The sequence below is a fragment of the Candidatus Hydrogenedentota bacterium genome, assembly GCA_012730045.1.
Lineage (GTDB): Bacteria > Hydrogenedentota > Hydrogenedentia > Hydrogenedentales > CAITNO01 > JAAYBR01.
The window spans coordinates 1-41,442 of the sequence record JAAYBR010000127.1; the positions used below are offsets into that span (position 1 = coordinate 1).

Genomic DNA, 41,442 nt, shown 5'->3' on the forward strand with positions numbered 1-41,442 from the left:
GCCGGCACACGCCGTTCTTCACGGGGTACCGCCCGCAGTTCTACTTCCGGACGACGGACGTGACGGGGGCGATGGACCTTCCCGAGGGCGTGGAGATGGTGATGCCGGGGGACAACATCCGGATCACGGCGGAGCTGATCACGCCGATCGCCATGGTGGAGGAGCTTCGCTTCGCCATCCGCGAGGGCGGCCGCACCGTCGGCGCCGGCGTCGTCACCAAGATTTTCGAATAACACAGTACAATCCGGGCCGCGCCCCCGCCCAACAGGGGGCGCGGTTTCCGACCCCCGCAGGGGTGTAGCACAATGGCTAGTGCAGCGGCCTCCAAAGCCGAAGGTTGGGGGTTCGAGTCCCTCCACCCCTGCCAGTTTTTCAGCGCGCCCGGCGCGTAAATGGAAGCAGGAAATATGGCCAAGCAGCTGGCGATGAACGACGAGAAGCCCGGCCTGTTCACCAGGGTCCGGTCCTTCTACGAGGATGTCATGTCCGAACTCCGGAAGGTCACCTGGCCCTCGCGGGACGACCTGAAGGCCTCGACCAAGGTGACCCTCTTTTTGATCGTGGTCATGGCCGTGATTGTGTTTGTCTACGACACCGTGCTCGGCGGTTTCATTATGGGCCTGCTCAGGCTGGCCGGCTAAGGGGTTCCGCAAGTGACGGAAAAGCGCCATCAAGAAGTCGCCGGCATGGAGGCGACGCCCGACCTTCCGGACGGGCTGAACCTGTTCCCTGTCCCGGACGACAACATCCCGCGCCGCTGGTACGCCCTGCACACCCATTCCGGCCAGGAGGGCACGGTCCGCAACATGCTGCTGAGCAAGCGGATCAACCTTGAGAACAAGGACCTCGTCTCGAACGTCTTTGTGCCCATCGAGATCGTCAAGGAGACCCGCGGCGGCGAGAAGAAAGTCTCCCGCCACAAGTTTTTCCCGGGCTACGTCCTGGTGCAGCTTCCCGAGCACCCGGAAAAGAACCCGGAACTCTGGATGCTCATCAAGGAGACGCCCGGCGTCACCGGGTTCATCGGATCGCGCACCGTCCCCGTGCCCCTTGAGGACGCGGAGGTGGAGGCCATCATCGAGATGGTCCGCGGCGAGCGCGAGCGGCCCAAGCCGAAGGTGGACTTCGAGGTCGGCTCCCGCGTGCGCATCACCGAGGGCCCCTTCGCCAATTTCCTCGGGAAAGTGGACGAGATCAACGTGGACCGCGGCACCCTCAAGGTGCTGGTGGAAATATTCGAACGCCTGACCAGCGTGGAAGTTGAAATCTGGCAGGTCGAGCAGATCTGAAAAACGGAGTGTCGTTCCCATGCCGCCCAAAAAGAAACAGATAAAGGCCTATGTGAAGCTCCAGTGCCCCGCCGGCGCCGCGAACCCCGCGCCCCCCGTGGGCCCCGCGCTGGGACAGCACGGCGTCAACATCATGGAGTTCTGCAAGCAGTTTAACGAGCGCACCAAGGAGCAGTCGGGCCTCGTGATCCCGGTCGTCATCACCGTCTTCGACGACCGCAGCTTCACCTTCATCACGAAGACCCCGCCCGCCCCCGTCCTCCTCAAGCGCGCCGCCAAGCTCGCCAAGGCCTCCGGCAAGCCCAACAAGGAGAAGGTGGGCACGGTGACGGACGCGCAGGTAGAGGAGATCGCCAGGCTGAAGATGCCCGACCTCAACGCGGCCACCCTGGACGCGGCCAAGAGCATGGTCCGCGGCACCGCCCGCAGCATGGGCATCCTGGTCGAGGGCTGAGCCCCGCGCACACGGTTTGTCGCGCCGCGCCTTGGGGCGCAGCGCTCCAGTGAAGGGCGTCCCCGGACGCCGAAAAGTGGGAGGGCCCGAAACGGCCCGCATGCACCACGGGAGAACATGAGATGGCAAAGGCAAGCAAGCGCTGCACCGCCAACAGCAAGAAAGTTGAGTTTGGGAGGTACTACGCCCTTGGCGAGGCGGTGGCCCTCGTGAAGGAGTGCGCCAACGCGAAGTTCGACGAGACCGTCGAGCTCGGATTCCTCCTGGGGGTGGACCCCCGCCACGCCGACCAGATGGTCCGCGGCTCCGTCGCCCTGCCCCACGGCACCGGCAAGACCGTCCGCGTCGTCGTGTTCTGCGAGCAGGAGGAGCAGGTGAAGGCGGCCCAGGAGGCCGGCGCCGACTTCGTCGGCTCCGAAGACCTCGCCAGCAAGATTCTCGGCGGATGGACGGACTTTGACGCCGCCGTCGCCGCCCCCGACATGATGCGCCACGTCGGCAAGCTCGGCAAAATCCTCGGCCCCCGCGGCCTCATGCCCAGCCCCAAGGCGGGCACTGTCACCCCCAACGTGGGGCAGGCCGTCCGCGAAATCAAGGCGGGTAAAATCGAGTACCGCGTGGACAAGAACGCGAACATCCACGTGCCCGTCGGCAAGGCCAGTTTCTCCCCCGAGCAGCTGGAGCAGAACGCCGCGTCCGTGATCGAGGCCATTGTGAAGGCGAAGCCCGCGGCCTGCAAGGGCACCTACCTCAAGGTCGTCTGCATGAGCAGCACCATGGGCCCGGGGTTCAAGATGGACCCCGTCGCCGCCGTCGCCACCAAGACCCGCTGATCCCGTTTTTTTCGCGCCAGCCCCGGACCCTCACGGTCGGGGCTGGCGCGTTTCCTTTTCTGCGGACGGACCCCCGCCGTCCGTCACTTCTCCCCGAGGTACGCCCCATACGCCGGGGCGATGTCCGCCTCCTCCGCGCCCCCCGCGTGCACGAGCACGCGGTAGCGAAGGCGCACCGGCTTTCCCTTCGGGAGGTCCGTGTATTCGCCGTTTTCCGGCCAGAACATGGGGGTGGGGGAGAAGAACCCGTAGTCCCGGGTGAACCACGGCGCCGGATGCCACGGGTTTTCCGGGTGCTGGAGGATGGCCAGCCCCTCCGTTTTCCCATCGCGGGTGCCGCTGTAGTCGGCCCAGGACGCGGCCTTCCCGAAGGTGCCCTTCTCGTTTTGGTCCCCCGCCGCGTTGACCAGGGCACCTCCCTGCTTCACGCTCAGTTCCGGCACCATGCGCGCCGAGAACAGCGAATGGTTGGTTTGCCCGATCCGGACATCCTCCTGCGGGGTCATCACGATGTCGAAGTCAATCTGGCGGACCGTGTCCGACGGGGCCGACACGGTGATTGTCCGCTCGTCCCGGATCACCGGGTCCTTTCCCGGCCGCACCCACCGGCACCGGTCGAGGAAAACCACCTTTTCGCCCCGTTTCTGGAGGATTTCCACCCCCTCGCTCACAATCTGCCCCCGATCCAGCCCCTCCTGCCAGTAGTTCCCCCCGTTCACCTGGTCACACCCGAAAAACAGGGAATGGTGGTGTGGATACGGCTCGGAGGTCTCCGTGGTCACCGTCTTCCCGCTGAGTGGACCGTTCACAGGGAAAAAATAGGGGTACTTCTGGGAAACGGCGGTCTTGTAGATGGTGAACAGGTTTCCCGCCACCGATACCCGCACCCCGCCGTCTGCGGCCTCCGCCGTGACCCCGGCGGCGGACGCGCTGTCCGCCGCCCATCCCCCCGCCATTGCCGCCAGCCCCATGAAGGCCGCGCAAACGGCCCCCAGGATGCGTTTCGGGTGCGTCGTGTGCTGCGATGCGCGCATGTTCATCGTCATGGTCCCTTTCCGTTCCGCGCGGCACCCCGGCCGCGTCCGGTCGCCCAACAGTCTACCTCCCCGGAGGGGCGGGAAGCCATTGAACGGAAGAAGGGCGGGCAGAGAGGGATGCCTGCCTCATTCGCTGTGAGGCGGACATTCCTGTCTGCCCGGCAGCCTTGGACCGGTTTGGGGTCCGCTGGCGTGCGGAATGGGAAACAAATTGCGCCGGAATGGAGTCCAACGAGCATGCAGACGGGGTTGTCCCCAAAAAGAGGTCCCTTTTTGCTGTTTTGGGAACGTTTTTTGGAAGAAACGGATACATGACTGAAAGAATCCGCGCAAAGGACGTAATCCGGCAAACCCCGTTCCTTGGCGGCGGAAAGGCTGGGATTTATTCGTATTCGCACTTGTTGTATTTTCGACGTAACCTATTGACATTGAACGGACTATCGTGTACACTATGCCCCGATGCGGCTTCGTTCGTCAAGCCGTGCAGTGCGGGAAGTGTGACCCCGGTCCCCAGAGAACCCTCTTTTGAACGGGGTGGCGTGCGTTAAAGTGGGGAATCAGTGCGCGGCGGCGTTGTGCCGGGGGTTGGATTAGAAAGGAGCAAACGGTTATGACACTTAGACTTGCAACGGGATTGTGGGTTTTTTCCACCGCCTCCGACCGTTATTGCGCGGACGGCTACCGGGACCTGCCCCGCACCGTGGACGTGCTGGCGACCATCGCCAAGCTCAAGGGCGTGAAAGGGGTGGAAGTCCGCCAGACGGACATCACGCCTGAACTGCCGGCCAAGGAAATGCGCCGCCTGCTCAAAGAGCATGGGCTGGTGTGCTCCTGCGTGGCCATGAACCTGTGCCATTCCCGGCGCTTCGCCCTGTCCGGATTCGGCCACCAGCACCAGAAGACCCGCAACGCGGCCATTGACGAGGGCCGCAAGGCGGTGGACCTGGCGCGGGCGCTGGGCACCACGGAAGTCACGCTCCGGCTGAACACCGACGGCTTCGACTACCCGTTCCACATTGACTATACCACCCACTGGAACACGGTGATCTCGTCCATCAAGACGATCGCCAAGTACGCCGCGCCGGACGTGAACGTGGCCGTCGCCTACAAGCCGCGCGAGCCGCGCCGCCACCTCACCGTCTCCTCGGTGGGCAAGGCGCTGTCCATGTGCCAGGAAATCGCCATGAAGAACGTCGGCGTCGGGATGGACTTCTCCCACTCCCTCATGGCCGGCGAGAACCCCGCCGAGTCCATCGCGTTCCTCTCCCGGGCGAGCAAGCTGTTCCAGGTCTATTTCAGCGACGGGTACGCCCTCAACGACGACGGCATGGCCCCCGGCAGCCTTCACCTGTGGGAGACGCTGGAGGCGCTCTTCTACCTGCGCGTGGCGAAGTACAAGGGCTTCGTGACGATTGACATCGCGCCGCAACGGATCGAGCCGACCCACGCCCTCCAGATTGCCATGGGCAACCTGTCCATCCTCTGGAAGAAGCTCGAAAAGCTGGACGTGGCCGAGCTCCGCAAGGCCCAGAAGACTCTCGACGCCACCGAGAGCCAGCGCATCATCCGCCGGGTCATGCTCCAGGGATAGGGGGCGGTCCGCCCGTCATGCAGCCTCAGTGAACACACGCCGGTTTCGCGCCCGCCGCGCGGAACCGGCGTTTCCTCTTGGAAAGGAGCCGCGTTCTGCCCAAAGGCAATGTCATCGGACTTAAGGCCTCGCAGCTGCGTTTTCTGGAGCGCCTTGAGCGGCGTTCCGTGCCCCCCGATGCGCTGGTCACCCCGGAGCTGGCCCGCTCGCTGACGGAGTTCTCCGCCGAAACGGGCCGCCAGTGCGGCGTGCTGCTGGACCGCCGGGGCCGGGTGGCGGCGGTGACGGTGGGCGACGCCCATTCCGTGCCCCTGCCGGACGTGCCCCGGCGCGGGTATGACCGCCTCTGCGGCCTGCGCCTCATCCACACCCACCTGCGCGACGAGCCGCTGGACGAGGAGGACCTCACCCAGCTCGCGCTGCGCCGGCTGGACCTGGTCGCCGCGGTCGTCGTGGAGGCCGGCGGCCTCCCCGGAGCGGTCCACCGCGCGCATCTCCTGCCGGACAACGCGGGCGGGACCCCCTGGCGCGTGCTGCCGCCCGAGTCCGTCCACGCGCTCCCTGAAGACTGGCAGTCCTTCATCGGCGCGCTGGAGGAGGAGTTCGACCGGACCCGGTCCCGCGCGCTGGCCGCCGGGGTGGAGAGCCGGGCGCTGCTCCTGCACGTGTCCGAAAACACCCCCACGGAGGTGGAGGACTCGGTGCGGGAACTGGCCGAACTGGCCCGGAGCGCCGGGGTGGACCCGGTGCACACGGTCATCCAGCGCCGCGCCCCGGACCCCAAACACGTGCTCGGACGCGGCAAGCTGCGCGCCGTGCTCATCCAGGCGCTGCAGAAGGGGGCCGACCTCCTCGTGTTCGACATGAACCTCAGCCCCTCGCAGGTCAAGGCGCTGTCCGAATACACGGACCTCAAGATTCTCGACCGCACCCAGCTCATCCTCGACATCTTTGCCCGCCACGCCGTCACCCGCGAGGGGCGGCTCCAGGTGGAGCTGGCGCAGATGCGCTACCTCATGCCCCTCCTCAACCTGCGCCAGACGGCGCTGTCCCGGCTCACCGGCGGCATTGGCGGACGCGGCCCCGGCGAGACCCGGCTCGAGGTGGACCGCCGCCGCGCCCGCGACCGGCTTTCCCGCCTCGAAAAAGAGGTGTCCCTCCTCGGGGGCAGGCGGGTGCTGCGCCGCCAGGTGCGGGTCCGCCGCGCCGTGCCCACCGTCGCCGTCGTGGGCTACACCAACGCCGGGAAGTCCACCCTGCTGAACCAGCTCACGGGCAGCGAGGTCGTCGCCAAGGACTTCCTGTTCGCCACGCTCAACCCCGTGTCCCGCCGCCTGCGCTTCCCCCGCGAGCGCGAGGTCATCATCACCGACACCGTCGGCTTCATCCGCCAGCTTCCCGCTACCCTCCTCGCGGCGTTCCGCACCACCTTCGAGGAAATCCGGGACGCCGACCTGCTCCTGCACGTCATGGACGCCTCCTGCGCGGACCTGGAGGCCCGGCGCGACACCGTCCTCTCCACCCTGCGCGACCTGGAGCTGGACACCAAGCCCATGGTCAACGTTCTGAACAAGGCCGACCTGGCCGATCCGGACACTCTGGCGGGGCTGGTGGCCCGGTTCGACGGGGTCGCCACTTGTGCCCTCGACCGCAATTCCTTTACGCTCTTGCTTGAACGCATGGAAACGGCGCTCTGGCGCGACGCCGCCCCGGCGGCGTGGGAACACACACATGAGACCACGGAAGAATAGCGCGGCGGGGGCGGCCCTCTTCGCGGCGGCGCTGTTGGCCTGCGCCGGGGGCTGGGCGGACCCGCTGGAAGATGCCCGCGCAAAGGTGGAGGAGTACCAGGCCCTCGCCAGGACGGCGGCCAGCCCGGCGGCGATGCTGGCCCCCTCCGCCAAGGCCCCCGACCGGGCGCTGCTGCTTGACGCGCTCGACCTCTACCGCGCCGCGGGCGCCGACAAAAGCGCCGACCCCGCGCTGCTCAGTGAATACGCCGGGGTGCTGGAGGTTGCCGGATACTTCGACCTCGCCGCCGAAACCTGGGAGCGCATGGCCGGGGTGGACGCCGGAAACGCCGCCGCACACCATGCCGCCGCCGGGCGCAACTGGGCGCAGTCGGGGGACTACGGCGCGCAGCGGGCCTATGACGCCCTGCAAGCCGCGCTCGACGGCGGTTTGTCGGGGGCGAAGGCGGCGGACGCCTGGTACTGGCTCGGACACTTGCGCCACCGCGAGGGGCTCTACGACGGCGCGCGCCAGGCCTATGCCGGGGCCCTCAAGGCGCAGCCGGACCTCATCCGTGCGGTCATCGGCCTCGCCGTGCTCGACGCGCGGGAGGGGAAGATCGCCGAGGCCTCCGCCGCGCTGGACAAACTGGGCCAGGCCGCCCAGCCGCATGACATTGAGACCCGGGTCCTGCTCAAGAAGGCGCTGTACGACTTCGAGACCGCCCGCGGGACCTTTGCCGACGAGCCCGCCCTGAACGCCGCCTACGCCAGACTCCTCTACCGCGCCGGACGCCTGCCCGACGCCGCCCTGGCCGCCCGCCGCGCCACGGACCAGAATCCCCAGGACGTGGACACGCTCAACTTCCTCGGCGCCATCCTGCTCCAGACCGGCAGCACCGACCAGGCCCGCCAGGTCTACGAGAAGTCCCTGGCCGCCAAGGCGGACCAGCCCAACGTGGAAAAGGTCCTCTCCCAGTTGAAGGCCGCCCCCCGCTGATGGAGACCGGTCCGGAACGCGCGTCCCTGCGGCTGCCGCCGGAGGCCCGCGCGCTTTCCATGGACCAGTGCCGCGGCTTCGCCATCGTCATGATGCTTCTCGGCAACTTCATGGGGCATTTCGCCTTCATGCCCTCCCTGCTCACGCACCACCGCACCGGCATGACCCTGGCCGAGACCATTGCGCCCCTGTTCGTCTTCCTCGCGGGCATGTCCTACCGGGGCTCCTTCCTGCGCCGCGCCGCGGCCGCCGGCCCGGGCCCCGCGCGTTGGTGGGCCGTGCGCCGCCACGCGCTCATCTTCGCCGTCGGCGTGCCCGTCTACTGGGGCCACACCTGGGACGCCCTCACGCACATCGGCCTCGCGGGCATTCTGCTTCTGCCCGTCATCCACCGGGGCGTGGCGGCGCGGCTTGCGGCGGTCGTTGTCTTCGCGGCCGTCCACCAGGCGCTCTTCCTGGGCACGGGCTATGGCGACTGGGTGATGACCTCCCCCGTGTGCCTCAACGGCGGGCCGCTGGCCGCGCTGACCTGGGGCATGGTCATGCTCCTCGGCACCGTGGCGTGGGACATGCGGGCCGCCCGGTCCGGCCCGCGGCTCATGGCGGACTTCCAGCTGTGGGGATGGGGACTTGTCGTTCTCGGGGTGCTCTTCTCCCTCCCCTGGGGTGACCTCAAGCCCGCCTGGCCCTTCACCCGCTACGGCATGACCTTCCCGTACCCGCTCTTCACCGGCGGCGTAGCCTTCCTCACCTACGACCTCTTCTACTGGTTCTGCGACCACCGCGGTGGTCGCGCGCCGCTCCTCTCGCCCCTCGGGCGCAACCCCCTCGTCACCTACGCCGTCCTCGGCGCCTGCGTCGGCCTCAGCCGCCTCGTCACCGGCACCTTCGGCGACCCCACCCCCGCCACCGCCATGACCGCCTACGCCGCCATGGTCGCCGTCGCCTACGCCGTCGCCCGCACCCTCGACCAGCGCGGCCTTCTCCTGCGCCTCTGACGCGGCGGGCAGAAGACAAGGCCAGCGAGACGCTGGCGGTACGGGGGCGGGCGAGCGGGACAGCTCCGTACCGCCGCCGTCCCGGCGGCCTTGTCTTGGGGCTTCGCGCCAACCGGCGGTCGGAACGAACGACAAGGCCAGCGAGATGCTGACGGTACGGGGGCGGGCATGCGGGGGCTGTTCCGTACCGCCGCCGTCCCGGCGGCCTTGTCTTCGGGCTTCGCGCCGGACCGGCGGCTGGAACGGAAGACAAGGCCAGCGGGACGCTGGCGCTACGGGGGCGGGCATGCGGGGGGTGTTCCGTACCGCCGCCGTCCCGGCGGCCTTGTCTTTGCTCTTTCGCTCATCGCCGTTTGGAGGAATTTACATGGATAAACAGGACGCACAGGATTTTCTTGTCCAATCCTGTCTATCCTGTCCATCCATGTGAGTAATGCTTCCAACACTCCGGGCAGTGAATAGGCCACCGTCCCGGCGGTCCTTGGCGGTGCCGTTTCCCGCAGCTCTGAGGAATGAACCGTCCGGCGGTGTGTTATCATGGAAAACCCCCGGTGCGGTATGTTCCGGACCGGACGGCACCCCCTGGAGCGAAAAGGAGCCTGACCATGAAAAAAGTGTTGTGTGTCTCCCTTTGCGCGGTGTTTTCCCTGGCCGGGCTGGCGGCGCTCGCGGCGGACGCCCCGGCGCCGGTCGTCTTTAACGGCAAGGACTTCACGGGGCTGAAGCTGTTCCTTCCCGACGCGTCGAAGGACCCGGCGACGACCTGGTCCGTGAAGGATGGCGTCATCCACTGCACGGGCGATCCGGCGGGGTATTTCCGCACGGAGCAGAAGCATTCGGACTATGAGCTGACCTTCCAGTGGCGGTGGCCGGGGGAGGGCGGGAACAGCGGCGTGCTGCTGCACATCCAGGACAAGGACGAGGTGTGGCCGAAGTCCATCGAGGGCCAGCTCCACAGCGGGGACGCCGCGGACATCTGGGTCATCGGCGGCACGACGTTCAACGAGCACAAGAACAAGGACGACCGGCGCACGCCGAAGATGAAGCCCTCCACCGAGCGTCCCCTGGGCGAATGGAACGACTACCGGGTGGTCTGCAGCGGCGACACCATCGAGCTGCACATCAACGGCACCCTGCAGAACAGGGCCACGGGCTGCACCGTCTCGTCGGGCTATATCGGCTTCCAGAGCGAGGGCACGCCCATCCAGTTCCGGAACATCCAGCTGACCCCGCTGAAGAAGGCCGAGTAGCCCAACCCACGCGAGGAGAGGTTCATGAATCCACGACGACTGACGGGCGCGGCCGCGCTGCTGGTGCCGGCCCTTGTCCTTTGCTGCGCCGGATGCTCGGGCCCCGGCCCCGCCGGGGGGGAGGAGGCGAGCACGCCGGTGGACCCCGGCTTGACGGAGTACATGCCCGACGCCCCGCCCGAACAGGGCGACTGGCTGGCGATGTGGATGGAGGCCGAGACGCCCCACCTGAACCCGGTCACCAGCACGGACGGCTACTCCCTCACCATGATCCTCCCCTATGTTTTCGACCAGCTCCTTGACCGTGACCCGACCACCCTCGAGCTCATCCCGTCCCTCGCGGAGTCGTGGGAGGCGTCTCCCGACCATCTGGTGTACACCTTCCATCTCCGGGAGGGCGTGGTCTTCTCCGACGGGGTCCCGCTGACGGCGGAGGACGTCAAGTTCACCTTTGACCGCATCATGGACCCCGCCGTGGACGCGCCCCACCTGCGCAACTACGTCCAGGACATCACGTTGGTGGAGGTGCTGGCCCCCCTGACGGTCCGGTTCACCTGCGCAAAGCGGTATTTCATGCACCCGGTGGTCATCGGCCTCACGTTCATCATCCCCAAGCACATCTATGGCGTCGGCGACTTCAACAACCACCCCGCCAACCGCGCGCCGGTGGGGTCGGGCATGTACGTCCTGGAGCAGTGGACGACGGGGCAGGAGGTTGTCCTCGCCCGAAACCCCCGGTACTGGGGAACGCCCCTCAACGGGCGGCCGCACGTTGACAAGATACGCTACGCCATCGTCACGGACCGGAACGCGGCCTTCCAGCTGCTCGCCCGGGGCGATCTGGACGTGATGACCCCGATTCCCGCCGAGGACTGGACGCGGCGCGCCAACACGCCGCGCTTCCGGGAGAAGTTCAACCGCTTCGCCACCAACCTCCCCTCGTACAACTACATCGGCTGGAACCAGCGCAAGCCCCAGCTCAGCGACAAGCGGGTCCGCCGCGCCCTGGCGATGCTGATGGACCGCCAGACGATCCTCACCCGCATTTACGAGGGCCTGGGAACCCTCATTGACGCCGGCTTCATGCCCGGGATGCGCGAGTTCAACGACGCCATCCCGCCGGTTCCCTTCGACCCCGCGGGCGCGGCCGCCCTGCTGGCGGAGGCGGGCTGGAAAGACACGGACAACGACGCCGTTCTGGACAAGGACGGGGTGCCGCTCCGGTTTGAGACGCTCCTTGCCAACCAGAGCCCCACGGCCGAAAAAATCCTCACCATCTACAAGGAGGAGCTGGCGCGGGTGGGGGTGGACCTGGTCATCCGGCCCATGGAGTGGGCCTCCATGCTCGACCGCGTGGACAAGCGGGAGTTTGACTCCGTCATCATGCGGTGGCAGATGACGCCGGACCCGGACCCCTACCAGCTGTGGCACTCCTCGCAGGCCGACAAGGGGTCGAACTACGTGGGGTTCGTGAACCCCGAGGCGGACAAGCTCATCGAGGACGCGCGGACCACCTTTGACAGGGAGGGGCGCATCCGGATGTACCACCGCTTCCAGGAAATACTGAGCGAGGAGCAGCCGTACCTGTTCATGCTCGCCCCGAAGAACCTGATGGCCGTGGACAAGCGCATCCAGGGCATACGGGGGTATCCTTTCGGGATGGACGAGCGCGAGTGGTTCGTGCCGAAGGCGCTTCAGCGGTACGGCAACTAGGCGGGAAGGCGCGCGATGCGGGCGTACATCACACGCAGGCTGCTCCTGATGATTCCGACCTTCCTCGGAATCAGCCTGCTCACCTTCGTGCTCATCCAGCTCGCGCCGGGCAGCCCCGTGGCCGCCAAGCTGCGCGGCATGGACGGCTCCATGAAGGCCGACGCCGCCACCGCCCAGATCATCGAGCAGACCAAGGCCCTCTACGGCCTCGACAAGCCCCTGCACGTCCAGTATGTCCGCTGGCTGGGGCGGCTGGTCACGCTGGACTTCGGCGCGAGCATGAAGGACCAGCGGCCCGTCACCACGAAGATCGCCGAGGCGCTCCCCGTCACCCTGCAGCTGAACCTTCTGACCATCCTGCTGGTCTACCTCATCTCCGTCCCCCTGGGGGTCTACTCCGCCACCCACGGCGGTACCCGGACCAACACGGCGCTCACGGGGGCGCTGTTCCTCCTGTACAGCCTGCCGGGGTTCTGGGTGGCCATGCTCCTCATCCTGTTCCTCGGCGGCGGGGAGTATCTCAACTGGTTCCCCATCCACGGGCTGAACTCCCCCGGCGCGGCGGCGTTGTCGCCGGGCCGCTGGTTTTTGGACCGGCTGTGGCACCTGGCGATGCCGCTCTTCTGCCTCACCTACGGCAGTTTCGCGTTCCTGTCGCGCTACATGCGCGCGGGCATGCTGGAGACCCTCCGCCAGGACTACGTGCGCACGGCGCGGGCCTACGGGTTCTCCGAGCGCGTGGTGGTGTGGAAATATGCCATGCGCAATTCGCTGATTCCGGTGGTCACGCTGCTCGGCGGGCTGCTGCCCGCGCTCATCGGCGGCAGCGTCATCATCGAGACCATCTTCTCCCTGCCCGGCATGGGCCGCCTCGCCTTTGAGGCCGTCCTCAGCCGGGACTACCCGCTCATCATGGGCAACGTCGCCATCGCGTCCCTGCTGACGCTGGCGGGGCTCATCCTGAGCGACCTGCTGTACACGCTGGTGGACCCGAGGATCAAACTGGGATGACGGACCGGGAACAACAGGAGCGCTCCGCCGGCTACTGGCGCCTCGTGTGGCGGCAGTACCGCAGGAACCGCCCGGCCCTGCTGGGGGCGGCGCTGGTCCTGTTTTTCGGGGTCCTGTCCCTGGCCGCGCCGTTCCTCGCCAACGACACCCCCGTGTGGCTGGTGAAGGGGGGGAAGACCTACCCGCTGCCCAACCTCATCACCTACGCCGACCTTCAGGCCGAAAACCTCTACAACAACTTTGACCGGTGGCGGCCGGGGCCCGGCGAGTACGCCCTGTGGCCCCCTGTGCCCCACGGTCCCCTGCGCCAGGACCTGCGCGCGCGCCTGTCGGCGCCGGGGCCGCGCCACTGGTTCGGCACGGACGACCGGGGCCGCGACGTGCTCAGCCGGATCATCTGGGGCGGGCGCATCTCCATGTCCGTGGGGTTCATCTCCGTGGGCATCGCGGTGCTGGTCGGCGTGATCCTCGGCGCGCTGGCGGGATACTACGGGGGATGGGTGGACGCCGCCGTCCTGCGCCTCATCGAGATATGGATGTGCGTGCCGTCCTTCTTCCTCATCATCACCGTCATGGCCCTGCTGGATCCCGGCATCATGAACATCATGGTGGTCATCGGGCTCACGAGCTGGCCCGAGGTCGCCCGGCTGGTCCGGGGCGAGTTCCTCAAGCAGAAGGAGATGGACTACGCGGCCGCCGCGCGCGCCCTGGGCCTGGGCGACGGCCGGGTCATCTTCCGCCACCTCCTGCCCAACGCCGTCAGCCCCGTGTTCGTGGCGGCCACCTTCGGCGTGGCCGGGGCCATCCTCACCGAGTCCGGCCTGAGCTTTCTGGGCTTCGGCGTGCCGCCGCCCACGGCGAGCTGGGGCGAGATTCTGAAGCAGTCGCAGAGTTACGTGGATTTCGCCTGGTGGCTCGTGCTGTTCCCCGGCATCGCCATCTTCCTGACCGTGGTGGCGTTCAACCTGGTCGGCGACGGCCTGCGCGACGCCATGGACCCGAGGCTCCGCCAATGACGCAGCCGGACACCAAAGCCTCATCGGACAACGTGCTCTCCGTGCGGGGGCTCCGGACGGTGTTCCACACCGACGCCGGGACCGCCGTCGCGGTGGACGGGGTCTCCTTCGACCTCGCCGCCGGGGAGACGCTCGCGCTCGTGGGCGAGAGCGGCTGCGGCAAGAGCGTGACGGCCCTGTCCATTTTGCGGCTGATCCCCTCGCCGCCCGGCGAGATCACGGACGGGGAGGTGCTGTTCGACGGGCGCGCCCTGCTTGGGCTGCCGGAGAACGAGATGCGCCGCGTGCGCGGCAACGACATCTCCATGATCTTCCAGGAGCCCATGACCTCCATGAACCCCGTGTTCCGCGTGGGCGCGCAGATCGCCTCCGTCATCCGGCTGCACCGGGGGCTGGGCCGCGACGCCGCCTGGGCCGAGGCCGTGCGCGCGCTGGAGCGGGTGAACATCCCCGAGGCCGCGCGCCGCGCCCAGGACTACCCGCACCAGCTGTCCGGCGGCATGCTCCAGCGCGTCATGATCGCCCTCGCCCTCGCCTGCGGCCCCCGCGTGCTCATCGCCGACGAGCCGACCACGGCCCTCGACGTGACCATCCAGGCGCAGATCCTCTCGCTGTTGCGCGACGTGCGGCGCGACACGGGCATGGCCGTGCTGCTCATCACGCACGACCTCGGCGTGGTCGCCGAGACCGCCGACGCCGTGGCGGTCATGTACGCCGGGCGCATTGTCGAGCGCGCCCCCGTGGCCGAGCTCTTCGCCAGCCCGGCGCACCCGTACACCCGCGAACTGTTCCAGTCGCTGCCCGTGATGAACGCCGGGGCGGCGCGGCTGCACGCCATCCGGGGTTCCGTGCCCCCGGCCACGGCCTACCCGGCGGGCTGCCGGTTCCACCCCCGGTGCTCCCGCGCGCTGCCGGTCTGCGCCCTGCGCGAGCCGCCGGCTGTGAATGTCGGGCCGGACCACACGGCCGCCTGCTGGCTCCATTGTCCGGAAGCGTCCGCCGAACCGACGGCGGGGGAAGGAGGAAAGGGCGCATGAGCGGTGACCTGCTGGTGGTGAGGGACCTCGTGAAGCACTTTCCCGTGCGCGGGGGCGTGTTTGGGCGGGCCGTCGCCTCGGTCCGCGCGGTGGACGGCGTCAGTTTCTCGATCCCGCGCGGGGCGACCCTGAGCCTGGTGGGGGAGAGCGGCAGCGGAAAGACCACGACGGGCCGGCTGGTGCTTCGGCTGGTCGAGCCCACGGCGGGGGAGGTCTCCTTCGACGGGACGGACGTGCTGCGCGCCGACAAGGGCACCCTGCGCGCCCTGCGCAAGCGCATGCAGATCATTTTCCAGGACCCCTATGCGTCCCTGAACCCCCGCATGACCATCGGCGGCATGCTCGGCGAGATTCTCCGGGTGCACCGGCTGGCGCGGGGCGCGGCCGTCGCCGCCCGCACCGCGGAGCTGCTGGACCTGGTGGGCCTTCCCGGCGCCGCCGCCGACCGCTATCCCCACGAGTTCAGCGGCGGCCAGCGCCAGCGCGTGGGCATCGCCCGCGCCCTGGCCGTCGAGCCCGAGTTCATCATCGCCGACGAGCCCGTGTCGGCCCTGGACGTGTCCATCCAGGCGCAGATCCTCAACCTGCTCAAGGACCTCCAGGAGCGCCTCGGCCTGACCTACCTGTTCATCAGCCACGACCTCGCGGTGGTGCGCCACATCTCCACGCACGTCGCGGTCATGTATTTGGGCCGCATCGTGGAGACGGCGCCCGCGGCGGACCTGTTCGCCGCCCCGGTCCATCCCTACACCAAGGCCCTGCTCGCCGCCGCGCCGGTGCCGGACCCGGCGGCCCGCCGGGACCGCGTCGTCCTCGCGGGGGACGTGCCCAGTCCCATCAACCCGCCCTCCGGCTGCCCCTTCCATCCCCGCTGCCCGGATGTCCGCCCGGAATGTTCCCAGACTGCGCAGCGGCTGGTGGACACCGGGGGGGGGCATCGCGCCGCCTGCGCCGTCCACGCCCCCGAAAGACATTGACAACACCGGCCGCTTGGGGCGACAATGACAGGGGTTTGGACCGCGGCCCGACGGTCGGCGGGCGCATCCAAAGCCCCTGGAGGCACTTCGTGATCCGCACAGGCACATGGTTTCGGCTGTCCATTGTCTGCACCCTCTGCCTGTTTTTCGTGGCGTGCAAGCGCGAGGCGGTCCAGGTGTCTGTCGAGTATCTGGAGTTCGGGGAGACCTCCAACGGGCTGCGCTTTGAGCTCTGGAACGGCGAGGACGACCTCAAGAACATGAAGGTCACGCTGGAGGCCTCCGACGACTGGATCACTCTGGAGCCGTCGGAGGTGGAAAGCGCCGCGCCCCAGTCCACGGACGGGGGCCAGAAGGCCACGCTTCTCGACAAGAAGAGCATTGTGGTGACCGCCGACCGGACCAGGCTGAAGGGGGGGCGCGCCGAGGGGCGCATCACCGTCAAGGGCGCCAGGGTGAACACCGTGGAAATCCCCGTCTACATCTCCCCGCCCTATGAGGCCGTGGGCGTGTCCACCGGGGCCCTGGATTTCGGCGCGGACGACACGGTGCTGTCCCTGGAGGCCTGGAACACCAGCGAGGTCACGACCTCGCCGATGTTCACGGTCACGCCGACTGTCACCTGGATCCGGACCAGCCGCGCCTTCTTCTACAGTTCGGGCGCGGAGGACCGCCGGCTGATCTCCGTCTCCGTGGAGCGGGAACTCATACCCACCCCGGGGCCGCACAGCGCGGAGCTGGTCTTTTCCAGCGACGGGTTCGCCGACAAGAGGGTGCCCGTCACCGTCTTCAAGAAGTATGCCGCCATCACCGCCTCCAGTTCGGAGGTTGATTTCGGGCGGGATTATGCGCCCCGCACGGTCGAGGTGTGGAACTCCGCGGACGGGACGGCCGGTTTCCCGGTCTCCACTGTCGCCGGGGCCGCCTGGTTGCGGGTGACGCCCGGCACCATGACGCTTTCGCCCCCCGCGGAGGGGGTTCCCGTGAAGACGCCCCTGCTCATCACGCTGGACCGGGCCGCCCTGCCCGAGGGGGACCACGAGAGTTTCGTGGACATCGTGCCCGACCGCCCAGACCTCTCCGTCTTCCGCATCGCCGTGCGGGCGGTGCAGGATGAGACGACCATGGGCGCGGCGATACACTTCGAGAATGTCCAGGAGCGCTATTCAGCACCGTACCTGCTGGATTTTGTCTTCAATGTGGCGGACGCCGCCGGGCTGCCCGTGGTCGCGGAGCCGGCCCAGTTCTCCGCAGAGGTCTTCGAAGGCGCGGAGCCGGGGCCGCCGGAGGTGGCGCCCCTGCTGCGGCGGGCCGCCGCGCGCCAGCTCCGGTGCGAGATGGTCCTCGACTACTCCCTGTCCATGCAGGAGTCGCCCGGCGCCGTCGCGGCCATGGAGGCGGCCGCCTCGGAGGTTTTCCTGAACGCCCTGACCCCCGAGGCCCTGGTGGGCGTCACCGCCTTCTGCCGCGACGACGAGGACGCCGCGCGGATCGCCGGTTTCACCACTGACCGGGATTTCCTGCGCGCCCGCATCGCCGCCATCCAGGGGGGGCATGTGGCGGGGTTCGCCTCCGGGCCGCGCCTGTACGACGCGGTTTACGGCGCCATCCAGGGGTTCGGCGAGGAGGATGCGGCGGGCGAGGAGCGCTATGTCGTGCTGTTCTCCCGGGGGCAGGACACCTCCAGCCTGCGCCGTCTGGGCGAGGTGGTCTCCTTTGCCGTCAAGCGCGGCGTGAAGATCATGGCCCTGGGATTTGGGGAAGTCTCCGACTACACCCGGCTGGACAATCTTGCCCTGCGCACCGGCGGGCGGCGGTTCACCGCCGAGGATTCCGGCGCCGTCGCGGGCGCGTTTGAGGAGATCATCCAGCGCCTGGAGGGCCGCTACATCCTGCGCTGGGCCACCCTGCGCCGGGACGACCGGGCCTTCCTCCCCAGATTCTCCCTGTCCCTCGGGGAGCAGGGCGCCCTGTACACCGCAAAGGCATTCTTCAAGCCCTCGGACCACGCGGGGGAGGTGCGGCGCGGAGCGTTGCGGCTGGTGCCCAGCGGCGCCGGCACGACCGCCGCGCTGGTCTTCCGCGCCGACTACATGCCCCGGCTCATCCCTTGGGTCCGCATGTATGTCGCCACCACGCTCCCGTTTACGGTGTCCATTGTCGGCGCCGCCGACGGCGGCGTGCTGGACGGATGGACGCTGACCCGGGAACCGGATTTCGAGCCCGGCGGATGGTGGATCACCGTGCAAAGCCCCGGTCCCGCCGCTGCCTTCTCTGATTTCGGCCCCCTTCTCCGGCTGGACTATCCGGACGTCCCCGATGAGACCACCCCGCTCATTGAGAATCTCTGGATTGACAACGACTATGTCGGCGGGCAGTACCTGGAAGTGGTGAACTTCGACTAGGCGCGGGCGGCGCCCGTCGCGGCGTCCGGCCCCGTCCTGAAAAAGGAGACAGCCATGACACCAAGGAAGGCGGCGGGTATTGCGGCGCTGTCGGCCACATTGCTGGTTGCGGGATGCTCCTGGCTGGGGGGCGGGCCCCCGTTCGACGTGACCGGCGCCTACCGGGGCGTCTGGTCGGGCACCCTGCTCAGCGACGGCAGGCCCCGCACTTGCAGCATGTCCCTCTCCCTGGAGCATGACGGGGACTATTCCCTCCTCCAGGGCTATGTCCTCGAGGGCACGGCCACGGTGTACTTCACCTGCCCGTCCCTTTTTGACGACATTGCCGACGACGGCCTGCCGACCCGCCTCAGCACGGAGGTCACCGGATACGTCACCCGCTCCGGAAGGATCACCCTGGTCAGCGCGGAAACGGACAGCGACACCACCCTGGCCATCAGCATCCAGGGCACGGGGTCGGACACCAACGATAATGGGGACATGGACGCCCTCGACGGTTCCTGGAGCCTTGCCGTCAAAGTCCCCGACCACGACCAGTTCTCCCTCAAAGGCACCGTCGAGGCCAAGAGAAACTGAGCCCCGGCAAACGGGCGCAGTGCCCGGCCTGCCGGTTTCAGTCTGCGGCGGCAGTGGACGGCGTGGACAGGCTGGACGGAGTGGACCCCGCAGACGTCATGCGCGCGCCGCGCACCTTGGAGAGCGGCAGCGTGTTGGGCGGGGCTTGGCCGGTGTGCCGCCGCCGTCCCGGCGGCCTTGTCTTTGGGCCCCGCGCTGGTTGGCGGCCGGGGACAATTAACATGGATGGACAGGATGCACAGGATTTTCTTCCTTATCCTGTCCATCCTGTCCATCCATGTGAATGCCCCTCCCCATGCCCGGGGCATCCAGCCGGCCGCCGCCATTCCATGTTCCAGGAGTCTTCTGCCGCATGGCGCGGGGGGCCGGGAATCCTGTATGCTGGGGCGGCTTTGCGCATTTCATTCTTCCCTGTCCGCCCGTTTTTCGGGCACCGCGTTGTTGGAAAGTGGCCTTCATGGACATGTCTCTGAGTGGTTTGGATCACAGCCCCCTGGCACCCCTGGGGTTTTTCGTTTCCGGGGATTCCTGGCACCGTTACGGATTGGACGCCCTCGTGGAAGGGAGGGAGGGCGCGGTTTCCGGCCGCGTGGCGCTGGCGCGCGCGCTGGCCGCGCGCATGAACGACGCCCGCGACCCCGCCCGTCCAGACATCCCGCACGCCCGCGCAGGGGAACTCCTCGCCCTAGAGTTGCTCACACGCATCCTCCGCCATGTGGCCGGGCAGTATTTCCAAGTGTTCTTTCCCATGGCGCTGGAGAAGGGACTGGCGGAGACGGCCCGCGCCGCGGGCCCGGATGCCGTGGACGAGACCCTGCCCGCGCTGGCGGGGCATTTCCCCCCGGCCGCCGTGCGGTTGGGCCGGGTTTCGGCGCGTGACTGGCTGCGGCTGGAGGAGGAAGGCCGTACGGGCCGGGAGACCGCCGCCGTCGAGGCGCTGCTGCTCCAGGTGACGGATGAGAACCCCGCCGCGGCCGCCTACCGCGCGCTGCACGACACCCGGCCCCTGCGCGCGCATTCGCCCTTCCCGCGCTACATTCACGCGATGGATTCCTGGCTGCTGGACCAGCCGCCCTGCCCCACCACGGGACTGTCCCTGCCGGACACCCTGCGCGCGCCCCTGCGCGCGTGTCCGGACTCGCTGGAGGGACAGATCGCCTTCGTGCTGGAACGCTGGGGCGCCTGGCTGCCCCAGGTCTTCTTGGCGGAACTGCTGACGGCCCGGGGGGTGCTCCGCGAGGAGACGGCCCTGCGGGGTTTCGGCCCGGGGCCGAGCGAGGCCCTGACGTTCCGCCCGCGCGGCGGCGATGATGGGGCCGCCTATCCGGAGCCCGAGGCCTTCAGTCCGGACATGGACTGGATGCCCAATGTGGTGCTCATGGCGAAGTCGGTCTATGTCTGGCTGGACCAGCTCTCCAAGAAGCACGGCGTGCCCGTGCGCCGTCTCGACGAGATTCCGGAGCTGGAACTGGACCAGCTCGCGGGCTGGGGGTTCAACGCCCTGTGGCTCATCGGCCTGTGGGAGCGGTCGTCCGTGTCGCGGGACATCAAACGCCGCATGGGCAACCCCGAGGCCGAGTCCTCCGCCTACTCCCTCTACGACTACCAGATCGCCGCCGACCTCGGCGGAGACGACGCCTATCATGCCCTCGCGGAACGGGCGTGGCGGCGCGGCATCCGGCTCGCGAGCGACATGGTGCCCAACCATGTCGGCATCTACTCGCGCTGGATCGTGGAGCATCCCGACTGGTTCATCCAGTCCCCCGAGCCGCCCTTCCCCAACTACCGCTTCACCGGGCCGGACCTCTCGCCGGACGACCGGATCTGCCTCTATCTGGAGGACGGCTACTGGAACAGGACGGACGCCGCGGTGGTGTTCAAGTGGGTGTCCCGCATCACCGGGGAGACGCGGTACATCTACCACGGGAACGACGGCACGAGCATGCCCTGGAACGACACGGCGCAGCTCAACTTCATGCTGCCCGAGGTGCGCGAGGCCGTCACCCGGGTCATTCTCCACGTTGCCCGCAAGTCGCCCATCATCCGATTCGACGCCGCCATGACCCTCGCCAAGAAGCACTACCAGCGGCTGTGGTTCCCCCGGCCCGGCGATGCCGGGGCGATTCCCTCGCGGGCCGAGCACTCCCTGACGCGGGAGCAGTTCGACACGGCCTTCCCGGAGGAGTTTTGGCGCCAGGTGGTGGACCGCGCGGCGGCGGAGGCCGAAAACACCCTCCTGCTCGCCGAGGCCTTCTGGCTCATGGAGGGCTACTTCGTCCGCACCCTCGGCATGCACCGGGTCTACAACAGCGCCTTCATGAACATGCTCAAGATGGAGGACAACGGCAAATTCCGCCAGACCCTCAAGAATGTGCTGGAGTTCAGCCCGGAAATCCTCCAGCGCTTCGTCAATTTCATGAACAACCCCGACGAGGACACGGCGGTCGCCCAGTTCGGCAAGGGCGACAAGTATTTCGGCGTGGCGGTCATGCTGGCCACCATGCCCGGCCTTCCCATGTTCGGCCACGGCCAGATCGAGGGGCTCACCGAGAAATACGGCATGGAGTACCGCCGCGCCTACTGGGACGAATCCCCGGACCAGGACCTGGTTGTCCGGCATGAGCGCGAGGTCTTCCCCCTGCTCCGCCGCCGCCATCTGTTCAGCGGTGCGGAGCATTTCCGCATCTACGACTTCACGACCCCGGAAGGCTGGGTGGACGAGAATGTTTTCGCCTATTCCAACCTGGATGGGGACGAGCGGGCCGTCGTGCTGTATAACAACGCCTATTCCTCCGCGCAGGGGGTCATCCACACCTCCTCCGCCGTGAATGAGGGGGCGGCGGACGCGCCCCAACTGCGCCGCTGGTCCCTCGGGGAGGCGCTCCGTCTCCCAGACTCGGACAATGCGTATGTCATCTTTCGGGACTCCCGCACCGGACGCGAGTACCTGCACCATGTGTCCTCTCTCCGGCGCGACGGGCTGCATGTCGAGTTGTCGGGCTATGAGCACCGCGTTTTGCTGGACTGGTTCTTCGTGGAGGACCACGACCTCTCCTGGGCGCGTCTGCATGAGCAGCTCCAGGGACGCGGGGTGCCCTCCGTGGGTGATGCCTGGGCGGAGCTGCGGCTTGCCGCCGTGCTGGTTCCGTTCCGCGACATGGTCTCGCCGGACACCTTTCACCGCCTGTGCGCGGAGCATTTTTCCAGGCCGGACCGCGAGGTGGTCGCCGGCAGGCTCGCCGCCTTTCTCGCGGCGGCGGCCGCCCAGCTCGGCGGTCAGGCGGTCTTTGACGACCTCGTGGAGAATGCCCTGGAAAAGGTGGACGCCCTGCGCCGGGGCGGTGTTGCGGTGACCGCCGGCCGGCTGTGTCCAGAGGCCGCCGCCTGGCTGGAAGACTGGGATATTCCCGGAGCGCCGCTGCATTTGGGCACTTGGCGGGTGTTTCTCGCCCTGTTCCTGCTGGAGCCCCTGGGTGGTGTGGCGGCCCGCGTCCTGCCGGATACCGGCATCCCGGAGGCGCCCCATGTCCTGGGCGGTCGGCTGGCCGGGGAGTGGTTCCTCGCGCGGAACCTGGCCAAGGCCTTCGAGTCCATGGATGGCGACGCCTGGCGTGCGGGGATGGATGCCCGGCTCACGCGCCTGCTTCTCCTCCACGCGCCCGCCCTGCGCACCCTGCCGGACGCCGTGTGGGGCCCCGTGCTGCACCCGCTGTTCAGCGATGTGGACGCGGCGGGCTTCCTGCTGCTCAACCGTTTTGCGGGCCGGCGGTACATCAACCGGGAGCAGCTGGCACGCATGGCCGGGGCCTTCTGTTTCCTGGAGGCGTTTGACGCGCTGTCCCCTGGGAAATACGGAAACGCCGCCGACCGGCTGTCGTCGTCGGCGGAGTGCATGGACGCCCTGCTGGAGGCGGCGGAAGACACCAACTACGACTTGGACTGGATGCTGGAAGCGCTCCGGTAGGCCGGGCTCAGGTGACCGGGTCCGATATGGGCGGGCTGCCCACGTCCGCGTCCGCGCCCTGGTTTGCGCGGATGATCCCGCTGGAGTCCACAAAGAAACCCCGCACCCCCGTCACCCCGTAGGTGGTGGCGTTGGCGTGCGAGGTGTAGTTGGCCTCCTCCCCCTCCAACGTGAAACTGTACCCGCTGCGCTGGGTGGTCCCCCAGTCGCCGTTCAGGAAGGGGGGGGTTGCCGTGGTCAGCTCTTCAAACTCCGTGGCGTAGCGGCTGTTGGCGGAGAAGTATCCCCCCTGCGCGGAGACAACCGCCCGGAGATTGTAGATGGCCGACGCCTCGTTGGCCTGGATGCGCGACCGCATCAGGTTGGGAATGGCAATTGCCGCAATAATGGCGATGATCGCCACCACGATCATCAACTCGATCAGCGTAAAACCGCGTTGCCTGCCCATTTGCCCAACACCCCATAATTGCAAGTAGGACACGATGTCCCATACTTCTCACAAGGCGCGCACATAACCTCGACGGTTGTGGGAGCATTATCCATGCCTGAAAACGCAAATGGTTGATAATAAAGATCTTGTGAATAGAGTGGCTGTGGAAGGAGGCAAAAAAAGGCCGTTTAGAACAACAGGCCGCGACTGGATGCGCCGCTTTTTGTCGGTGGGCTTCTTTGGGACGACTGTTATCAGCAGGCCGTCCTATTTGCAGGAAACGCCCGGGGAGGGAAACCAGCTGTTCAAGAATGCGTCCGGTTTGTACGGATAGGTCGCCGATTTGATGTTCATCCAGGTGCGCTGGTCGCCCACGGCATAGAACAGGCAGGCATACCCCCCGTCGGATCCCAGGTCGGGGTCGCTGGCGTTGATGCCCTCGTCCAGCCCTTGGGGGGACAGCACGGGGTTTTCCCTGCTCAGTTCCCAGGCCTTCAGGTCGGCGGAACGGGCGATGTAGGTCTCAAAGAACCAGCGCGGTGTGCGGTGCTCGAGATAGAGGACGTAATAGAAGCCGTTGGCGAAGCGAATGCAGGGGCAGGCGGCGTAGCGGTCCGTTCCGAGCAGGGCGTCGGGCACGGGGGTCCACTTCACAAGGTCATCCGACCGGGCGAACTTGACAGTGAAGGCGGGATAGGACTGGTCGTTGCTTTCATAGGCCATGACAAACCCGTCCGGACCCGCGCACACGGAGCTGTTGAACAGCCCCTCGTCCTTCTGCCTGCGGACGGCGGGGGCATCCTCCCACGTTTTCAGGTCCTTGGACCAGAAATGGTGGATGTCGGTCCAGCCTCCCTTCTCAAACCGGCTCGCAAAGGCGTGGAACGTGTCCCCGGTGACAAAGGCGCAGCCCAGGCTGTGGCCCTCGCCAAAAGAGGCCAGCACCTCCCCCGTTTCCCCGTCGGCCAGTTCCAGCCGGTAGTCTGCGGCCGTTCCCCCGCTGGCGGGCCGAATGCATTTCATCAGGCAGTTCCGCCCCTTCCACGCGAAGGGGGAAACCTCGCACAGATCCCGCTGGACGAGTTTCTTGTTCAGCGGCGCCGACACCGGGGTGGTGTCCGGCGCGGGCGGGACGAGGTCGGCGTAGTGCTCCGCCGGCCAGTGGCCCAGCCGCTGGAAGCCCTCCGGCACGGGCTGCTGGAACTGCACATAGGCCATGCAGTTTCCTTTGGTGGTGTGTTTGAAGTCGGGCAGGGTCTCCTTCTCGACCTTCACGCCGAAGAGGGTGTACCCCATGAGCAGGCAGTCCTCAAAGTCGGCGGCAAAATGTTTCCCCGCCTGCACGCTCTGCACCACGCCGTCCGTGGGGGTGCCCGCGGGCTGCGAGAAGTTCAGGGCAATGAGCTTGCACCCGGTGCATTTCGCGCGGGTGAAGGTCTTGAACCCGAAGTTGCCGCCCTTCAGCGCGCACTGGGGCCCCACCATCACGCAGTCCTCGAAGAAGACATCGGGCCGGTCGGGCATGGCCTGGTTCTCCACACGGACATAGGCCGCCGCCGTGTCGCCCCACCAGTCCAGCGCGTGGAGGTGGCACCGCCGGTAGGTGATGGGCTCCTCCGGCCGGGCCAGGCAGCTCGCCACGCCGCCGCCAAAAGCGCGGCCGATGCTCACGCAGTCCTCCACCAGCACCGAAAAAGGCTCCACCTTGTCCGTGCAGTCGAAGAAGAGACCGCCGTCGCCGCCGGTGGCGTACAGGCGCTTCAGCTCCCAGCGGTCCCACCCGATGGCCGAGAAGGTCTCGTCCTTGTGCTCCTTGGACCATCCCTTGGAGTACGAGCGGATGTTTCCCCACCAGTCATAGCTTTTGAACCCCTTTTCCGGGTCTCCGGAGTCCAGGATCACCCAGCCTTTGCGCCCGGAGCCCAGGCTGCCGTCAAAGTCGCCGACCAGCGTGTTCCACGCCCCCTTCGCCCCCTTGTGCGCAGGGTACAGATTGGCCTCCATGTAGGTGTCCGGCCGGATGATGATCCGGTGCCCCCCCGTGTCGTCCGGAACGGCCAGCAGCGCCTTCTGCACGGTGCGGAAGGCCTTTTCCCAGGACGAGCCGTCCGAGTCGTCGCCGAGCTTGGACACATAGAGGGCTTTTCCGGCGGGCGCGGCGTCCTGCGCCCCAAGGGACGATGGGAAACCCGCCAGGACGGCAACTGCCAGCAGGACGGCCAAGGTGTTTGTTCTCATCTCAGTCTTCCTTTCACCGTGCTTTAGGCCACCCGGTTGGGCGGCTCCCCGCCCCGCAGGACGGCGACGATGTTGCTCGCGGCGAGGGCGGCCATGCACGCGCGCGTCTCCAAGGACGCACTGCCGAGGTGCGGGATCAGGACCGCGTTTTCGCAGTCCAGCAGGTCGGGATGCACGCGCGGCTCCTTCTCGAAGACGTCAATGCCCGCCGCGAAGATTTCCCCGGACCGGAGGGCGCGGGCGAGGGCCGCCTCGTCCACGACGGGCCCCCGGGAGGTGTTGACGAACACGGCGGTCCGCTTCATCGCCGCGAACTCCGCGTCGGAGAAGGCGTGCCGGGTGTCCGGCGTCAGGGGGCAGTGGACGGTGAGAAAGTCGGCCTCGCGGAGGAGGGCGGCCTTGTCCGTGAACACCACGCCGAGCGCGTTCTCCGCATCCTCCGGGAGCCGGTTCACGTCGGTGTAGAGGACGCGCATGGAGAACCCGGCGGCGCGCCGCGCCATGACCTGCCCGATCCGGCCCATGCCGAAGACGCCCAGCGTCGCGCCGTGGATGTCCATGCCGAGGAGTTGCATGGGCGACCAGCAGGTCCATTGTCCGGCGCGCAGATAGCGCTCTCCCTCGCCGATGCGGCGCGCGGCGGCCATGAGCAGGGTCCAGGCGAGGTCCGCCGTGGTCTCCGTGAGCACGTCAGGGGTGTTGGACACGGCCACACCCCGCGCCCGGGCCGCAGTCAGGTCTATGTTGTCGAAGCCGACGGCGTTGTTGGCCACGATGCGCAGTCCGGGGCCTGCGGCATCGAGCACGGCGCCGTCAATGCGGTCCGTGAGCATGGGCAGGAGCGCGTCCGCGCCGCGGACCGCCGCCAGCAGCTTCGCACGGGGGATGGGGCCGTCCTGGGAGGTTACCAGCACGGCCTCCGCGCCGAAGGCCTCACGGAGCACGCGGAGGCCCTTTTCCGGTATGGTTTGCGTCACGACAATTTTCATCTGTTTCAGCTCCCGGAGTTATTGTTTCTGGCTCAGGCTTTCCAGCGCCTCGGCGATCTGTCTGCGCCGCGCCTCGATGGGCGCGGGGTCCTTGGTGAACTCGGTCAGGCTTTCCGTGATTTCCGGCGGCACGGCCAGCAGCGCGGAGAGACGGTCCCGCTCCTCCGGCGTCAGCCGGTCCCCCTTCTCCTCCAGCGCCCGCCGCAGCAGGGCCAGGTACTCGTAGTCCTCAATGCCGTCGCGCAGCATCTCGATGCGCACCGTGTCCACCGGCGGCTCAAACACCGGCCCGGCGGGCCGCCCGTCCGCCACCGACTCGGGGGGATACAGGAAGCGCCCGTCGCCGTTGCCCCAGGGGCGGCGCCCCGGCTCGTTGCCGTAGCCGTACTCCCACCCCATCGGGTCCTCGTAGGGGTTCTGAGGGTGTTCGGGGTCGGGGTAGGCCGTCGGGCTGTTCCACAGCAGGGTTTCCCAGATGAGCAGGCCCTGCACGCCCCGCTGCCAGGTCTGCCACAGCCACACGCGCAGCTCCGTGCCCGGGTGGTCAATGAACAGCGTCGCATAGGGCGCCTTGGGCCCCGTGCAGATGTACCACCAGATCCGCTCGCCCAGCGCCTGCCGCGCCTGGGCCTCCTTCTCCCGCCACTCCGGCGTGAGGGGGCACCAGATGTTGGGGCCTCCCGCCAGCTCGTCGTGGATTTCCTCCGTCAGCATCCGGTGGATGCCCGGCGCGGCGTCTTTCAGGCGCAGGAACCCGTCCATGACGAAGGCGTAGTCCTTGGGCTCGGGCTCGTCGAACCAGTACACAAACCCGTCGTCCAGCCAGCCCTTCTCGCGCAGGTGCTCCTCCACCTGCCGGCAGTATTCCGTGAAGAGACGCCGGTACACCGGCGACTCCTCCGGGAAGCCCAGGAGCGACGGCGGCGTGCGGGAGTAGTAGGTGCCGCCGCCCATGCCCTCCATGGGCACCGAGAAGGTGTTGAAGTGGTACTTTTCAAAGGCCTCCGCCATGGCCCGGTCGTACCGGGTCCAGTCAATGGAGACCTCCAGCGACTCCGGGTCCGCGGGGGGATTGTCCGGCGACACCTCCGGCCACCGCACGGTGAACGGGTCGAACGGGGCGGGGTCGTAGGGGCAGATGTGGTGGTCCGCCAGCGCGCGGAGATAGGCGTCCACCACGCGGCGCTGGTCCGCCTCTTCGGAGACGCGGTGGTATGCCAGGGGCTTGGAGATGTCCATGCCGAAGGCGGTCGTGCAGGTCATGCGGTCCGGCAGGGTGAACCCGAACACGCGCACCTCCAGCGGCGCCTCCGTCTCATACCCGTCGGCTGCAACGCGCAGCGTTCCCCGGTACTCGCCCGGCGGCGTGTCCTTGGCCGGTTTCACGCGCACCCAGTAGGGCTGGTTCTCCCCGGCGGGAACGTCCACGGGGGCCGTCTGCGGCGGCAGCGGATCGGGCCACGGCGCGGCCACGCCCGTCCGGTCGGTCGGCGTGGTCACGGGCACATGCCGGACCCGCAGCACGGACACGCCCTCCGCGGGGATCAACGCGCCGCCCGGCCCCTCCAGCGCGGAGGCGGTCACGGTCACGCCCCGCAGGGTTTCTTGCGGCCGCACCACCAGCTGCGCCGCCTCGGCCTCGTTTTGGGCTGTCTCAATGCGGACGGCCTTTCCCTCCGCGGCGGGAAGCGGACGGCCCCGGGGGATTCTCCATCCGGAGGAGGCCCACCACAGGCCGTCCCCCAGCCGCTCCCCGTACGCCGTGCTGTAATACTCCGAGACGTCGAGGGTGTGGCGCAGCCGGACCCCCTTCGCCTCAATGGTGAGCGGGTGCCGGCCGGACGCTGAAGGCACGGGCAGGGGCTCGCCAAGCTTCCCCCGGGAAAAGACCGTGTCGCCGTCCAGCAGCGCGGCCTCCCCGCCGGTCTCCGCGCCGTTCTGGCGAAGGCGCAGGGTGACGCCCTTTTCCGCGTCGTCCGGGGAAAACAGTCCGGGCGCCTCCACGGACAGGTCCATGCCGTCGGCCAGCTCCTCCACGGCGAGCCAGCGCGTGTCGCCCTTCGCGGTCAGGGGCGGCCCGTCCAGTTCCGCCTCCACGCGGTAGCCGTGCATCTGCACGCTGCCGCCGGACGCCGAGCTGACGGACAGCCGGACCCAGAGCGCCTCTGCGGGCAGCAGGGTTTCGGGCACGGTCACTCCGGTCTTTTCCCCCTCTCCGGGCTCGCCGATCTCCGTCCAAGTGGCGCCGTCCCGGCTGGCCTCCGTCCGGAACACGGCTTCGCCGTAATGTTTGGTCCACAGGAACAGCCGCGCGGAAGTGACGGGGTGTTCCGCAATGCGGTGCTCAAAGGTCAGGTACATTCCATCGGAAAACACCATGCGGTATGTGTTGAATCCCGCAGTGAACTCCCGCGTGGGCCGGCACACGTTCGTGTTGTTCTCCGCCATGGGCGCCGCGAAGAAGTAGTCGTTGCCGGCGATCCGCTCGCCCGCGCCCAGCTCCACCGCCCCGAAACGCGCGTGGGCGGGCACCGCCCGGCAGAGTTGCAGCCCGTCAAAGCGGAACCGGAAGTCGCTTTCCCACTGTCCGAAACGGAACGACGACGGGCCCTCCCGGTGCGGGGTCGAGAACACCAGTTCCACGGGCTGCCACTGCTCGGTGAGGTTCGAGAGGTCCACGCTGAACACCCCCGTGCCCGTGACAGCCAAGCCGGCGTGCTTGCCCTCGCCGTCCCTGGCGGCGAAGAAGCGGAGGAGATAGGGCTTTCCGGGATCCAGCGAAAAGTCGCCGGACTGCCAGAAGGAGAGCGTCTCCCTCTGCCCCGTGCCCCGGATCCAGAGGCTGCGACTGCCGTCCCTGGGCTGCGCGTCGTCCAGCCCGCCCTCCCCGCCGGACAGGGTCCAGCCGGTTGGCGCGCCCGGAGCGCTCCCCTCCTCAAACGAGGGGTTGACCGTTTCCACAACCTGTGCCGCGGCGAAACCGACCGGGATGGACACCGCAAGGGCGAAAATGCGCGCAAGACCCTTCACTGCTTCCTCCTTTCTTCTGTCGGCCGCATTTCTCCGTTTGCATCGCCGACCACCCGATCATATCTCCAAGAGGAGGAAGGATACAATCGCCGGAGGCGGGGGATGCATGACCAGCCCACCGGCGGCACGGTCAGCGCAGGCGCTTGATCTGCACGAGCTGCCCGTTCAGTTCTTTGCTGCGGTGCCAGATCTGATCGCCGACGATTTCAAAATCAAAAACCTGTTCCTGTCCGCCGAAGGTGCCCGACACCCGCATCTTGTCATGGGTTACGGACCATTTCTCCTCGACGTAGTCCACCCCGTAGAGTTGCTTGGCCATCGGATTGGACGCGTACACCACGCCGCCTGCGGCCAGGGTGCATTTGGTCGGGAACCCATAGACGACAACCTCCCATTCCGAACCGATCAGGTTGCCCTCATTAAGCAGGGGGGGCGTCTTCGCGGGTTCGGCCGGAACGGAAGGCGCGGCGTTTGCGTCGCCGGCGACTGCAGGTGCCGGTTTCTGCCCCCGTATCATCTGCATCACAATCGGGAACCCGAGGAACACGATGAGCACCGCGCCAAAGATGAAGAGAAACTTGTTGTCTTCCACGGCTAAGAACTCTCGGGTCGCCCAAAAAAAATCACTATTATCAGTATACAGAGAAAGGTTTTTTTGACAAGGATATATTGGTTCAACCAATTGGTCTGTGGGCCTGCGGCGCAGGGAAGGGATGGGGACGGCAACGGCTGCGGCGTCTTATCTCAGGAGGCACCCTCCGGCAGGGTCAGGAACAATCCTGCTCCGGACCATCCAAGTGCCTGTGAGGAGACGCCGTGGTCCCACGGCTGTGGAAGGGGGGGGCAGTCTCTCCCAAGTAAACGGGACGGGAAAGGACTGCGGGGGGGAATACATCAGCGGAGGCGCTTCACTTCCCCCAGTTTTCCCTTTAATTCAGGGTTGTGATAGAACAGTTTGCTTCCGATGATTTCGAAATCGAACTCGTAGTCTTTTCCCCCGAAAGACATAAACATTTTCACCTTCTCATAGTTCACCTGCCACCGGCCCTCCAAATAGTCCACACCGTACACCTGTTTCGCCATGGGATGGGACGCGTAGACAACCCCCCCGGCGGCCAGGCTGACCGTCACCGGAAACCCCTGCACGTCGGCCTCCCACTCGGTGCCGATCAGGTTGCCCTCATTGAGCAGCGGCGGCTCCTTTGGGGGCTGCGCGGGGGCTTCCGCCGCCCCCGCCGGGGTGCCGGGGGCGCCCGCCTTGGCCGGCCCCCCGCGGGCCGCCTGCAGGACCACGGGCAGTCCCAGAAACACAACCAGCACCGCCCCGAAGAAAAACAGAAACTTGTTGTCTTCCATTGCAGAGGGTCCCTAATGAAACGCCACCTGTTTCCTGACCTGAAAAACGCCGCCGCCAGCGCCCACTGTGATTGTAACAGGCCGCGCCTTATTCGACAAGGGAAAATTTACGAAAACCCCGAAGCGGGAGCCGGGATCGGCGGGACGGGTGTGCGGACAGAGAGCGCCGCGCGGGGGAAGCCCGGTCAACGGAACCTCAAGATCTCATCCATCTTCTTGGATTTTGGGTTCACGAAATACACCTTGTCGCCCATTATCTCCAAGTCTATGGCGTAATCCGTGCCCCCGAAACTGGTGGTAACGTGGACCTTGTCATAGTTGATGGTCCACCGTCCTTCCAAGTAGTCCTGGCCTGTGAACTGCTTGGCCATGGGATGGGTGGCGTAGGCGACGCCCCCTGGGCCCAGGGTGATCTTAACCTTATAATTCTCCACGGTCGCCTGCCATTCGGAATTGATCAGGTTTGCCTCGTTGAGCAGCGGGGGGGTCTTGGTGGGCGGGGGGGGGGCATCCGCTGTGACGGCGGCCCCTTCAGTGGCAGGCTTTCCCTTCACCACCTGCATCACGATTGGGAAACCCAGGATGCCGGCCAGCACCACCGCAAAGACGATAAGAACTTTGTTGTCTTCCATGCCGTGAAGTCCCTAACAGACAGCGTTGAACCCCTGAAGAAACCGCCCCGCACCCGGGAGCGACCGGTCTGCCCCCTGGAAGGGGGTACCTTCTTATACCGTAAAACGGTTCCGTAGTCAACCACCCGCGCGCAACGAATAGAGATTCGCGTTGGCTTTGCGCGCCCCGGCGCTCAGCTCCGGGTACGGCGTGTCCGTGACGTCCACGAAGCCGATGTTGTAGTTTTCCCCGTCGTGGGTGCGTCCCGTCACCGGCTCGTCCAGATACTGGAACCAGTGGCACCCCACGAAAAGCGGGTGGGTGGCCACGCTCTCCACATACCGCGCGTAGGCCGCCGCCCGCTCCTTCTGGTCCTTTGTCCGGACAAGCCCTGTGTGAAACATGCCCCGGTCCAGGGCGCCAAAGTGAAACTCCCCGATCAGGGCGGGCCGGTCTATCAGGTCGGTCCATTTCTCCCTGGGGATTTGGCGCTGGTAGAGGTTGAAAGACACCACGTCCGAGGTTTCCCCCGCCGCGCGCACCACAGGATCGGGCGCCCCGGAGAACCGGCATCCGAGATAGAGCTGGTGGGGGGCATGCCGGCGGACCGCCGCCTGCACCGTCTCAAAATACCGCCGGGCGAACCGGTGCAGAAAGGCCGACATGTCCGCCAGAAACACCTCGCCCCGAACGGCGGGCGTGTCCAGATGCTCCCAGTCGGGGAAGGCGCTTTTCCAGGCGGCGTTCAGCGCGTCCAGGCTCCCGTGGCGTTCCTGGAGAAACGCCACCAGCGCCGCGCGGGCGGGCTGGGTGGGCGGGCTCTTCAGGCAACCGTCCCCCACGCCCTCCCAGGCCAGCTCGTTGTCCACAAAGTAGCCGATGCAGAGCGGGTTTTCCGCGTGGGCCTGCGCGATGCCCGCGAGGGCCTTGTCCACGGCCGCCTCAAATTCAGGGGAATAGACATCCATCATCTTCGCCCAATATCCCTTTGCCGCCTCAATCTTCGGCACCCCCCACAGGCCCGTGGAGACCACATAGGGGAGGGGGCTGTTCTCCAGCACGTCCTGCTGGCTCCAGTTCCCCAGCGTGTTGAACCCCCAGTGCCCCAGCCGGGCATAGGCGCTGTCCCGCCAGCGTTCGGGCCACGGTTCCCCGTGCTTTCGACGCAGGTTCGCCCGGTAGAAACTGAAGGTGCGCCCCCCGCCGCCGATGGGCTCCGCCATGCTGTGCACCCCCCTGACCTCGCCAAAGAACCCGCCGAACACCGGGTCGTCCGGGGCGGGCAGCCACTCAAACCAGGGCTCGCGCTTCTCCACGAAGGTCTGCTCCCACGTGCCCACGCAGTCCATGCCCACGGAGAAGAAGAGCCGCCCCTCGGGCGTGACGAGCCACCATTTCCCGTCCACCTTCTCCGTTCGGAACCAGCCCGTCGCCTCCAGCTGCGGCCCCTTGGTCCAGCCGCCAAACCGGTCCCGGTCGCGGACATGGGGGGATTTCGCCCAGGCGCGCTCTTCGCGCCGCCGCCTTTCTTGAAACTCCCCCTCCTTCCGGAGTTTTCCGGGCCAGTCGGCGTGGAGATACTGTCCGAACCGGTTGATGAACGGAAGGGGGACCCCCGCCGCGCCCCCTTCTCCGAAGAGGGTGATCTTCTCGAGCACCAGCGTGTGCTCCCGGGCCGGCCGGGGCAGGAAGACCTGAAACGCCGTGATGCGCGCCGGGTCAATGACCTCCCCCTCCCCGCGCGGGGGAAGCACGGGCACCCCGCGCATGCCCCAGAGGGTGTCGGCCTCGCTGGATTTGAACCGCATCCTCAAGACGGCGCGCCCCTTGGGGGGCGCGGAACAGGCGGCGGTGTTGGTGGCGTGCCAGCCGTCCGCCCCGGCGTTGTCCACGCGCAGGGAGAAGTCAACCGGCTCGCCCGCCGGGTTGAACACCTGCACGGCGATGCCCGCCCGGCCCGACCAGTCCCACACTCCGCCGGCCGGCGGGGTGAACAGGACCTGCGGCCATTCCGCGGTTCCAAACCGCACCTCCAGCCCGCCGCCCCTTCGTTTGGCCGGAGCCGTTTCCGCATGATGGGTGACGGCATTCGCCGGCAGCAGCCCGGCGGAAAGATCAAACAGGGGCTCCTCGTTCGGGACGGCGGACAAGGCCGCCGTGCACGCCAGCACCGCCGCGAAAACCATGAAAAAAGCCTCCTTTGTCCCTGTCCGTCCGCACCCAGTCCAAAAGGCGGATCATGGGGTCGTCGGAATATCCGCCTGCCCGGGGGATTTTGCGGCATGGCGGGCGGCCCGCGCAACCCCGCCCCCCAGCCGTGTTCTTCACCGGCGCGCAGCCCCCGTTTGTCTGGCGGTCCAGGCGGGTGTCTCCCGCCGCAAACCGCAGAAAAAGGGAGATGCTCCGGTGGAACAAAAAAGGGGGAATATGGTATAAACCGGCAGGGTTGTTCGGTACAGAGGACGTGCAGCCCCAAATTTCCAACTAGGAGGTGCCGTGGTCAAAGTCTTATATGTTGATTGGGACACCCGAGCGGGGGCCTGGGTTCGGGATGTTCTTTCGGCTGCGGGGATCGAGTGCATGCTCGAAACGCGCGGGGGGCGTGTCTGCGATGTGCTCAAGCAAAGCGGGGCCTCCGCCGTGCTCATGGAAGTGATGCTTCCCGAGGTGAGCGGGTTTGAAACCTGCCGCCGCATCCGCGCGGACCGGGACCTCTTCACCCTTCCCGTCATGCTCGTCTCGTCCATGTCCGCCGAGGAGGAGCTTCACCACGGTCTGGGGCAGGGGGCGGACGACTTTCTGCCGAAGCCCTGCGATCCCGCAACGCTCACCGCCCGCCTGAAGGCCCTGCTGGACGGGGCCGTCGGGCTGGACGAGCCGGACCCCCTGACCGCGCTGATGAACCACCGCATGGCCAAGTACGAGATACAGCACCGCATCAGCCGAAAGTCCCGTTTCGCGCTGGCGTGCATGGAACTCGTCAACCTGGTGGAGTTCGGGCGCGCCAAGGGGGTGGACGCGCGCAACAAGGCCCTTCGCCACGCAGCGCGCATCCTCGAGGCCGCCGGGGAGCGGATCAAGGACCCCGGTTTCCTTGTCGCGCACATGGGCGCGGGGCACTTCGTCGCCATGCTCTCCCCCGGAAGCGCCGAACGGTTCTGCAAGGCCGCGCACAAGTCCTGGCAGGAGCACGAGCCGGAGCTCTATGAGGCCCTGGGGATCACCGCGGCCGTCGCGGAGCATGAGAGGAGCCGGGGCCACGCAGGAGGCGTGCCCCCCGTCCGCGCCCTGGTCTACTGCACCGGGGTCCGGGCCTCCGCCGGGCACAGCGTCCAAGCGTGCTTCGAGAACCTCGCGCAACTGCGCCTGCACGCGCGCGGCCTCGGGGAGGGCGTCTACACCGACCGGCGGGTCCAGTAGAAAACGCCGCCGCACCCCTGCGGGAACGGCGGCGCCCATGGATGTTCGCCTGCGAGGAGCTCCGCGTTATTTCGCCTTGTCCGCCGCCTTCAACTCCTCCACAAACCCAATGTACTGACGCTTCGCCTCGTCCTGCGGCGTGCCCTCCAGCTCCTTCCACTTGTCATACTTCGCCCGCGCGACAAAGTCCAGCATCCCCGGACGGGACCCCGCGCAGTCGCCCGCCGACGCCTGCTTATACAGGGCGTACAGTTTCAGTTTCGCCAGATTGTCCGGGGCCTCCGACAACTGGGTGACCTCATCACTTGCCTGTTTGAACCGGGCGTCAAGATCGTCGGACATGGGGTGACTCCTTTTCGGTTAAGGCCAATGTTCGCGCGCGCCATGGTGCCCGCGCGTGCCCTATTGTATACAAGAATTTAGCAGAATTGTCAAGTGCGGCGTCGGAACTCACTCCGGAGCAGGCGATGGTATACTGGACAACGATCCGTGCCGCGCCAATTGCGTCAGGGCGGGAGAAATGAAACCAAGAACCAAGATGGACGAGATCATGGAGACGGTCTTCCGGAAATTCTTTTCCGGACAGGCAGTGGCCGCCGCCCCGGAGCTGACGGTGGCGGAAGGCGACGGCGCGGTGCGGTGTCTGGCGTGCGGGCACCGGTGTCTGGTGCGGCCGGGTCGGCGGGGGGTGTGCCGGGTGCGGGTCAATGAGGGGGGCGCACTGAAGGTGCCCTTCGGGTATGTGGCGGGGCTGGCGGCGGACCCGGTGGAGAAGAAGCCGTTCTATCATGTGAAGCCCGGGCGCGTGGCGCTGTCGTTCGGCATGCTGGGGTGCAACCTGCGCTGCCCCTTCTGCCAGAACTGGAACACGAGCCAGGTGCTGCGCGACCCGGCGGCGGGGGCGGCGGCGCACGCCTGCACGGCGCGGGAGATCGCCGAGGCGGGCGAACGCGCCGGGGCGGCGCTGATGGTCAGCACGTACAACGAGCCCCTGATCACGCCGGAATGGGCACGGGCGGTTTTTGAGGAGGCGAGGCCGCGGGGGATGCTGTGCGGTTTTGTGAGCAATGGCTTCGCCACGCCCGAGGCGCTGGATTTCCTGCTTCCCGCGCTGGATGTGTTCAAAGTGGACCTGAAGTGTTTTGACGCGCACCGCTACGGGGAGCTGGGCGGGCGGCTTGCGGAGGTGATGGACACGCTGGAGCGGCTGGTGACGGCGGGGGTGTGGGTCGAGGTGGTGACGCTGCTGGTGCCGGGTTTCAACGACGACGCGGAGGAGCTGCGGCGGCTCGCCGCCTTCCTGCACGGGCTGTCGCCGGACATCCCGTGGCATGTGACGGCGTTCACCCCGCAGTACCGGAAGAAGGGCACCCGACCTACCACGGCGGACGACCTGACCCGGGCGTGGGACATCGGGAAGGCGGCGGGGCTGCGCCATGTCTATACGGGCAACCTGCCCCGGCAGACGGGGTCTCGGGAGAACACCTTCTGCGCCGAGTGCGGCGCGGCGCTGGTGGAGCGTTCCGGATTCCAGGTGCGCGCCCTGCGGCTGTCCGGGGGGAAGTGCCCCGAATGCGGAGCGGCGGCACCGGGCCGGTGGTGAGGCGCGCGCCGCACGGACTGGCACGGACGAACACCGACGGACACGGACAGCATCCGGCAGGCGGAGATGGGGGCTGCGCGAAGGCTCGGGTTTCGGCTCTCTCCGTCCATCTTGTCCATGCCGTCCATTGCGTCCATGCTGATTGAAGGTTTCCCCGGCACCCGCACCATGCCCCCGCCGTTGGGATGCCGCCCGCCGTTGGGGTATGATGAACCCAGCCGGCATGGTGACCGGCCGGGAGCAGGATCATCGTGAACAAGACCGTCGCCGTCATTGCGGGCACGCGGCCCGAGGCCGTGAAGGTGTGCCCTCTCGTGCTGGCCCTGCGGGACCATGCGGAGCTTTCGGGCCGTCTGTGCGTCACCGCGCAGCACCGGCAGATGCTCGACCAGGTTCTGGCCGCTTTCGGGGTCACCCCCGACGCGGATCTCGACCTGATGCGGTCCGGCCAATCCCTGTGCGGGTTCATGGCCCGCGCACTGGAGGGGTTGGACACCCATTTTGCCGCCACCCCGCCGGACCTGGTGCTGGTGCAGGGCGACACGGCCACGGCGTTGGCGGGGGCCATGGCGGCGTTCTACCACCACATTCCCGTGGGGCACGTGGAGGCGGGGCTGCGCACGGGGGATCTGGACGCCCCGTGGCCCGAGGAGGCGAACCGTCTCATGATTTCCCGGATTGCCACCCTTCACTTTGCCCCCACGGGGGAAAGCCGCGACAACCTGCTGCGGGAGGGCGTGGCCCCGGACCGCGTGTTCGTGACGGGCAACACGGGGATAGACGCCCTGTTCATGATGGTGGACCGTGTGCGGCGCAACGCCCCGGAGGCGCCCGGCCTGCCCCTGCAGTCCGATGCGGCCTGGTGGGCGCGCCCCCTGGTGCTGGTCACCCTGCACCGGCGCGAGAGTTTTGGGGAGGGGTTTGAGCGGTTCTGCGGCGTCCTCGCCGGTCTGGCGCGGGAGTTCCCCGGTGTGAACTTCGTGTATCCGGTGCATCTGAACCCCAATGTGCGCGGACCGGTTAACCGGGTGCTCTCCGCGCCGGGGCTTGAAAACGTCCGGCTCATCGAGCCCCAGGACTACCCGGTGTTCGTCTCCCTCATGGACCGGGCGCGGCTGATTCTGACCGATTCGGGGGGGGTGCAGGAGGAGGCGGCCACCCTCGGCAAGCCGACCCTGGTGCTGCGCGAGACGACAGAGCGGCCGGAGGCCGTGGCGGCGGGCGTGCTGCGGCTGGTGGGCACGGACCCCGCCCGCATCCGGGAGGCGGCGCGCGGGGTGCTGTCCGGGAAGGAAACATGGGGGGCTGACGGCGGCACGCGGGTCTACGGGGAGGGCGCCGCCTCGGCGTGCGTTGTGAAGGCCTGTGCGGATTTCCTGCGGGGGCGCGATGCCTAGCCGGCACCGCTTTCCCGCAGTCCTTCTTTTCCTGGCGGCCTTTCCCCTGTCTTTGGGGGCGCAGGAACCCGCCGTCTCCGTGCTCCATGCGGCGGACTACGGCGTCCAGCCTGACAAGGACCAGGACTGCGCCCCGGCGCTGCAGCAGGCGCTGGACGACATGGTCCGGCTTGGCCGTCCCGTTGTGGTGCAGTTGGAGCGCGGGGTATACCGTCTGGCTTCCGGGGATCCGGACGCCCCGATCCTGGCATTGCGCGGGGCGCGCGGGATGACCCTGCGCGGAAGGGGGGAGGGCACAGTGCTGCTGGTCAGCGGCCCCTGCGGCGGGTGCCTGCTCCTGGAGGGGTGCGAGGCCTGCTCCGTGGAGGAGTTGTCGGTGGACTATGATCCCGTGCCGTTTTCCCAGGGCGCGGTGCTTCAAGTGAACGCGGCAAAGGGCTGGATGGATGTGGCCATCACGGAGGGCTTTCCCGAGCCGGACCATGCGTGGTTCGCCGGGGCTTCCCGCCCGGGCGACCGGTGGGGTCTGCTCTTTGAGCGGGACCGGCCGCGGCTCAAGGCGGGCGCCCCCGGCGTTTTCTATGTGGACGCCTGGACCCGTCTGTCGGGCCGGGTCTGGCGGGTGCGGCCCGCGAACGCCCGGCGGGACGGGCTGGGCTGGGCGGTGATGGGGGACCGGGTGGTGTTTGTGCCGCGCCGCGCGGGGGCGGCGGTGCAGGTGACGCGGGGCGGCGAATGCGCGGTGCGCCGGGTCGTGATCCGCGCATCCCAGGGGGCGGCGGTGGCGGGCGCGGCCACGGGCGGCATGGTGGTGGACCGGGTGACGGTGGCGCCGCCGCCGGGGGGCGGGCGGCTGCTTTCCGCCAACAGCGACGGGGCACATTTTCAGCAGAACACCCTCGGGCCGCTGGTGATGGGCTGTCATTTCGGGGCGGTCGGTGACGATGGCATCAACCTTCACTTTCCGCCCCAGCGCGTTTCCGGGGTCCTCTCCCCGGTCTCTTGCCGCCTGGAGGGGGGCGGCGAGATCTGGCCCGGCGATGTCCTTCTTTTTGTGGACACGGCGCGGGGCGCGGTGCGGGGATGGGGCCGCGCGGAGACCGTGCGCGGCGATGCCCGGGACGGGCTGCGCGTTGCTCTGGACCGTCCGGTGCCCGGAGTGGCGGCGGGGTCCTCCTGGAAGACGGCGGACACCGTCGCCAATGTGAGCCGCTGCGGTGGCGGATACGTGTTTCGGGACAACATTTTCCGCCGGGTCCGGGGGCATGGCATGGTGATGGACGCGCCGAACGGGCTGGTGGAGAACAATTTCTTTGACGAATGCGGCGGCATGGGCATCGTCTCGGGGGCGGATTTCACCGCCCCGCAGGGGGGGTACCCCTCCAACGTGGTGGTCCGGCGAAACACAGTGCGGGACTGCGGACGCGCGCCGGAGACGGGGATCTCCCCGCGCGGGGCGGCGGTTCATCTGGGCGCGGTGTGCCCGCGCGGGGTGTCGGAGGGGCGGCTGGTTGAAAATGTGGCGGTCGAGGACCTTTACTGTGTCAACCCGCCGGGGGCGGCGCTCTGGCTGGGCGGCGTGCGCGGCGCGGAGATCACGCGCCTGCGCGCCGCCTATGCGGCCGGGGCTGCGCCTCCCCGCGAGACGGCGGCGATGGTGGCCGAAAATGTGTCGGGCCTCCATGTGGACGATTGTTCGGTGGCCGCGCGCCAGCCGGAGATCACGGCGGCGCTCCGGCTGGGTCCGGACGTGGAACAGGCCACGGTCGGACGGCTCCAGGCGGACACCGCGCCGGGGTCGCCGCTGGTGGAAGAGGTTCGCGGCGACGGGGCGGAGTGAGCGACGCAAGGAGACGGGGCGTGCAGCATTTTGACGGTGATTATGTGGAATGGGTGCTGGAGCGGATTGGTCGGGCGCCGCGGCGCTCTTCAACCGGAGAGGTTTCTACGGCGGCCGTGACGGCGCACCTGCGCCATTCCGTCGAGCGGAGCCTGGGGCGCGTGCCGCCGGAGCCGTTCCGGGGCACTTGGTTTTCCGTGCATGTCCTGGGGCCTCTCGTGCTCGGGGGCTGGCTGCCGTTTCCCGAAGACGGCGCCGTGATGCCCTCCCTGTCAGATGCGGCGGTGGAAGGGGAGACGGCGGCGCTCAAGGCCGTTCTGGAGGAGTATCTGGCCCTGGTGCAGGCCGACGAGCTCCCGCCGGGGACGCACCCCCTCTACGGCCCCCTGGATGTCGCCGGATGGGAGCGGTTCCACCTGCGGCATTTCGAGCATCACCTGTCGCGGCTGGGCGTGTGAGTTGCTGAATCCCGGCGGCTACTCCGGCTTCTTGGGCATCTTCACCTTGGCGCCGAGTTTGAGCGCGTTGGATGCCGGGATGTTGTTGAGCTTCATGAACGCCTCCTGCGTCATGCCGCACTTGATCGCCAGCCGGTAGACATTGTCGCCGGGCTGCACTGTGTACATCTCGTATTCACCCTCTGCGGCCTGCGGGGCCGCCGGCTCGGCCGGCGCGGCCTCCGCCGCCGGTTCCGGCGTCGGCGCGGGTTCCGTTGGCTTATCTGCGGACTCTTCCCCGGCGTCCTTCTCCTGCACCGGTTCCGGCGTTTCAGGCTCTGGCGCGGGCGCGGGTTCAGGGGCTGTTTCAGGCGCGGGCGTCGGTTCTGGCTCCGGTGTGACTGCTGGCTCTGGTGTCGGTTCCGGTTCTGGTGTCGGTTCCGGTTCTGGTGTGACTGCTGGCTCTGGTGTCGGTTCCGGTTCCGGTTCCGCTGCGGGTTCCGGTGCGGGCACCGCTTCGGGGATGGATTTCTGTTCCGGCGCAGGCGCAACCGCCTCCTCCTCTGCGGGGACGGCGTCTTTGTCTTCGGCTTCCGGGGCCGGTGGCGCGGGCGCGGGTTCTGCGGGAGGAGCGGGAGTCTCCTCCTGCGGCGGCGTCTCTTCGGCGGCCTCGGGAGGTGCGGGCGCTTCCGTCTCTTCGGGGGGCTCCACGGGAGGCGCCACTGCGTCTTCGGCCGGGGTTTCCGGAGTGGCGGGCGCTGGGTCTGTTGCTGCGGGGACGGATTCGGGAACCTCCGCCGGTGTCGGTTCTGACTGCGTCGCCGGGGCGGGGGCGGGGGCGGCCTCCTCCGGAGCTGGGGACTCCTGTTCTGGTGCCGCTTCCTGCGGGGTTTCGGCAGCCTCGGTCTCTGCCGGGGGAGCGGGAACGCCGGCCTCGGCATCTTCCGGCTTCGCCTCCGGTTCTGGAACCGGGACGGCTATTTTCAGTTCCTGGCCAATCTTGATGGTGGAATCTTTGAGGTTGTTAAGCTCCTGGATGGCCTTCATCTCCACCCCGTACTTGCGGGAGATGGCCGTGAGCGAGTCCCCCTTCTCCACTTTGTGGACAACTTCCTGGAGGGCGGGGGCGGGCGGGGCGGCCGGTTCCGGTTGGGGTTCCGGTTGGGGTTCCGGTTGGGGTTCCGGTTGGGGTTCCGGTTGGGGTTCCGC

The 41,442-nt window shown here is 67.7% G+C and carries 33 protein-coding genes, 1 tRNA gene and 1 pseudogene; 24 read left to right on the plus strand and 11 right to left on the minus strand.

Annotated features, from left to right (window positions below; all coding sequences use genetic code 11):
* The 6 genes from tuf to GXY15_13875 form a co-directional block, all read left to right on the plus strand.
* On the plus strand, positions 1-233 hold a 233-nt coding region (gene tuf, locus GXY15_13850), incomplete at its 5' end, for an elongation factor Tu (GenBank protein ID NLV42291.1).
* Between the two features lie 58 nt (positions 234-291).
* Positions 292-367: transfer RNA gene (locus GXY15_13855), tRNA-Trp, on the plus strand.
* A gap of 40 nt (positions 368-407) precedes the next feature.
* Positions 408-641, plus strand: a complete 234-nt coding sequence (gene secE / locus GXY15_13860) for a preprotein translocase subunit SecE (protein ID NLV42292.1) — start codon at positions 408-410, stop codon at positions 639-641.
* Between the two features lie 105 nt (positions 642-746).
* Positions 747-1,289: a transcription termination/antitermination factor NusG gene (gene nusG / locus GXY15_13865; protein NLV42293.1), complete on the plus strand. Its 543-nt coding sequence runs from the start codon at positions 747-749 to the stop codon at positions 1,287-1,289.
* Positions 1,290-1,308: 19 nt separating this feature from the next.
* A complete protein-coding gene (rplK, locus tag GXY15_13870) occupies positions 1,309-1,743 on the plus strand; it encodes a 50S ribosomal protein L11 (protein NLV42294.1) in 435 nt (144 codons plus the stop codon).
* 122 nt (positions 1,744-1,865) lie between these two features.
* Entirely contained in the window at positions 1,866-2,576 is a 711-nt protein-coding gene (locus GXY15_13875) for a 50S ribosomal protein L1 (protein ID NLV42295.1), read from the plus strand.
* Positions 2,577-2,659: 83 nt separating this feature from the next.
* Here the strand turns inward: GXY15_13875 and GXY15_13880 are convergent, their stop codons facing one another.
* The gene (locus tag GXY15_13880) at positions 2,660-3,547 is read right to left on the minus strand and encodes a hypothetical protein (GenBank protein ID NLV42296.1); all 888 of its coding nucleotides are present in this window, start codon (positions 3,545-3,547) and stop codon (positions 2,660-2,662) included.
* A 676-nt stretch (positions 3,548-4,223) separates the two neighbouring features.
* Between GXY15_13880 and GXY15_13885 the strand changes: the two genes are divergently transcribed.
* The 13 genes and pseudogenes from GXY15_13885 (at position 4,224) to GXY15_13945 (ending at position 22,086) form a co-directional block, all read left to right on the plus strand.
* The gene (locus tag GXY15_13885; GenBank protein NLV42297.1) at positions 4,224-5,204 is read left to right on the plus strand and encodes a sugar phosphate isomerase/epimerase; all 981 of its coding nucleotides are present in this window, start codon (positions 4,224-4,226) and stop codon (positions 5,202-5,204) included.
* A gap of 95 nt (positions 5,205-5,299) precedes the next feature.
* Positions 5,300-6,955: a GTPase HflX gene (gene hflX / locus GXY15_13890; GenBank protein ID NLV42298.1), complete on the plus strand. Its 1,656-nt coding sequence runs from the start codon at positions 5,300-5,302 to the stop codon at positions 6,953-6,955.
* The gene (locus GXY15_13895; protein ID NLV42299.1) at positions 6,936-7,934 is read left to right on the plus strand and encodes a tetratricopeptide repeat protein; all 999 of its coding nucleotides are present in this window, start codon (positions 6,936-6,938) and stop codon (positions 7,932-7,934) included. The genes hflX and GXY15_13895 overlap by 20 nt, the downstream gene beginning before the upstream one ends.
* Entirely contained in the window at positions 7,934-8,932 is a 999-nt protein-coding gene (locus tag GXY15_13900) for a DUF1624 domain-containing protein (GenBank protein ID NLV42300.1), read from the plus strand. Before GXY15_13895 ends, GXY15_13900 begins: the two co-directional genes overlap by 1 nt.
* Positions 8,933-9,537: 605 nt before the next feature.
* The gene (locus tag GXY15_13905) at positions 9,538-10,182 is read left to right on the plus strand and encodes a DUF1080 domain-containing protein (GenBank protein NLV42301.1); all 645 of its coding nucleotides are present in this window, start codon (positions 9,538-9,540) and stop codon (positions 10,180-10,182) included.
* Positions 10,183-10,206: 24 nt separating this feature from the next.
* The gene (locus GXY15_13910; protein NLV42302.1) at positions 10,207-11,895 is read left to right on the plus strand and encodes a hypothetical protein; all 1,689 of its coding nucleotides are present in this window, start codon (positions 10,207-10,209) and stop codon (positions 11,893-11,895) included.
* A gap of 15 nt (positions 11,896-11,910) precedes the next feature.
* Positions 11,911-12,906 carry an ABC transporter permease gene (locus GXY15_13915; GenBank protein NLV42303.1) on the plus strand — a complete coding sequence of 332 codons (996 nt, stop codon included), beginning with the start codon at positions 11,911-11,913 and terminating at the stop codon, positions 12,904-12,906.
* Positions 12,903-13,922, plus strand: coding sequence for an ABC transporter permease (locus tag GXY15_13920; protein NLV42304.1), 1,020 nt, complete (start codon positions 12,903-12,905; stop codon positions 13,920-13,922). Before GXY15_13915 ends, GXY15_13920 begins: the two co-directional genes overlap by 4 nt.
* Positions 13,919-14,959 carry an ABC transporter ATP-binding protein gene (locus GXY15_13925; GenBank protein ID NLV42305.1) on the plus strand — a complete coding sequence of 347 codons (1,041 nt, stop codon included), beginning with the start codon at positions 13,919-13,921 and terminating at the stop codon, positions 14,957-14,959. The genes GXY15_13920 and GXY15_13925 overlap by 4 nt, the downstream gene beginning before the upstream one ends.
* Positions 14,956-15,936, plus strand: a complete 981-nt coding sequence (locus GXY15_13930) for an ATP-binding cassette domain-containing protein (protein NLV42306.1) — start codon at positions 14,956-14,958, stop codon at positions 15,934-15,936. The genes GXY15_13925 and GXY15_13930 overlap by 4 nt, the downstream gene beginning before the upstream one ends.
* Before the next feature lie 89 nt (positions 15,937-16,025).
* Entirely contained in the window at positions 16,026-18,341 is a 2,316-nt protein-coding gene (locus tag GXY15_13935) for a VWA domain-containing protein (GenBank protein NLV42307.1), read from the plus strand.
* Between the two features lie 54 nt (positions 18,342-18,395).
* Entirely contained in the window at positions 18,396-18,917 is a 522-nt protein-coding gene (locus GXY15_13940) for a hypothetical protein (protein NLV42308.1), read from the plus strand.
* A gap of 619 nt (positions 18,918-19,536) precedes the next feature.
* Positions 19,537-22,086: pseudogene (locus GXY15_13945) on the plus strand (alpha-amylase).
* A gap of 802 nt (positions 22,087-22,888) precedes the next feature.
* Here GXY15_13945 and GXY15_13950 read toward each other — a convergent pair.
* The 8 genes from GXY15_13950 to GXY15_13985 form a co-directional block, all read right to left on the minus strand.
* Positions 22,889-23,329, minus strand: a complete 441-nt coding sequence (locus tag GXY15_13950) for a prepilin-type N-terminal cleavage/methylation domain-containing protein (protein NLV42309.1) — start codon at positions 23,327-23,329, stop codon at positions 22,889-22,891.
* Positions 23,330-23,578: 249 nt separating this feature from the next.
* Positions 23,579-25,549, minus strand: a complete 1,971-nt coding sequence (locus GXY15_13955; protein NLV42310.1) for a hypothetical protein — start codon at positions 25,547-25,549, stop codon at positions 23,579-23,581.
* Positions 25,550-25,572: 23 nt separating this feature from the next.
* Complete coding sequence (locus tag GXY15_13960; protein NLV42311.1) at positions 25,573-26,538, minus strand: D-glycerate dehydrogenase; 966 nt, start codon at positions 26,536-26,538, stop codon at positions 25,573-25,575.
* Positions 26,539-26,556: 18 nt separating this feature from the next.
* Positions 26,557-29,568 (minus strand): DUF4091 domain-containing protein, encoded by a 3,012-nt coding sequence (locus GXY15_13965; protein NLV42312.1) that lies wholly within the window; start codon positions 29,566-29,568, stop codon positions 26,557-26,559.
* Between the two features lie 130 nt (positions 29,569-29,698).
* On the minus strand, positions 29,699-30,160 hold the full coding sequence (locus GXY15_13970) for a hypothetical protein (protein ID NLV42313.1): 462 nt from the start codon (positions 30,158-30,160) through the stop codon (positions 29,699-29,701).
* A 302-nt stretch (positions 30,161-30,462) separates the two neighbouring features.
* Positions 30,463-30,924 (minus strand): hypothetical protein, encoded by a 462-nt coding sequence (locus tag GXY15_13975; GenBank protein NLV42314.1) that lies wholly within the window; start codon positions 30,922-30,924, stop codon positions 30,463-30,465.
* A gap of 185 nt (positions 30,925-31,109) precedes the next feature.
* The gene (locus GXY15_13980; protein ID NLV42315.1) at positions 31,110-31,556 is read right to left on the minus strand and encodes a hypothetical protein; all 447 of its coding nucleotides are present in this window, start codon (positions 31,554-31,556) and stop codon (positions 31,110-31,112) included.
* Positions 31,557-31,673: 117 nt separating this feature from the next.
* Entirely contained in the window at positions 31,674-33,722 is a 2,049-nt protein-coding gene (locus GXY15_13985) for a hypothetical protein (protein ID NLV42316.1), read from the minus strand.
* Positions 33,723-34,032: 310 nt separating this feature from the next.
* On the opposite strand from GXY15_13985, the gene GXY15_13990 reads away from it, so the two are divergent.
* Complete coding sequence (locus GXY15_13990; protein NLV42317.1) at positions 34,033-34,956, plus strand: response regulator; 924 nt, start codon at positions 34,033-34,035, stop codon at positions 34,954-34,956.
* 66 nt (positions 34,957-35,022) lie between these two features.
* Here GXY15_13990 and GXY15_13995 read toward each other — a convergent pair whose 3' ends face one another.
* Positions 35,023-35,298 (minus strand): acyl-CoA-binding protein, encoded by a 276-nt coding sequence (locus GXY15_13995; GenBank protein ID NLV42318.1) that lies wholly within the window; start codon positions 35,296-35,298, stop codon positions 35,023-35,025.
* A 178-nt stretch (positions 35,299-35,476) separates the two neighbouring features.
* On the opposite strand from GXY15_13995, the gene amrS reads away from it, so the two are divergent.
* From amrS to GXY15_14015, 4 genes are all read left to right on the plus strand, one after another.
* Positions 35,477-36,559 (plus strand): AmmeMemoRadiSam system radical SAM enzyme, encoded by a 1,083-nt coding sequence (amrS, locus tag GXY15_14000; GenBank protein ID NLV42319.1) that lies wholly within the window; start codon positions 35,477-35,479, stop codon positions 36,557-36,559.
* Positions 36,560-36,831: 272 nt separating this feature from the next.
* Complete coding sequence (gene wecB, locus GXY15_14005) at positions 36,832-37,956, plus strand: UDP-N-acetylglucosamine 2-epimerase (non-hydrolyzing) (GenBank protein NLV42320.1); 1,125 nt, start codon at positions 36,832-36,834, stop codon at positions 37,954-37,956.
* Complete coding sequence (locus GXY15_14010; protein ID NLV42321.1) at positions 37,949-39,796, plus strand: hypothetical protein; 1,848 nt, start codon at positions 37,949-37,951, stop codon at positions 39,794-39,796. The genes wecB and GXY15_14010 overlap by 8 nt, the downstream gene beginning before the upstream one ends.
* Before the next feature lie 20 nt (positions 39,797-39,816).
* Positions 39,817-40,254, plus strand: coding sequence for a DUF1569 domain-containing protein (locus tag GXY15_14015; GenBank protein NLV42322.1), 438 nt, complete (start codon positions 39,817-39,819; stop codon positions 40,252-40,254).
* Positions 40,255-40,272: 18 nt separating this feature from the next.
* On the opposite strand, the gene GXY15_14020 is transcribed toward GXY15_14015, so the two are convergent.
* A partial coding sequence (locus GXY15_14020) for a LysM peptidoglycan-binding domain-containing protein (GenBank protein NLV42323.1) occupies positions 40,273-41,442 on the minus strand: 1,170 nt, incomplete at its 5' end.

Coding starts and splice junctions, on each gene's coding strand:
- GXY15_13900 (NLV42300.1), top strand. CDS start 7,934: ATGGAGACCGGTCCGGAACGCGCGTCCCTGCGGCTGCCGCCGGAGGCC.
- GXY15_13895 (NLV42299.1), top strand. CDS start 6,936: ATGAGACCACGGAAGAATAGCGCGGCGGGGGCGGCCCTCTTCGCGGCG.
- GXY15_13875 (NLV42295.1), top strand. CDS start 1,866: ATGGCAAAGGCAAGCAAGCGCTGCACCGCCAACAGCAAGAAAGTTGAG.
- GXY15_13995 (NLV42318.1), bottom strand. CDS start 35,298: ATGTCCGACGATCTTGACGCCCGGTTCAAACAGGCAAGTGATGAGGTC.
- GXY15_13920 (NLV42304.1), top strand. CDS start 12,903: ATGACGGACCGGGAACAACAGGAGCGCTCCGCCGGCTACTGGCGCCTC.
- GXY15_13880 (NLV42296.1), bottom strand. CDS start 3,547: ATGGGGCTGGCGGCAATGGCGGGGGGATGGGCGGCGGACAGCGCGTCC.
- GXY15_13905 (NLV42301.1), top strand. CDS start 9,538: ATGAAAAAAGTGTTGTGTGTCTCCCTTTGCGCGGTGTTTTCCCTGGCC.
- GXY15_14010 (NLV42321.1), top strand. CDS start 37,949: ATGCCTAGCCGGCACCGCTTTCCCGCAGTCCTTCTTTTCCTGGCGGCC.
- GXY15_13975 (NLV42314.1), bottom strand. CDS start 30,924: ATGGAAGACAACAAGTTTCTGTTTTTCTTCGGGGCGGTGCTGGTTGTG.
- amrS (NLV42319.1), top strand. CDS start 35,477: ATGAAACCAAGAACCAAGATGGACGAGATCATGGAGACGGTCTTCCGG.
- GXY15_13910 (NLV42302.1), top strand. CDS start 10,207: ATGAATCCACGACGACTGACGGGCGCGGCCGCGCTGCTGGTGCCGGCC.
- GXY15_13940 (NLV42308.1), top strand. CDS start 18,396: ATGACACCAAGGAAGGCGGCGGGTATTGCGGCGCTGTCGGCCACATTG.
- GXY15_13915 (NLV42303.1), top strand. CDS start 11,911: ATGCGGGCGTACATCACACGCAGGCTGCTCCTGATGATTCCGACCTTC.
- GXY15_13925 (NLV42305.1), top strand. CDS start 13,919: ATGACGCAGCCGGACACCAAAGCCTCATCGGACAACGTGCTCTCCGTG.
- GXY15_13960 (NLV42311.1), bottom strand. CDS start 26,538: ATGAAAATTGTCGTGACGCAAACCATACCGGAAAAGGGCCTCCGCGTG.
- GXY15_13930 (NLV42306.1), top strand. CDS start 14,956: ATGAGCGGTGACCTGCTGGTGGTGAGGGACCTCGTGAAGCACTTTCCC.
- GXY15_13955 (NLV42310.1), bottom strand. CDS start 25,549: ATGAGAACAAACACCTTGGCCGTCCTGCTGGCAGTTGCCGTCCTGGCG.
- secE (NLV42292.1), top strand. CDS start 408: ATGGCCAAGCAGCTGGCGATGAACGACGAGAAGCCCGGCCTGTTCACC.
- GXY15_13980 (NLV42315.1), bottom strand. CDS start 31,556: ATGGAAGACAACAAAGTTCTTATCGTCTTTGCGGTGGTGCTGGCCGGC.
- GXY15_13985 (NLV42316.1), bottom strand. CDS start 33,722: ATGGTTTTCGCGGCGGTGCTGGCGTGCACGGCGGCCTTGTCCGCCGTC.
- rplK (NLV42294.1), top strand. CDS start 1,309: ATGCCGCCCAAAAAGAAACAGATAAAGGCCTATGTGAAGCTCCAGTGC.
- GXY15_13950 (NLV42309.1), bottom strand. CDS start 23,329: ATGGGCAGGCAACGCGGTTTTACGCTGATCGAGTTGATGATCGTGGTG.
- GXY15_13885 (NLV42297.1), top strand. CDS start 4,224: ATGACACTTAGACTTGCAACGGGATTGTGGGTTTTTTCCACCGCCTCC.